The organism is Actinacidiphila sp. bgisy144 (assembly GCF_057708105.1).
In genome coordinates, this window is sequence record NZ_JBYIRM010000001.1 from 1 (window position 1) to 57,671 (window position 57,671).

Annotated in this window: 59 protein-coding genes (1 of these 59 running past the window's edge); 34 read left to right on the forward strand and 25 right to left on the reverse strand. The window is 69.6% G+C overall.

What is annotated here, in order from left to right:
• Positions 1-22 precede the first annotated feature (22 nt).
• The 21 genes from AC3EVP_RS00005 to AC3EVP_RS00105 all read left to right on the forward strand — a co-directional run bounded on the left by AC3EVP_RS00005 (position 23) and on the right by AC3EVP_RS00105 (position 24,610).
• A complete protein-coding gene (locus tag AC3EVP_RS00005; protein WP_435124393.1) occupies positions 23-3,124 on the forward strand; it encodes a lantibiotic dehydratase in 3,102 nt (1,033 codons plus the stop codon).
• On the forward strand, positions 3,121-4,386 hold the full coding sequence (locus tag AC3EVP_RS00010) for a lanthionine synthetase C family protein (protein ID WP_435124396.1): 1,266 nt from the start codon (positions 3,121-3,123) through the stop codon (positions 4,384-4,386). Before AC3EVP_RS00005 ends, AC3EVP_RS00010 begins: the two co-directional genes overlap by 4 nt.
• A gap of 22 nt (positions 4,387-4,408) precedes the next feature.
• A complete protein-coding gene (gene fxlM, locus AC3EVP_RS00015) occupies positions 4,409-6,475 on the forward strand; it encodes a methyltransferase, FxLD system (protein WP_435124399.1) in 2,067 nt (688 codons plus the stop codon).
• A gap of 88 nt (positions 6,476-6,563) precedes the next feature.
• Positions 6,564-7,679 (forward strand): hypothetical protein, encoded by a 1,116-nt coding sequence (locus AC3EVP_RS00020; protein WP_435124402.1) that lies wholly within the window; start codon positions 6,564-6,566, stop codon positions 7,677-7,679.
• Positions 7,680-7,857: 178 nt separating this feature from the next.
• Positions 7,858-9,090 carry a helix-turn-helix domain-containing protein gene (locus tag AC3EVP_RS00025; RefSeq protein WP_435124405.1) on the forward strand — a complete coding sequence of 411 codons (1,233 nt, stop codon included), beginning with the start codon at positions 7,858-7,860 and terminating at the stop codon, positions 9,088-9,090.
• Between the two features lie 452 nt (positions 9,091-9,542).
• Complete coding sequence (locus AC3EVP_RS00030) at positions 9,543-10,982, forward strand: ATP-binding protein (protein WP_435124408.1); 1,440 nt, start codon at positions 9,543-9,545, stop codon at positions 10,980-10,982.
• Between the two features lie 74 nt (positions 10,983-11,056).
• Positions 11,057-11,461 carry a roadblock/LC7 domain-containing protein gene (locus AC3EVP_RS00035; RefSeq protein ID WP_435124411.1) on the forward strand — a complete coding sequence of 135 codons (405 nt, stop codon included), beginning with the start codon at positions 11,057-11,059 and terminating at the stop codon, positions 11,459-11,461.
• A complete protein-coding gene (locus AC3EVP_RS00040; RefSeq protein ID WP_435124414.1) occupies positions 11,458-11,844 on the forward strand; it encodes a DUF742 domain-containing protein in 387 nt (128 codons plus the stop codon). Before AC3EVP_RS00035 ends, AC3EVP_RS00040 begins: the two co-directional genes overlap by 4 nt.
• Positions 11,835-12,461 carry a GTP-binding protein gene (locus AC3EVP_RS00045; RefSeq protein WP_435124417.1) on the forward strand — a complete coding sequence of 209 codons (627 nt, stop codon included), beginning with the start codon at positions 11,835-11,837 and terminating at the stop codon, positions 12,459-12,461. The genes AC3EVP_RS00040 and AC3EVP_RS00045 overlap by 10 nt, the downstream gene beginning before the upstream one ends.
• The gene (locus AC3EVP_RS00050; RefSeq protein ID WP_435124420.1) at positions 12,458-13,009 is read left to right on the forward strand and encodes a GAF domain-containing protein; all 552 of its coding nucleotides are present in this window, start codon (positions 12,458-12,460) and stop codon (positions 13,007-13,009) included. The genes AC3EVP_RS00045 and AC3EVP_RS00050 overlap by 4 nt, the downstream gene beginning before the upstream one ends.
• Positions 13,006-14,280, forward strand: coding sequence for an acyl-CoA dehydrogenase family protein (locus AC3EVP_RS00055; RefSeq protein WP_435124423.1), 1,275 nt, complete (start codon positions 13,006-13,008; stop codon positions 14,278-14,280). Before AC3EVP_RS00050 ends, AC3EVP_RS00055 begins: the two co-directional genes overlap by 4 nt.
• Positions 14,281-14,316: 36 nt before the next feature.
• Positions 14,317-14,736, forward strand: coding sequence for a hypothetical protein (locus AC3EVP_RS00060; protein ID WP_435124427.1), 420 nt, complete (start codon positions 14,317-14,319; stop codon positions 14,734-14,736).
• A 126-nt stretch (positions 14,737-14,862) separates the two neighbouring features.
• Entirely contained in the window at positions 14,863-15,402 is a 540-nt protein-coding gene (locus AC3EVP_RS00065) for a helix-turn-helix domain-containing protein (protein WP_435124430.1), read from the forward strand.
• A gap of 53 nt (positions 15,403-15,455) precedes the next feature.
• Positions 15,456-16,004 (forward strand): GntR family transcriptional regulator, encoded by a 549-nt coding sequence (locus tag AC3EVP_RS00070; RefSeq protein ID WP_435124433.1) that lies wholly within the window; start codon positions 15,456-15,458, stop codon positions 16,002-16,004.
• On the forward strand, positions 15,994-16,779 hold the full coding sequence (locus tag AC3EVP_RS00075) for a hypothetical protein (protein ID WP_435124436.1): 786 nt from the start codon (positions 15,994-15,996) through the stop codon (positions 16,777-16,779). The genes AC3EVP_RS00070 and AC3EVP_RS00075 overlap by 11 nt, the downstream gene beginning before the upstream one ends.
• Before the next feature lie 106 nt (positions 16,780-16,885).
• Entirely contained in the window at positions 16,886-17,812 is a 927-nt protein-coding gene (locus AC3EVP_RS00080) for a hypothetical protein (protein WP_435124439.1), read from the forward strand.
• A complete protein-coding gene (locus AC3EVP_RS00085; RefSeq protein ID WP_435124442.1) occupies positions 17,809-18,726 on the forward strand; it encodes an endonuclease/exonuclease/phosphatase family protein in 918 nt (305 codons plus the stop codon). The genes AC3EVP_RS00080 and AC3EVP_RS00085 overlap by 4 nt, the downstream gene beginning before the upstream one ends.
• Positions 18,727-18,908: 182 nt before the next feature.
• A complete protein-coding gene (locus tag AC3EVP_RS00090; RefSeq protein WP_435124445.1) occupies positions 18,909-19,748 on the forward strand; it encodes a helix-turn-helix domain-containing protein in 840 nt (279 codons plus the stop codon).
• 147 nt (positions 19,749-19,895) lie between these two features.
• On the forward strand, positions 19,896-22,259 hold the full coding sequence (locus AC3EVP_RS00095; RefSeq protein ID WP_435124448.1) for a helicase associated domain-containing protein: 2,364 nt from the start codon (positions 19,896-19,898) through the stop codon (positions 22,257-22,259).
• A 248-nt stretch (positions 22,260-22,507) separates the two neighbouring features.
• Positions 22,508-22,870: a hypothetical protein gene (locus AC3EVP_RS00100; protein ID WP_488179779.1), complete on the forward strand. Its 363-nt coding sequence runs from the start codon at positions 22,508-22,510 to the stop codon at positions 22,868-22,870.
• 3 nt (positions 22,871-22,873) lie between these two features.
• Positions 22,874-24,610, forward strand: coding sequence for a tetratricopeptide repeat protein (locus AC3EVP_RS00105; RefSeq protein WP_435124454.1), 1,737 nt, complete (start codon positions 22,874-22,876; stop codon positions 24,608-24,610).
• Positions 24,611-24,794: 184 nt separating this feature from the next.
• Here the strand turns inward: AC3EVP_RS00105 and AC3EVP_RS00110 are convergent, their stop codons facing one another.
• On the reverse strand, positions 24,795-25,190 hold the full coding sequence (locus AC3EVP_RS00110; RefSeq protein WP_435124457.1) for a helix-turn-helix domain-containing protein: 396 nt from the start codon (positions 25,188-25,190) through the stop codon (positions 24,795-24,797).
• A gap of 41 nt (positions 25,191-25,231) precedes the next feature.
• On the opposite strand from AC3EVP_RS00110, the gene AC3EVP_RS00115 reads away from it, so the two are divergent.
• From AC3EVP_RS00115 to AC3EVP_RS00125, 3 genes are all read left to right on the forward strand, one after another.
• Positions 25,232-26,491 (forward strand): IS110 family transposase, encoded by a 1,260-nt coding sequence (locus AC3EVP_RS00115; RefSeq protein WP_435124460.1) that lies wholly within the window; start codon positions 25,232-25,234, stop codon positions 26,489-26,491.
• Between the two features lie 802 nt (positions 26,492-27,293).
• Complete coding sequence (locus tag AC3EVP_RS00120) at positions 27,294-27,524, forward strand: DUF397 domain-containing protein (protein WP_435124463.1); 231 nt, start codon at positions 27,294-27,296, stop codon at positions 27,522-27,524.
• An 85-nt stretch (positions 27,525-27,609) separates the two neighbouring features.
• On the forward strand, positions 27,610-28,524 hold the full coding sequence (locus AC3EVP_RS00125; protein WP_435124466.1) for a helix-turn-helix domain-containing protein: 915 nt from the start codon (positions 27,610-27,612) through the stop codon (positions 28,522-28,524).
• 22 nt (positions 28,525-28,546) lie between these two features.
• Here AC3EVP_RS00125 and AC3EVP_RS00130 read toward each other — a convergent pair whose 3' ends face one another.
• From AC3EVP_RS00130 to AC3EVP_RS00155, 6 genes are all read right to left on the reverse strand, one after another.
• Positions 28,547-29,347 carry an SAM-dependent methyltransferase gene (locus AC3EVP_RS00130; protein WP_435125526.1) on the reverse strand — a complete coding sequence of 267 codons (801 nt, stop codon included), beginning with the start codon at positions 29,345-29,347 and terminating at the stop codon, positions 28,547-28,549.
• A 227-nt stretch (positions 29,348-29,574) separates the two neighbouring features.
• Positions 29,575-29,952, reverse strand: a complete 378-nt coding sequence (locus tag AC3EVP_RS00135; protein WP_435124469.1) for a hypothetical protein — start codon at positions 29,950-29,952, stop codon at positions 29,575-29,577.
• Positions 29,953-29,990: 38 nt separating this feature from the next.
• Complete coding sequence (locus AC3EVP_RS00140; protein ID WP_435124472.1) at positions 29,991-30,905, reverse strand: hypothetical protein; 915 nt, start codon at positions 30,903-30,905, stop codon at positions 29,991-29,993.
• A 264-nt stretch (positions 30,906-31,169) separates the two neighbouring features.
• Positions 31,170-31,427 (reverse strand): hypothetical protein, encoded by a 258-nt coding sequence (locus tag AC3EVP_RS00145; protein ID WP_435124475.1) that lies wholly within the window; start codon positions 31,425-31,427, stop codon positions 31,170-31,172.
• A gap of 932 nt (positions 31,428-32,359) precedes the next feature.
• Positions 32,360-33,478, reverse strand: a complete 1,119-nt coding sequence (locus AC3EVP_RS00150; protein ID WP_435124478.1) for a PhlD — start codon at positions 33,476-33,478, stop codon at positions 32,360-32,362.
• A gap of 249 nt (positions 33,479-33,727) precedes the next feature.
• Positions 33,728-34,453, reverse strand: a complete 726-nt coding sequence (locus AC3EVP_RS00155; RefSeq protein ID WP_435124481.1) for an MmyB family transcriptional regulator — start codon at positions 34,451-34,453, stop codon at positions 33,728-33,730.
• 1,241 nt (positions 34,454-35,694) lie between these two features.
• Here AC3EVP_RS00155 and AC3EVP_RS00160 point away from each other — a divergent pair.
• Positions 35,695-36,219: a hypothetical protein gene (locus tag AC3EVP_RS00160; RefSeq protein ID WP_435124484.1), complete on the forward strand. Its 525-nt coding sequence runs from the start codon at positions 35,695-35,697 to the stop codon at positions 36,217-36,219.
• A gap of 10 nt (positions 36,220-36,229) precedes the next feature.
• Here AC3EVP_RS00160 and AC3EVP_RS00165 read toward each other — a convergent pair whose 3' ends face one another.
• The gene (locus AC3EVP_RS00165) at positions 36,230-36,997 is read right to left on the reverse strand and encodes an IS5 family transposase (protein ID WP_335984591.1); all 768 of its coding nucleotides are present in this window, start codon (positions 36,995-36,997) and stop codon (positions 36,230-36,232) included.
• A gap of 33 nt (positions 36,998-37,030) precedes the next feature.
• On the opposite strand from AC3EVP_RS00165, the gene AC3EVP_RS00170 reads away from it, so the two are divergent.
• Positions 37,031-37,207, forward strand: a complete 177-nt coding sequence (locus tag AC3EVP_RS00170) for an LYR motif-containing protein (protein ID WP_435124487.1) — start codon at positions 37,031-37,033, stop codon at positions 37,205-37,207.
• A gap of 9 nt (positions 37,208-37,216) precedes the next feature.
• Here AC3EVP_RS00170 and AC3EVP_RS00175 read toward each other — a convergent pair whose 3' ends face one another.
• On the reverse strand, positions 37,217-37,711 hold the full coding sequence (locus AC3EVP_RS00175; RefSeq protein ID WP_435124490.1) for a hypothetical protein: 495 nt from the start codon (positions 37,709-37,711) through the stop codon (positions 37,217-37,219).
• Positions 37,712-37,950: 239 nt separating this feature from the next.
• A complete protein-coding gene (locus tag AC3EVP_RS00180) occupies positions 37,951-38,739 on the reverse strand; it encodes a helix-turn-helix transcriptional regulator (RefSeq protein ID WP_435124493.1) in 789 nt (262 codons plus the stop codon).
• An 859-nt stretch (positions 38,740-39,598) separates the two neighbouring features.
• Between AC3EVP_RS00180 and AC3EVP_RS00185 the strand changes: the two genes are divergently transcribed.
• The 8 genes from AC3EVP_RS00185 (at position 39,599) to AC3EVP_RS00220 (ending at position 46,410) form a co-directional block, all read left to right on the forward strand.
• On the forward strand, positions 39,599-40,486 hold the full coding sequence (locus AC3EVP_RS00185) for a helix-turn-helix domain-containing protein (protein WP_435124495.1): 888 nt from the start codon (positions 39,599-39,601) through the stop codon (positions 40,484-40,486).
• Positions 40,487-40,488: 2 nt separating this feature from the next.
• Positions 40,489-41,187: a zinc finger domain-containing protein gene (locus AC3EVP_RS00190; RefSeq protein ID WP_435124498.1), complete on the forward strand. Its 699-nt coding sequence runs from the start codon at positions 40,489-40,491 to the stop codon at positions 41,185-41,187.
• A 95-nt stretch (positions 41,188-41,282) separates the two neighbouring features.
• Positions 41,283-41,942, forward strand: coding sequence for a WhiB family transcriptional regulator (locus AC3EVP_RS00195; RefSeq protein ID WP_435124501.1), 660 nt, complete (start codon positions 41,283-41,285; stop codon positions 41,940-41,942).
• Positions 41,939-43,168, forward strand: coding sequence for a DUF2637 domain-containing protein (locus AC3EVP_RS00200; RefSeq protein ID WP_435124504.1), 1,230 nt, complete (start codon positions 41,939-41,941; stop codon positions 43,166-43,168). The genes AC3EVP_RS00195 and AC3EVP_RS00200 overlap by 4 nt, the downstream gene beginning before the upstream one ends.
• Positions 43,165-43,488 carry a hypothetical protein gene (locus AC3EVP_RS00205; RefSeq protein ID WP_488179780.1) on the forward strand — a complete coding sequence of 108 codons (324 nt, stop codon included), beginning with the start codon at positions 43,165-43,167 and terminating at the stop codon, positions 43,486-43,488. The genes AC3EVP_RS00200 and AC3EVP_RS00205 overlap by 4 nt, the downstream gene beginning before the upstream one ends.
• A 308-nt stretch (positions 43,489-43,796) precedes the next feature.
• Complete coding sequence (locus AC3EVP_RS00210) at positions 43,797-44,147, forward strand: plasmid mobilization protein (protein ID WP_435125529.1); 351 nt, start codon at positions 43,797-43,799, stop codon at positions 44,145-44,147.
• Entirely contained in the window at positions 44,144-45,862 is a 1,719-nt protein-coding gene (locus tag AC3EVP_RS00215; RefSeq protein ID WP_435124508.1) for a relaxase/mobilization nuclease domain-containing protein, read from the forward strand. The genes AC3EVP_RS00210 and AC3EVP_RS00215 overlap by 4 nt, the downstream gene beginning before the upstream one ends.
• A gap of 113 nt (positions 45,863-45,975) precedes the next feature.
• On the forward strand, positions 45,976-46,410 hold the full coding sequence (locus tag AC3EVP_RS00220; protein ID WP_435124510.1) for a hypothetical protein: 435 nt from the start codon (positions 45,976-45,978) through the stop codon (positions 46,408-46,410).
• Between the two features lie 31 nt (positions 46,411-46,441).
• Here AC3EVP_RS00220 and AC3EVP_RS00225 read toward each other — a convergent pair whose 3' ends face one another.
• From AC3EVP_RS00225 to AC3EVP_RS00295, 15 genes are all read right to left on the reverse strand, one after another.
• Complete coding sequence (locus AC3EVP_RS00225) at positions 46,442-46,870, reverse strand: hypothetical protein (protein ID WP_435124513.1); 429 nt, start codon at positions 46,868-46,870, stop codon at positions 46,442-46,444.
• Positions 46,871-47,419: 549 nt separating this feature from the next.
• Positions 47,420-47,983, reverse strand: a complete 564-nt coding sequence (locus tag AC3EVP_RS00230) for an SPDY domain-containing protein (RefSeq protein WP_435124516.1) — start codon at positions 47,981-47,983, stop codon at positions 47,420-47,422.
• Between the two features lie 171 nt (positions 47,984-48,154).
• Positions 48,155-48,421 (reverse strand): hypothetical protein, encoded by a 267-nt coding sequence (locus AC3EVP_RS00235; RefSeq protein WP_435124518.1) that lies wholly within the window; start codon positions 48,419-48,421, stop codon positions 48,155-48,157.
• A 300-nt stretch (positions 48,422-48,721) separates the two neighbouring features.
• The gene (locus AC3EVP_RS00240; RefSeq protein WP_435124521.1) at positions 48,722-49,699 is read right to left on the reverse strand and encodes an MSCRAMM family protein; all 978 of its coding nucleotides are present in this window, start codon (positions 49,697-49,699) and stop codon (positions 48,722-48,724) included.
• Between the two features lie 37 nt (positions 49,700-49,736).
• Positions 49,737-50,507 (reverse strand): hypothetical protein, encoded by a 771-nt coding sequence (locus tag AC3EVP_RS00245; RefSeq protein WP_435124523.1) that lies wholly within the window; start codon positions 50,505-50,507, stop codon positions 49,737-49,739.
• Positions 50,508-50,795: 288 nt separating this feature from the next.
• Complete coding sequence (locus AC3EVP_RS00250) at positions 50,796-52,034, reverse strand: ATP-grasp domain-containing protein (RefSeq protein WP_435124525.1); 1,239 nt, start codon at positions 52,032-52,034, stop codon at positions 50,796-50,798.
• Between the two features lie 41 nt (positions 52,035-52,075).
• Positions 52,076-52,396: a hypothetical protein gene (locus AC3EVP_RS00255; RefSeq protein WP_435124528.1), complete on the reverse strand. Its 321-nt coding sequence runs from the start codon at positions 52,394-52,396 to the stop codon at positions 52,076-52,078.
• A 50-nt stretch (positions 52,397-52,446) separates the two neighbouring features.
• Positions 52,447-53,649, reverse strand: a complete 1,203-nt coding sequence (locus AC3EVP_RS00260; RefSeq protein WP_435124531.1) for an MFS transporter — start codon at positions 53,647-53,649, stop codon at positions 52,447-52,449.
• A 50-nt stretch (positions 53,650-53,699) separates the two neighbouring features.
• On the reverse strand, positions 53,700-54,194 hold the full coding sequence (locus tag AC3EVP_RS00265) for a hypothetical protein (protein WP_435124534.1): 495 nt from the start codon (positions 54,192-54,194) through the stop codon (positions 53,700-53,702).
• Complete coding sequence (locus AC3EVP_RS00270; protein ID WP_435124536.1) at positions 54,191-55,042, reverse strand: winged helix-turn-helix transcriptional regulator; 852 nt, start codon at positions 55,040-55,042, stop codon at positions 54,191-54,193. The genes AC3EVP_RS00265 and AC3EVP_RS00270 overlap by 4 nt, the downstream gene beginning before the upstream one ends.
• A gap of 32 nt (positions 55,043-55,074) precedes the next feature.
• On the reverse strand, positions 55,075-55,491 hold the full coding sequence (locus AC3EVP_RS00275; RefSeq protein WP_435124539.1) for a hypothetical protein: 417 nt from the start codon (positions 55,489-55,491) through the stop codon (positions 55,075-55,077).
• Complete coding sequence (locus tag AC3EVP_RS00280; RefSeq protein ID WP_435124542.1) at positions 55,492-55,926, reverse strand: hypothetical protein; 435 nt, start codon at positions 55,924-55,926, stop codon at positions 55,492-55,494.
• Positions 55,923-56,375, reverse strand: a complete 453-nt coding sequence (locus tag AC3EVP_RS00285) for a hypothetical protein (protein ID WP_435124544.1) — start codon at positions 56,373-56,375, stop codon at positions 55,923-55,925. The genes AC3EVP_RS00280 and AC3EVP_RS00285 overlap by 4 nt, the downstream gene beginning before the upstream one ends.
• A 453-nt stretch (positions 56,376-56,828) precedes the next feature.
• On the reverse strand, positions 56,829-57,521 hold the full coding sequence (locus tag AC3EVP_RS00290; RefSeq protein WP_435124547.1) for a hypothetical protein: 693 nt from the start codon (positions 57,519-57,521) through the stop codon (positions 56,829-56,831).
• A 36-nt stretch (positions 57,522-57,557) separates the two neighbouring features.
• A protein-coding gene (locus tag AC3EVP_RS00295; protein ID WP_488179781.1) for a hypothetical protein crosses the window boundary here: on the reverse strand, positions 57,558-57,671 show its end. It continues 339 nt past the right edge of the window; 114 of the gene's 453 nt are visible here — the last part of the coding sequence; the start codon falls outside the window, past its right edge; the stop codon is at positions 57,558-57,560.

Below are 57,671 nucleotides of genomic sequence, written 5' to 3' on the forward strand. Positions count from 1 at the left end.
CCCCCAACCCCGGTGCAAGGAGGTGCACGTGGCTACGCCCCCGGCGTTCCAGGCCGGCGTGACCGCTCTGGTGCGTGCCGTCGCTCGGCCGGCTGTGGCCCAGCTTCCCTGGCCGGACTTCGATGACCGGTCCTTCAAGGACGAGGAACTGGTGGAGATCACCGCCGGGCGCCTCGCCTGGATCGGCAGCGTCTGGCGCGACCCGGACATCGTGCAGGCGTTGCGCTATGCCAGCCCGGTCCTCGCTCAGGAGGCCGAGGCCCTGGTCAGGGCCGTCACCCCTTCCCCGCGCGACGTTCGCCGCGTCGGGCTGTCGGTGGTGCGCTATCTCTTGCGCGCGCTGCACCGGCCCACGCCGTTCGGGCTGTTCGCCGGGGTGTCCTCAGCCACCTTCGGCACCGACCCGTGCGCCGATTGGGGTGAGAACCACGTGGTCGTAGCCAGTGCCGGTGCGGAATGGCTGGCGAAGCTGATCGAGCAGTTGGAGAGGATCGGGGAGCTACTGCCGCTCCTGTCGGTTGTCGTCACCAACACGGCCTTCGAGCGAGACGGGAGTTTCATCGTCCCTTACCAGGAAGGCGGGCCGGCCGGTCGGCGCCGAGCTGTCGAGGCGGCTGTCGACCTGTCAGCGCCGGTGCGGTTTGTTCTGCGCGCGGCCGGCGCGCCGGTCCTGGTTGGGGAGTTGACCGAGAGGCTGTCTACCGAGTTTCCGGCTGTGGCGCCCGAGCGCGTCCACCGGCTGCTGGCGGGCCTGGTACGGCGGGGGGTTCTGATTACCAACCTTCGTGCGCCGGCCACTGAGACCGACGCTCTCGGTCACCTCGTCGCGCAACTCGACGGGGTCGGCGCCGGGTCTATCCTCCTCCTCGCGGACACGGTCCGGGAGCTTCGCGCGGTCCACACTGGGCTGGAACAGTGCGGCACCGCCGAGGGGCGGGATGCCGTGGCGGCGCGGATGCGCGACCTGGTGCCGGGTCTTCGCCGCCACCCACTCGCCCTCGACCTGCGCCTGGACGCCGATGTGGTACTCCCCGAGGTGGTCGCCCGTGAGGTGGAGCGGGCCGCTGGCGTGCTCACGCGGATCTGTGCCCGCCCGTACGGCACCGAGGCGTGGAACGAGTACCACCAGCGATTCTACGAGCGGTTCGGCATCGGCACGATGGTGCCGCTGCTGGAGGTCGTCGCGGACAGCGGGATCGGCTACCCCGACGGCTATCCGGGCGTTCCAGCGGGCGCGCGCCGGCGGCGTCTGTCGCCCAGGGACGACGTGCTGGTACGGCTCGCTCAGGCCGCGGCACTCGACGACCGCGACGAGGTGGTGCTGAGCGACGAGATCGTGGGCGCACTGGAGCGGGGACCGCGGGAGCCGCGGGTGCCTGCCCACCTGGAGGTCGGCGTGCGGCTGCACGCGGCCAGCCTCGGGGAGGCCAGCCGCGGGCAGTTCAGCGTGGAGATCACGAGCGTGTCCCGCGGGGCCGGGGTGTCCACCGGCCGCTTCCTCAGCGTCCTTCTGCCAGCTCAACGCGAGCTCTTTGAGAGCGAGTTATCTGATCTGCCCACCGCCGACGTGGGCACCGTGGCGGCGCAGCTCTCCTTTCCCCCGCTGCTGCCCGACACCGCCCACGTCACCCGGACTCCGCGCGTGCTACCGCTGGTGGTCAGCCTGCAAGAGCACCGAGCCCCGGACACCACAGTGCTCACGCCAGCGGACCTGGCGGTGGCCTGCGACGGGCGCCGGATGTACCTGGCAGCTCCCGGCCGCGGGGTACGTATCGAGGCCGTCGGCATGCACGCGCTGAACCTCACCGAGCACACCCCACCCCTGGCCCGACTGATCACCGAGGTATCCCGGGCCCAGAACGCCCAGATCACCACGTTCGACTGGGGCGCCGCTGCGGCGATGCCGTTCCTGCCGCGCCTGCGGTACGGCCGCATCGTGCTGGCCCCGGCCCGCTGGCGGCTGGAGGCGGACGACCTCCCCGACCGCCACCGTTCCGGCGGGGAGTGGGACGCGGCGCTGGCTGGCTGGCGGGAGCGCAGGCGGCTCCCGCAGCATGTGCACCTCGTCCAGGACGACCGGCGGCTGCCACTCGACCTCGACCAGGCCGGCCACCGGAGCCTGCTGCGTCAGCACCTCGACCGCGCCCGTACCGCGGTCCTGACCGAGGCCGCACCTCCGGAGGCGAACGGCTGGAGCGGAGGCCGGGCGCACGAGATCGTGGTCCCCCTCAAAGCGGTCCGGCCCCCGGCGTGGCCCGCGCTGCCCACCCCGACCACCGCTCGCACGCTGTCTCCGGCCCAGATCCAGGCACCGGCGGCTTCCTCGGTGCTGCTGGCCGCTCTGTACGGCGACCCTCGGCGCCAGGACACGATCCTCGCCCGGCACGTGCCCGACCTGATGCGGCGCCTCGACTTCCCCTCCTGGTGGTTCATCCGCTTCCGCGACCCACAGCAGCACCTGCGGCTGCGCATCGCTCTGCCGGACCCGGACGACTTCGCCGACACCGCCCGCATGGTCAGCGCATGGGCGGACGAACTGCGCGCCGCCGGGCTGCTGGCGGACCTGCGCTACCCCACCTCCTACCGCGAGATGGGCCGGTGGGGCTCCGGGCCAGCGTGGGACGCGGCCGAGGCCGTGTTCCGCGCGGACTCCCGGGCCGTGGTGGCACAGCTCGTACAGCCCGTCCGGCCGGCTCCGCGCCCGCTGATCGCCGCGCACTTCTTCGCCGTCGCCTCCGCGTTCCTCGGCAGCTCCGTCGGCGGGGCGCGCTGGCTGATCGACCACATCCCGCCAACCGCGCCCGCGCCGGTCCCCCGCCCGCAGTTCGCCGAGAGCGTCACGCTGTCCGACCCGAGCGGCGACTGGGCGGCCCTGCGGTCGGTACCGGGCGGCACGGCAATAGTGGACGCCTGGGCCGGACGCGCAACCGCGCTCGCCGCGTACCGGCCGCACCTGCCAGGGCCGCACACCGACGGCATCGCCGTGGACGACGTGCTGACCTCCCTGCTTCACACGCACTTCGTCCGGCACCTCGCGGTGAACTTCCCCGAGGAAGAGATCTGCCTGTACCTCGCCCGTGCCGCCGCCCTGGCCTTCACCGCCCGCACCCGGAGGCGACCATGACCGACCGCTCCGCGCACACCGTGTCCGCCACCGTCGCCGACCGCCTCGCCCACCCCGACGGGGCGCCGGCGGCGGCCACCGCCGCCAACCGGCAGCACCTCGCCTTCGGTCCGACCGGCATCGCCCTGCTGCACATCGAGCGCGCCGCGGCCGGGCTCGCCCCCTGGCAGCGCGCCCAAGACTGGTTGGTCGCCGCGACGCGCAAGCCCTTCACCAGCGGCCCCGACAGCCACCCCTTCTACGGCGCCCCCGCGCTCGCCCACGCGTTGGCCTGTGCCGCCGACCACCTCCCGGGCTCCTACCGGCGCGGCCTCGATCTGCTGGACCGGCAGGTAACCGCGGACGCCCGGCGCCGGCTGGACGCCGCGCACCGCCGGATCGACGCCGGGCAGCTCCCGGCGCTCGCCGAGTTCGACGCCCTCCGGGGACTTGCTGGCTACGGCGCCTACCTGCTGCGCCGCGACCCGGACGGCCCGGTGACGCTGGCCGTCCTCGACTACTGCGTGCGCCTGACCGAGCCGATCACCCACGACGACGAGCTCCTGCCGGGCTGGTGGGCGCCAACCGGGCCGTCTGGCCGGCCAGACGACCGCTTTCCCGGCGGGCACGCCAACCACGGCATGGCGCATGGCATCGGCGCGGTCCTCGCACTGCTCGCGCTCTCCGCCCGCCGCGGCACCACCGTTACCGGTCACCACCAGGCGATGCGCACCATCCTGGCCTGGCTGGAGCAGTGGAAAACGACCACCGGGCGAGGCGGCGCCTGGCCGTACTGGATCACCCGCGACGAACTGCGTGCCAGCCGGCTCGCGCCCGCCGCGCCACGGCGGCCGAGCTGGTGCTACGGCACGGCGGGCCTGGCCCGCGCACAGCAGCTCGCCGCGCTCGCCCTCGGCGACACCAACCTCCGGGTCGATGCCGAGGCCGCCTTGCTGAACGCGCTCACCGACCCTGCGCAGCTCCGTGCCACCAGCGACAGCGGCCTCTGCCACGGCTTCTCCGGCCTCATGCACCTCACCGCCCGTACCGCCGCCGACGCCGCCCCAGCCGCTGCCAGCCAGCTCCGCGCCACCATCCCCGCCCTTCTCACCGTGCTGCTCCCGCCCGGAGTTTCCCCGGAGGACACGGTCACCCGCCTCCTAGAGGACGACGCGGGCGCCGGCCTACTCGACGGCGCTGCCGGAACCGCGCTGGGGCTGCTCTCCGCGGACAGCGCGAAACCACCCCGCACCGCCTGGGACGCCTGCCTACTCATCGCCTGAACCACCGACCGAAGGACTCGCCATGGGCTGGCACCAGCACAACATCACCTTCCTCAACCGGGACACCGCACAGCGCGCCATCACCGACCGTCTCGCCCCAGCGCTGCTCGCCGCCGAAGCCGACGGGCAGCTCCACAACTGGTGGTTCATGAACAAGCAGCCCTGGCCCCTGCGGTACCTCGCCGACCGCCCCTCCCCGACCATGACCGCTCTGCTGGACGACCTGGTCGCCGACGGCACCGCACAGTCCTGCGCGCTGGGGATCTACGAACCGGAAACCGAGGCGTTCGGCGGGGCCGAAGCCATGACGGCCGCGCACGGCCTCTTCCACGAGGACAGCCGACACCTCGTCAACTACCGTCTCGAACCCGGGCACTTGTGGCGCCGCGAGACTGCCGTCCTGCTGATGAGCAGCCTGATGCGCGCCAGCGGCCTTGACTGGTTCGAGCAGGGCGACGTGTGGGCCAAGGTCGCCGCGCTGCGCCCCGGCACCCTCGCGCCCGAGCGCTCCGCCGCACTCGTCCCGGCGATGCGCACGCTGATGACCACCGACGCCCACAGCCTGTGCCACCCAGGCCGTCCGCTCGAAGGTCACGCCGAATGGATCGCTGCCTTCGAGCGCGCCGGAACGACCCTCGCCTACCTCGCCGCCCACGGCGACCTGACCCGCGGACTGCGCGCCGTCATCGCGCACCACCTGATCTTTCACGCCAACCGTGCCGGTCTGCCATCCGAAGACCAGCACGCCCTGTCCCACATCGCACGAAAGGCAGTCATGGGATCGAGTGAAAACACCGCGCCAGCAGCAGAATCACGCTCCGCGGCCGATAGCGTCACCTCGGTGAACACCGAGACGATCACCTCCCCCGAGGCCGACGCCGAACAACTCCGCAACGCGCTGGTGGACCAGATCCGGGCCGACGGACGCGCCCGGGTCCCCGAGGTCGAAGCGGTCCTGCGCGCCGTCCCGCGCCACCTGTTCGTCCCTGACGCCTCGCTGACCGACGCCTACGCCAACAGCCCGGTCAACATCAAGTACGACACCGACGGCACGTCGATCTCCTGCGCCTCTCAACCCGGCGTCGTCGCCTTGATGCTGGACCAGCTCGAAGCCCAGCCCGGCGAGCGCATCCTCGAACTCGGCGCCGGCACCGGCTACAACGCCGCCCTGATCGGTCACCTCGTCGGGCCGACAGGCCACGTCACCACCATCGACGTCGACGCCGACCTGGTCGAAGGCACCCGCGCCCACCTCGCTGCCGCGGGCGTCACCAACGTCGAGGCACTGACCCGCGACGGCGCCCTCGGCCACGCCGAAGGCGCCCCGTACGACCGGATCATCGCCACCGTCGGCGCGCACGGCATCCCCCACGCCTGGCTCGACCAACTCGCCGACGGCGGGCGCCTCGTCACCCCGCAGCGCCTCACGGGCAGCGTCTCGCGCTCCATCGTCTACGAGAAGCGCGACGGCCGGTGGGTGTCCCTCGGCTCCGAGATGAATACGTTCATGCCGTTGCGCAGAGGCGTGGCCGATGACGACCGCCGCGTCGTCCCGCTCAGCGCGGACGGCACCGTACGCCTCCAGGCCCCGGCCGGCCGGGCAATCGACGCCGACGCCCTGGCTGGCGTCCTGGACCAGCCGCGCGTCGAGGAGTGGACCGGGATGACGGTCCGCGCAATGGAGAGCCCCGAGTGGATGGAGCTGTTCGTCTCCTGCTCCCTGCCCAGCGGCCTGATCCGGATGCTCTTCCCCCAGACCGCCAAGGGCACGGTGCTCACCGACGACCCCTACCCCTCGGCCACGGCCGCCGTCGAGAAGGGCGCGGTCACCTACCTCGCCCGCCGCCTCTCCGACCGGACGACCCCCGAGGGCGGGCGGCTCTGGGAGTTCGGTGTCATCGGCCACGGCCCCGGTAGCGACGAGCTGGCCGCCAAGGTCGCCGACGCCGTCCGAACCTGGGACCGCGAGTACCGGGACCGGGAGGCGACGTTCGAGATCCTGCCGCTCGACGGCCCGGCGGTTGAGCAGCGGCCCGGCGCCTTCGTCCTCGACACACCGCTGAACCGCATCCTCGTCACCTGGCAGTAGCCAGCCGGCCGTGGGGTGCCCGCCGGGTCGGTGGGCACCCCACGAGCCCCCGCGCACTCCACGCCTTCCTCATCTCCGGGGGAACACCATGGACCCAAACGGACCAATAGCCCAGCGCTTCCCGCTCATCTCCCGATTCCGGCCTGCGTGCCTGCCCCTCCCCCGGCGCGTCTACGGCCTGGTCGAACTCGCCGACGCCGCAGCCACCAAAGCTGACCAGGGCATGGCCTCCGCGGTCTACAACCAGGCCGCGCTCCTAGCCTCCGACCTCGCCATGCCCGACCTCGCTCGGAAGATGTGCCACCAGCACGCTGCCGCCTACCTCCACGCCGCCCCCTTGCCCGGGATGACCGCGATCCGCGCCCTCGAACCCGTGGTGAACCTCGCCAGACTCCAGATCCGCGCGGGCCACACGGACGACGGCCGCTACCGCCTGCTCAGGCTCTACGAGGCCGTCACCACCGGCACCACCGCTCAGTTCGAGGGCGTCCACGTGCCGGCCGACCTCACCCTCAGCGACACCGACCGCCACGAGGTGAGGGCCTGGCTGTGGCGCGTCATCCTGGCCGACGGGACCCGCACCCTGACCACGGCCGGGCGCTGGGCGGAGGCCCTGGCCCACATCGAAGAGCACCGGGGCGTCGGGCAGCGGATGCTCGACGGCCGCCAAGTCGCCATCCTCGCGACGCTCGGCCGCAACCCCGCGGACGCCGCCGCGCTCGTGGCGGAGACAACCCCCGGCGAATCCTGGGAGAACGCCGTCACCGGCTGCCTCCGTGTGATGTGCGACCGCGCCCTGCTCCGCCCGGTCAGCCCCCTCCTTGACTTGCTGGTGGACGGCTACGTCGAGCGCCAACCCGACCCTGGCACCACCGTCTTCGACACTCGGCTCGGCCTCACGATCCTGGACCTTCTCGACCCGCGCCAAGACGACACTGCTCACCAGATCGCCGAAGAGCTGCACCGCCGGGCCATCACGGCGACCGACGGCTACGCGGCCCGCGAGTGCTTGGCCACACCCCGCTTCGCATCTAGCCTCACGCTGAGTCAGGACCGAGCGACCCGCGAACTCGTCCACGAATGTGCATTGCAGCGCGGTAGCCTCCCCGAACTTCGGACCTCACAGATCACGAAGGCCCTACGCATCAGCGACGAAGTCATCCGAAAGAGCCTCACTGGCCCGCACGGCCAACCTGACGCCTAAAGCTGCATCTGGAAGAGACGATCACTCGGCGCGGAGTCCCCATGCCCCAGGAAGGGGCACAGCGCGCCCCTGGTGCGGACGTTGTGACGTGCGAGGTGAGTCGGGCTGCCGGCATGTGGCCCACCGGCCGAGGACCGCGAGTACCGTTCTGAATGTCTAGGTCAGAACGGAGCCCAGCATGCCCTACCCCGCAGACGCCGCGGGAGGCGTCCCCGGCGACCGACTCAAAGCCGCCCGCCTCCGCCGCGGCCTCACCCAAGAAGAACTCGCCGAGCAAGCCGGCCTGAGCCTGGGCGTGGTCAAGAAGCTCGAACGTGGCGGAATCGGTCGCTTGGAGACTTACCACGCGCTCGCCCGAGCCCTACACGTACGCACCTCCGCGCTCTTCGACTCGCCCGGGCCGCACGAGTCGCGCCGCAGCGACGGCGACAACATCGGGCTCATGGCCTTGCGTCGCGCCATCGCGCCGCCGATCACCCTGACCGGACGTCTCCGACCACCCGCCGACGTCGACACCGAGCCCGATGTCGACCAGCTCGCCGCGACCGCCCGCACCGTCGCCACTGCCTACCACCGAGACGATTACCGCACCGTCGCGGAACTCCTTCCACCTCTCGTGCTGTCCGCGCACGAGGTCGTCGACCACGTAGCCGACGGCCCCCAGCACACCGAAGCGCTGCGAACCCGCTCCGACATCCTTCAGATGGCCGGCCGGTACCTCACGCAGGTACGCGCCTACGACCTCGCCCACATCGCGCTTAGAGACGCTGTCGACGACGCCGTGCGAGTGGATGAGCTGGGGGCAGTAGCAGGCGCGGTCTACCAGCAGGGATGGCTGCTGATGCGCCAGGGCCGCCTTGATGAGGCCGAGGCCGTGAGTGTGGCGACAGCTGAGGCGGTCGAGCCGCGCATCTCCAGGGCGTCGCGCCAATCCCTGGGCGCATGGGGCAAGCTCTTGGTTCACGGTTCCGCAGCGGCTGCGCGAAACAACAGAGGCAGCGAGGCCAGGGAGATGCTACGTCTCGGCCGTACCGCGGGGGTGGCACTGGCCGGAGGTACGGCTGTGGCGGAATCGTCCTGGGGGAAGTTCGACTGGCGCACCATCGCCTACCAGTCCGTGGAAAATCACCTCGTTGCGCAGAAGCCCGACCTCGTACTGCGCCTGTCCGAGCGCATCGCGGACAGCGGCAGCACCACGTTCATGCGCCGCCACCTGCTGGACGTGGCACAGGCCCACGCCATGCTCGGCCATCGCGACGATGCCATGGAAATCTTGGAGCGCCTGAAGTCCGAGACCCCAGAGTGGCTGCGGCATCAGCAAATGGCAGCCGACACATTCCATCTGGTGCAACGGCAAGGACGGGCCACCGCGCGAGCCCGCCTGTTGGCGTCTTTCTTCGACGCCCGATAGGGACCACGCAACGTGGCCGTTGCGATGTGACGTCACGTCAAAAGACCATGCGCCATGCCTGTTAGCGGACTGTCGCCGCTCGTAACTTCTGATGGTGCACCGGGGGATGCCCGGCCGCCACCAAGACGTAGCGATGAAGGAAGCCGTGATAACGGCATCTCCTTCGTCGCTCTGTAGACCCTTGTGGCTGTCCGCCGCCCTCCTCCCGGCCAGTCGGAACTCCCGGCGCTCGCCCCGTTCCCCCGTCGGGGCGGGCGCCGGGTTCTGTCCATGGAGGATTCCTGATGTCCCATGCTGTCCGTCCACGAGTCGTGGATTCCGCGATCGCGACGGTGATCATGCGGCGCGTCGTCGTGCCGGTGGTGGTGTGGGCCGCGGTACCGATCGGGGGCTGGGCGGCGTGCGCATTGGCCGGCCGCCCGGTACCCGGCCCCTACAGCACCGCGTTGGGGGTGGCGTGCCTGCTCGGGGCTGCGGGGAGCGCGTGGGCTGGTGCACGGAAACTTGTGGCCGAGAACAACGCGGCGCGCCAGGTCCAGGCTGCCGGTACTGACCCGCGAGCGGAGGAGTGCGCCTTCTGGCGCAGGACGAGTGAGTCCCTGGACTCCGCCGTCCAGGTACTGCGCGCGGCATACAGCGATCTGGCTGCGGCTCACCGTGACGAGGGCGCGGCGGCAGCCGATCGGCAGTTTCGCGCGGTGACGTCGGCGTGGCTGGACCACTACGCGGCGACCGCCGAGGACATCGCGGCGGCTGCCGACGCAGCGCTGCAGGAGATACGAGCGGGCGCACTTCCGCCCCGGCAGGCCATCCCGGAGTTGCTGGGCCGACCGGGCAACAGCCCGTTCGACACGGTGGATCGCAAGCTCCGCTTGCTGAGTCACACGGTGCGGGACACGGTCATTCAGGCTGCCGCGCTGCCCACGCAGAGGACGGGTGCGGAACTGCGGGCGCTCGGTGGGCTGGGCCGGCGGCAGCGCACCCATCTGGACCGCGTGCTGCAGGAGATGGACCGGTTGGAGAACCGAACGGCGGACCCGGATCTGCTGCACGGACTGCTGCGCGTGGACCACCTGCTGGTGCAGATGCGGCGCGATGGTGATGCGATGCAGGTCCTGGCGGGCGATCACCTGCGCAGGACCGGTGACGCGGCGGATGTCGTGACCATCCTGCGGCAGGCGATCCAGGAGATCGCCGACTACGAACGCGTCCGCATCAGGACTGCAGCGCCGGTGGCGGTAGCCGCCGCGGTCCGGTCCTCCCTCATCCACGTGGTGGCCGCCCTGGTGGAGAACGGCACGCGGTTCTCCCGGGAGACGGTGGAGGTGGACAGCGAGCTGGGCTCGGAGGGTCTGGTCATCACCGTGACCGACACCGGTCTGCACATGTCGCCCGACGATCTGCGTGCCAACAACGGGCTGCTGTCCGACCCGACCGACACCATGGTCCGGGACCGTCTGCTGGAAGGGCGGATCGGGTTACTGGCCGTCTCCCGCTTGGCGCGCCAGCACAATCTGGCCTGCGCGCTGCACCCGGGCGGCACCCGTGGGACACGGGCCACGGTGGTGGTGCCCGCCAGGTGGTTGGTGCAGGCCGGGCCGACGATCCTGCCGCCACAGGCTGTGGCCCCGCCCGTGCTGCCGCGCCCCGACAGCCCGCGGCCGGAGCACGGCCGTGCCACGTCGGTACCCGGGGCCGGGCACGACGGCCCGCACCGGCCGCCGTTGCCGCAGCGCAGCCGCACCACACCGCAGGTGGCAACCACGTCGAGCCCGGGCCCGGGCCGTACGCCCGGCGCGCCCGCGCCTGCGTCGGGGGTGGTCGGCGCCTTCCTCCAGGGCCGCCGGCTCGCCGCAGCGGACCGGTCCGACGATGTCCGCAGCGACCCGTGACCACCCGCGCCCCTTCGCCCACACCTGTCGGCACGCCGACCGGTGCCGCCCCTACAGACCTTCGTGGAGTGACCATGACCGACACCGCGGCGACCGCCACACACAGGCACGAGCTGACAGCGGTGCTCACCCGCTTCCGGGCGGGGCTGCCCGGAGCGCTGCGTGCCGTGCTGGCCACGACCGACGGACTGGTGGTCGCGGCGGCCGAGGACGCCGCGCGGGAGGACGCGGAGCGCCTGGCCGCCATCGGCGCCGGCCTGCACTCCCTGGCCCGGGGCCTGGACGACGGCCACCTGCGCCAGGCGTTCATCGAGACCCCGACCTCCAGGGTGTTCGTGGTGGGCGCCGCCGAGGGCACCGTGCTGTCGGTCGTCGCCAGGCTTGAGGCGGACCCGGTCCTGGTGGGGCACGAGATGGGGCTCATGGTGGCCCGCGTCGAGAGTCACCTGGCCACGCCGGCACGGGAGCGCGAGCGGTGACGCCCTCGCCCGGACGTACCGGCACCGCGGAACCGGTCGCGGAGCCGACGCCCCGTGAGCCGCGCACCTACGTGGTCACCGGGGGCCGTACGCGCAGCCGTCGCGTACTGGGCCTGGAAACGCAGGTGATGCCCGCAGGCATCAGCGCGCCGGCGGCCGTGGCCGAGGGCGCGCAGGTGCTTCTGGCCTGCCGCGGGCGACGCAGTGTGTCGGTGGCTGAGGTCGCGGCGGCGCTCAGGAGGCCGGTGTGGGCGGCCAAGATCCTCATCGACGACCTGCTCGACCTCGGTGTGCTGCTCCTTCCGCGCACGGCCGCCGCTGCGCCCGGGAGTGATGTGGCGGTCTTACGTCGTGTTCTGGAAGGACTCAGCAGATGGTCGTGACGACTGGCCAGCCGGTCTCCGGCACCGCCGATGAGACGGCCGCGATGACCGCGGTGAAGATCCTGGTCGCCGGTGCGTTCGGGGTCGGGAAGACCACCCTGGTCACTGCGGTCAGCGAGATCCCGCCGCTGCACACCGAGGAGCGGTTGAGCCTGCCCGGCGCTGGCCGTGACGACCTGGCGGGGGTGGAGGGCAAGCACACCACCACCGTCGCGATCGACTTCGGGCGCCTCTCGCTCGACACGGAGTTGACGTTGTACCTGTTCGGCACACCCGGACAGGAGCGGTTCTGGTTCCTGTGGGACGGGCTGACCGACGGCGCGATAGGCGTCCTGGTCATGGTCGACACCCGCCGGCTGACGGACTCCTTCCACACCATCGGGCATTGCGAGCACCGCGGCATCCCCTTCGTGGTCGTCGTCAACCTTTTCCAAAACGACCCCTACCGCTACACCCCCAGCGAGATCCGCGACGCCCTCGACCTGCCCGCACACGTGCCGGTCATCGCGGCCGACGCCCGCTCCCGGGCGCAGGCCACCGCCGCCCTGATCGCACTGGTCCGCCACGCCCTGACCCGCCACAGCTCCACAGTCCCTTTCCACGGAGCGTCCGTATGACGACCTACGACCCCGCGTCCGGGCTGCGCGTCCCGACCCGGGACGACGACCTGGAGCGCCGCACCAGCCTCCTGCACGAACTCGGGCTGCTGGATGTCGAGTCCGACTCCGAACTCGACGAGATCGCCGGCTTCTTGGGCGAGGCTGCCGGCCAGCCGTGGGCCATGGTGAACTTCATCACCGACCAGCAGCGTTTCCCCGGTCTGTATGTGGCGCCCGACGCGCTCCCCGTCGCGCGGAGCATGCCGCTCACGCACGGGTACTGTCCGGACGTACTCCACCGGCCCGTCGCGATGGTCCTGCCCCACCTGCACAGCCACCCGAGGCTGAAAAGCAATCCTGTGGTCGACGGCCTGGGCGTGCTCACCTACAGCGGAGCCCCCCTCATCCACCACCAACTGGGCCTGTGCTTCGGCACGGTGTGCTTCATCGGGGACGCACCCATGGACCAATCCACCGGACAGCGCAGCCTCGCCCAGGTCAATGCAGCACGCGACGAAGCTCTCGCTGTGATCGACCGGCGGGCGCGCGAGCGGGGGCTGCTGTGACGCTGCCCACCGTCCTCACCTTGCCGCAGCTGGACGCCGTGCGCAGCGCGGCCCGCGACTTCGCGATCGCCGAGATCGCGCCGCTCGTCGCCCGCATGGAACGTGAGCGCCTGGTCGACCGGCACCTGCCCCGGCTGCTCGCCGAAGAAGGCTGGGTCGGTGCGACCGTGCCGTCCCGCTACGGCGGGATGGACGTCGGCCACACCGCGGGCGCAATCATCGTCGAGGAAGTCTCGCGTGTTAGCGCGGCCGCAGGAGCGATCCTGCAGGCGATCACCCTGGGCACCGCTCCGATCCTCCACCTGGGCACCGCGCAGCAACAGGAGCGGTGGCTGCCCGCCATCGCCTCCGGGCAGATGATCCCGACGATCGCCGTTACCGAGCCCGACTCCGGCGGGCACGTCCTGGGCATGCACGCCACCGCCCGGCGCCGCGGCCGTGGCTGGGAAGTGACCGCGGTGAAATGCCACATCGGCAACTCCCACGTCGCCACCCACCACGTCGTCGTCGCCCGCACCGGGCCCGGCTCCCGCGGCCTGACCGCGTTCGTGGTGCGCGCGGACTCGCCTGGTGTCTCTCTCGCCCCGCACGGAAGGCTGCTGGGGCTGCACGGATTCAGTGCCGGCCGCGTGCACTTCGCCGGTGTGCGCGTCGGCGACGACCACGTCCTGGGCGAGGTCGGCGACGGGCTGACCGCCGCGTACGCCACCTCCATCCTCTACGGCCGGCCCCAGCTGGCGGCTGTCGCCCTCGGCCTGCACACTGCCCTGCTGAATAGCACCGTGGCTTTCGCAGAGCAGCGGCCCCGCTACGGGCGGACGATCGCGGACCTGCCCACCGTGATCGACAAGATCGGCCGTATCGAGGCGAACCGCCGGTCCGCAGCACTGGCCCTCTACACCGCCACCCGGGACCTCGACCTCGGGCAGCCCTGCGACGCCGACCTGATCCACGCCAAACTCGTCGGCGGCGACCTGCTCCTGGACAGCGTGCGGATAGCGATGGAAGTCCACGGCGCAGGGGGCCTGGACGATACCGCGCCCGTCGCGCGCTGCTCGCGCGACGCCTTCCACATCTACGCGCCCGCCGGAACCGCGGATATCCAGCGCCTGCGGCTGGCCCAGCACGCCCGGGGCCTCGACACCCATCACCAGCAGTTCTCCGAGATCTACCCCGGCCGGTGGGCACACCTGCACACCCCCACGCCGCTGCCTGCCGCGCACCCCGACAGCACGAGGCCCCCGGCCGCGAACGCCGCCAACCACACCTGACCCGCCCTCACCCACCCGCCCGCCCAGGAGCACCCGATGACCGCCACCGCCACCCTCACCCGGCCGACCACCGAACGCCACGTGCTCCTCGAACTGCGCCTGGACGCCGGCGACATGCGCGCCCTGGGTCGGCTGCACGCCATCACCGCCGCCGCCGATGCCGGTGTCCGGCTCCTGCGCCTGGTCAGCCCGCCCACTCACCCCCAGCTCACCGCGCTGTGGACCCACGCCGTCACCATCGGCATGGCCGTGGAGATCACCAACGACCTCACCACCTACCGGCCCACGCGCCCCGCCGACGGAGCTGCCGTAGTGGTGATCGGCGGCGACGGCCGGGCCCGGCTGACGGTCGACCTCGCCGTCGACGACCTCCTCGACGGCACCTTCGACACCCTCCTCCACGGCATCCACCACACCCTGCACGCTGTCAACGCCGCCGCCACCGTCGCGCCGTAGCCGACCGGCCTCGAACCCCCGCTGCCCGACCCGTGCCCCCGTCGGGACGGGCAGCGGGCCCCACTCCCAGATTCGCCTGCCGACCGCACTCGTCGGCTCCCCGAGACCCCTTTGCAGGAGCCCACCGTGACCAGCACGCCGCTTTCGGCTGCCGAAAAACGGCAGAAAGAGGCCGCCGACCTGCGCGCGATGTACGACGCGGGCGCCAGCACCACCTCTTTGGAGCGCGAATTCCGGCTGTCCCATGGGACCGTCATCAACCGTCTGCGCCAGGCCGGTGTCGTCATCCGCACCCGGGAGCAGACCACTCAGCTCAAACGCCAGGCCCGCCGCGACACGGCACTGGACCTCCGCGCCCGCTACGAGCACGGTGCGACCCCCCGGGACCTGGCAGCCCGGAGCGGCCACACCAAGGATCAAGTTCGCCAACTGCTTGCCGAGGCCGGCACGGACATGCGCCCGCGAGGCCACCACTGCCAGGACCCGGCGGACATCCACGCCCGCGAGCTGGTTGCCGCCGCACTGCGCACACGCTACGAGCACCACCAGCCCACCTCGGAGTTGGCCGACCTCTGCCACCTGCCGGTCAACACCGTCTACAGGTGGCTGCGCCAGGCCGGCACGACCATGCGTTCCGCCCACCGGCCACCCACCCGCAAGTCGTGATTGTGCGACGCGCCCCGCGGTCAATCCGCCTTCCCGAACCGACTGGACTTCACGTGCCCGACGACCTGCCCACCGAACCGCTGGAGCTGCTCGCCCTGATCGAGCAGGACGTGCACGTGATGCGACGTGCGTCCCGCGGCGGCACCCAAACCCTTCCGGCCGCAGTCGCCCGCAATGCCGCCGCCGTCGGCGAGGTAGCCGAGCACTGGGTGCCGGTGGCCGCCGCTCTTCGCGACTCCACCGCCTCTCCCACGCACCGGGCCCATTGGGACCAGCTCATCGACACCACCGACCTGACCCAACCGGTGCACACCTTCGAGGCGGTCATGCTCCGCGCCCGGGACCTGCTCCAGCTCCTCCACGCCCTCAAGGACGCCCTGACGTACCAGCGGTCGGTCCACGACGTGGCCACGGCGATCGCAGCGGACATCAGCAGCGGCACCTGGACCCCGGACGCCTGGCTGGTCCTGGCCGACCTGGCGGACGAGTTCGACGTGCCGAAAGAGTGGGTGCGATTCGCACTGGCCGACCTCGTCACTGACGGCCTCGTCACCGTGAAGGCCAACGGCGCGCACAAGGTGGGAGGAGACGATGACCGTTGACGCCGACAGCCTCGACGCCTCAGACACGCAGCTCTACCTCGCCGGCGAACGACTCCGCCGGGCCGCCGTGATCGTGGGCATCCCCCTCACCCCGGGAATCCCCCGCCGCGGCAGCATCCAACTCTCCCCGCTCCACTACAACGCTGTGCTCCTCCTGGGCAACGTGGTCCTCGATCACGCGGTCCTCCTGACGGCCACCGGAACGGCGGACGCTTGGGACGAACCTGTCCCTGCCGACCTGCGCGCCGACCAGGCAGCTGACTGGCTCCGCACTGCGTGCGCGCTGGCCTGCATCCCCGGCCTCGATACCGGCCTGTCCACCGAAGGTCTGCGCGTCCTACTGCCACCGCTCGATTTGGCCACCATCACCGCGCTCACCCTGCCTATCACCGCCCAGGCCGACGCCCTAACCCGCACGGCGGCCGACCTGTGCGACGCCCTCGACATGCACAAGCTGCGGTCGATGGCGCCCCACGCAAGAGGCGGCCTGATCCACACCGGCTGGATGCCCCTCCCCCAGGCCATCACGCTGCTCGCCCTCCTCGGCAGCCCCAACTACGGGTATCTGCGCGGCACGGACGACGACGAGGCTACGGCCGTGGCGGTCGCGGCCCTGGTCGACCGCCTCGAAACCCTGCTCGATGGCCAGCTGTTCCCGCGAGCGCAGGGCAACAGCTGCCACAAGTGTGGAACAGGGCCCGCCATCACCATCGGCCCCCTCACCCCCAGCGGTGCGCGAACTCTGACGACCCACCTGCGCACGGTGACCGCGTGAACCGCGCCACTCGCGACGACGCAGACGACGAGCACGCCATGGCCCGCCAGTGGCGCCGCACCCTGACCACCTACCGCCACAACCATCAGCACCGGGAAGAGGAGACGTGACCACCGCACCCGCCAGCCCGCCCCACGACGACGACATCACGATCGCCACCTGCAACGTGGAGAAGAACGGATTCGGCAACCCCGACCTCCGCCGCGCTGCCTACGCCCTCCTGCGCGAGCACAACGTGGACCTGATCTTCCGGCAGGAGATGTTCAAGGCCACCGAGGCCCAGCACGCCGTCATGTACGAGGCGGAGCGGGCACTCGGAATGCGCGGCTGGCTCGGCTCCGGCCCCACGAACAACCCCACCGCCGTGTTCGCCAACACTGACCTCTTCCGGCCGCTCGGCAACTGGCCCGCCCCGTGGGACGGCTTCAAGATGCCGCCGACCGCCGTCACCCTCCAGCTTCGCGACGCAGGCCCCGACTCCACACCGATCATCGCGGTCGCCGCCCACCTGAACTACGCCTCCTACGCCCTGCGCGAGATCGAAGCGGGGTGGATCACCTACTTCAACGACAAGACGGTGACACTGCCCAACGGACAGACCCGGCACGCGCGGATGCTCGCCGGCCTCGACGGCAACTCCTACCCCACCACCACGCCCGGCGTGGCGGACATACGCCTGCCCGAACTGGACAAGATCCCGGACCTCCCCCACCGCGCACACCGCAGCCGCCCCGGCCCCGACAGCACCCGCGTCATGGACCAGGAACCCCACAAGCTGCTCCACACCGGAGGCTGCCGAGACATCGCCCTCCACCTCGCCCGCACGGTCCACCGCCCCTTGGCACCGACCATGCTCGCCTGCGACACCCACGGCCCCGACGCCCGGGTGGACTGGCTCCTGTCCAGCCCCGAACTCCTCCCCGCATTCCACTCCGTGACGACGGTCGACACGCAGCACCTCTCCGACCACAACCTTGTCATCGCCCGTGCCAATCGCGGAGCCCTGGCCCGGCTGCTGTCAGCCACGGAATGACCGAACCGACCAGCAGCCACCTGGAGACGAGCATGAAGAAACTTGTCGCAGTCACCGCGAACATCGAGGACAACGGCCGCACGTCCGCCCAGCGGCAGAAAGCACGCGAGATCCTCCGTTCGATAGGGCCCGACATCGTGTTCCGGCAGGAGCTGCCGGGCGCACACTACGAGGGCTACCGCGAACTCCAGCAGGAGGCGAACTTCCTCGGCGGGCTGGTGGCGTTCATGTGCCTGCCGCAGCCCGGTAAAGCCTCGCGCCCGGTCGGTGTGATGGTCTCTCCCACCGTCTTCGAGATCCTGAGCCACGAAGAGCGCGGACAGGGCTGGAAACCGGCATGCATCGTCCGCGTCCGGTTCCGCGGCACCGACCGCGTTCTGCAACTGGCCTCACACCACCTGTGCCACAACGACGGGGCGACGCGCGCGACCGAGGCACTCGGCTTGACCGACCTGGCCGACCACGGCGGCACCGCCCTGATAGGGATGGACGCCAACAGCTACCCGGTCCCCAGCCCGCTCGAAGTCACCCTGCCGAACCTGGACAGCATCGATGACCCGGTGCATTTCGAGCACCGGACGATCTGGCGCGACGGCCAGCGTGTGCCCGACACCGCCCCGGACGAGATCCTCACCGGAGCCCATCGCAAGGGCAGCCGGCCGGGCCCGTTCATCGACCTCGGCCGCTACGCCGCGTACAACCTCGGCCAGCCCGAGGCCCTCACCCCCACCGCGAGCCTGCACCGCACCGACCAGGGCCCACGAACGCGGATCGACCGGATCTACGCCACCCCGAACCTCGCGCCCGCGCTGACGTCCGTCACCGTCGACGCCGGCGACGATGTCGTGGCTGTCACCGACCACGCCCTGGTGGTGGCCACTTTCGACCGGAAACGCATGATTGAAGCCCTCTGACCGCAGCCGCCGGTCCAGTCCACCGGACGGTCAAGAACGCGGCCAAGCCCCGTTCACCGCCCTTCCCGCCTGGACCACCTCCCGCCCCCTCCTGGCGCCGCCGTCCCTCGTACCGCGGCTCCAGGAGTCCGCTCCGAACACCTACGCGTCAGCCACAGGGCCCGCAGAAAAGGAGGAATCGCATGTCGGCCAGGGTCAGGGAGGATGTGATCACCGCTGATCCGCATTCGGCGCGGGCGCTGTACGCAAGCCAACTCGCCGTGCTGCGTGAAAAGGCGGGCATGAGCTACATGCAGCTCGGCACGCTGTGCCTCTACGAGCAGTCGTACCTGCACCGGTTGGAGTGCGCACAGCGCCTGGGCACGCTCGGGGTGGCACAGATGCTGGACCAGGTGTACGGGACCGGGGACCTCCTGGAACGCCTGTGGCACCTGGCAAAACGGGAGACGAGGGATCAACTGGTCACCAACCCCGGGCCGTTCGAGGCAAACGCGGCCCGAATCCTCCAGTACGCCGCCCACGCGATTCCCGACCTGCTCCAGATCCGCGCGTACGCGCAGGAGCAGCTGCAGTGCGCGCAGTTGACGGCGGAGCAGGTGGCGGCCGAAGTGGCGGAGCGGATGGACCGCCAAACGCCTCTGTCGCAGCCCGTGCATTACCGGGTGCTGGTCGACGAGGCGGCGCTGCGCCGGAAGGCGCGGGACCCGAAGACGTGGACGGCCCAGCTGGAGCACCTGATCGAGGCGGCGCAACGTCCCGCGGTCGCAGTGCAGGTGGTGCCGTTCACGGCCGGACCGCACCACCTGCGCAGCTCGCTGGAGCTGATCTCGCTCCGCGACGGGTCCACCGTGGCGTACACACAAGGCAGTTGGAACGGCCACCTCACCGACGACCCGGAAGACGTCGAAGCCCTACGCGTCGCCTTCGACGCGCTGCGCGATACCGCGCTCCTCCCGGCGGAATCCCTGGTCCTCCTGCGCACCCTCCTGGACGAACACCTGCGGGACGCAACGCAGCGCTGACCGACGACCGCCCGCCCACCGGGCCGGACCGTCGGTTCGGTCCGGTGGGCGGGACGGTCAAGAACCGTGCCTGGCGACCGCCTTCCGCCCACTCCCGACTCCGCCGTCCCCCATACCGCACCTCGCAATCCGCACGAAGAGGAACCCGTGCCCAGCCCCAGCCCTACCCCCGGCATCGATCACACCGTCACCAGCAGCGGGCCGCACCTGTGGGCGCATCAGGACGAGGTGGTCGCCGCGGCCACCCGCGCACTCGCCACCGGGCCCCGAACGACCGGTGTGATGGCGTGCGGCCTCGGCAAAACGCGTGTCGGCGCCGAGGTCGCCTCCCGTATCGCTGCCAACGACCGCGTGTTGATCGTCGCGCCCACCATCGACTTGCTCGGTCAGATCTTGGCCGAGTGGAGCGCGTATCGGGGCGCCGCCCACCTTGGGCGCGTCGTCGCTGTGTGTTCCGATCCCCATGCCCTCCTGGACCACGATGGTCGGCCGCTCATACCCCAGCCGACGCTGGTGACCACCGATCCACAGCAGCTCACCGACTTCACCACCGGCCCCGGCCGGGTGACCGTGGCCACGACCTATCAGAGCCTGCGGACGTCGGCCGCAGCCCACGCTGACCACGGCCTCCCGCCCTGGCGCATCGCGATCATCGACGAAGCGCACCACAGTGCTGGAGCCGTCGGCAAGAGCTGGGGCATCGTCCACGACGACGTAGCCCTGCCGGCCGAACTCCGCTTCTACATGACCGCCACCCCGGTGATCATCGGCGATGCCGCCGTCAGCATGGACGACCGGAAGATCTTCGGACCCATTTGCAAGATCATCCCGTTCTCCCGCGGCATCGAGCTGGGCATGCTGGCGGACTACCGCCTCATCGTGGCCGTGGCCCACAGCCATGAGGTACGGGCGCTCGCCGAGGAAGAGGCACTCTTCTTCCGCGTCGGGCAGTCCGCGGTGCCCGCCGCCATGCTGGCCCGGCAGATCGCGATCCTGCGCGCGGCGCGCGACCACGACATCCGGAACATGATCACTTATCATCACCGTGTCGCCGATGCCGAGCTGTTCGCCCGGACACTCCCGGCAGTCGCAAGCCTCCTCGACCCGGACAAGCGCCCCGCCGGATCGGTGTGGGCCAGCCACGTCCACGGCGGCCAGACGGGCCGTGAACGGCGCGCGATCCTGGACCGGCTCCGCACCCGCCAGAGCGGCCTACGGGTGGTCTCCAACTCAAGGGTCCTCACCGAGGGAGTCGACGTACCGGACGTCGACGGGGTGGCTTTCCTCGATCCGCGCGAGTCGGTCACGGACATCATCCAGGGCATCGGACGCACCGCACGCACCGGAGGCCGCACCGACAAGATCGCGTCGATCATCGTCCCGCTCATCCTCGACGACGGCGACGACCCCGAAGAGGTCCTGCTGGGCACGAAGTTCGCGCCCGTCCTGCGAGTCGCCCAAGCTCTGCGCGCCACGGATGACACCCTCAGCGCACGGCTCGACAGCGCACGACGGACCTTGGGCACCGATGACACCACCCGTCTGGACCTCGACAGGCACAGCGACCTCGAACCGAGCGCCCCCCTCCCCGACTGGCTGAGCATCAGCGGGATGCCCGTGCCACCCACTTTCGCCCGGGCCATTTCCGTGCGGATCGTCCGGTCCGCAAGCAGCAGTTGGGCAGAGGGAATCGCCGCCTACGCCGCGTACCGCAAAACGCACACCGACCCCGAGCCTCCCCGCGGCTGGACGACACCGGAAGGATTTCACCTCTCCAGCTGGCTCAACAACCAGAAGACCCGCCATCGCGAGGGCCGGATGACCCACCAGGACAGCGCCGAACTCGAACAGCTCGGCATCACCTGGAACAAGCACGACCTCGTTTGGGATCGATTCATCGCAGACCTCATCGCGTATCGCGATAAGTACGGCGACCTCGACGTCCCCCAGAACTTCGAATCGCCGACCGGCCGCGCCCTCGGAGTCCAAGTGAGCACCCGACGGAGGACTTGGGACGAGCTGAGCACCGAGCGCCAAGCCCAACTCCTCGAACTCGACTTCATTCGCAACCTGGCCGAATATCGCTGGAATAAACACTTCGCAGCCTGGATGGAGTTCAGGGATGAATGGGGCCACCCGGTCGTCCCACGCGACCACACCACCATCGAAGGGTTTAAACTCGGCAGCTGGCGCATCGAACAGCTGAAAAAATTCAAGACCGGCGAGCTCGCGCCAGATCGCGCGGCGCGCATAAAAGAAAATGAACTTCACCTGACCGCAAACGAGTTGCGCGAGCGGAAATTATTGCAAGCACTCAAGGACTACTGCCAAGTGGAGGGAAGACCGGAGGTACATTCCACACACGTCACAGCAGACGGGCTGAAGCTCGGAGACTGGCTGCGTCACCAGAGAAAGAAGATGCGCACCAACACCATCAGTCCGGAGCTAGCCCAGGAACTCACGCAGCTTGGCGTACGAGCCGTGCTCCACGAACCACCAGAACCCGACTGACGCCGAAAGCAGCCGGCGCAGGTACGGCGGCACCGGCTCGGGCAGAGCCTGCCAGCTCCACGAGAAGGTGCCCATCACCGGGGATGTGCGCGGTACAGGCACAGTACGCCGGGTCGGTGGTTCCTGCGTGGCGGGCCCGGTGCGGGTACTAGCGTGGGAGACGTCGGGTCGTTTCGGGGGGCATGATGTTCGGGATCGATGTGGCCGTTGGCTACTTGGCCGGCTGGGTGGTGCGTAAGGCGGGTCGGGTGGCGGAGCGGGTGGATGCCGAGGCTGATCAGGTGCTGGATGCGGGGATGGATCGGCTGCACGAGGTGATCGCGGTGCGGTTGGGCGCGGCCCCGGCGTTCGAGCCGGCAGAGGTCGAGGCGGCGGCGGAGCGGGGTGCGGTGTCGGACCGTACCCGGGCGCGGTTGGCGTTGGCGTTGGCGGAGGCGGTCGAGCAGGACCCGGTCTTCCGTGCGGAGCTTGAGCGTGCGGTGGCGGGGGTGGAGGCGGCGGTACGGGCGGCCGGGCCGGGTGCCCGCTCGCTGTACGGGAACACGTTCAGCGGGCCGACGGCGTTGCAGGTCGGCGACCACAACACGCAGCACAACACCTTCGGGTCCTGACCTGTGACCGGCGACTCGTTCACCGGTCCGACCGCGGTGCAGTACGGCGACGGGAACACCCAGCACAACTACTTCCAGGCGCCCCGGGAGGAGGTGGCGTGGCCGCTGATGGTCGGGGTGGTCCCGGCGCGGGCAGGGGCGTTCCAGAACCGAGCAGAAGGCTCACGGTTGCGGGAGGCCGCTGCCGAGGGTGCGACGGTGGTGCCATGCCAGGTCCTCACCGGGATGGGCGGGGTCGGCAAGACGCAACTGGCCGCGGACTACGCGGTCCAAGCGTGGGACGACGGACACGGGGTCGACCTGCTGCTCTGGGTCACCGCCAGCAGCCGCGACGCCGTCGTAGCCGCCTTCGCAGATGCCGGCACGACGATCCGCGGCACCGATCCTGCCGACCCGCAGCGCGCCGCTGCCGGATTCCTGACGTGGCTACGGGTCAGCGGCAGCAGCTGGCTGATCGTCCTCGACGACGTCGCCGACCCGGCGGACCTGACCGGCCTGTGGCCGCCGCAGGTTGCGCACGGGCGGACAGTCGTCACCACACGCCGCCGCGACCACGCCCTGAGCAAGGGTGGTGGCCGGCAGCGGGTCGACGTCGGGCTGTTCACCCCCGCCCAAGCCGTGGCCTACCTGGCCGAGGTCCTGCAAGCCGACGGCCGCACCGAGCCCGACGGCGAACTTGCGGGTTTAACCGGCGACTTGGGACACCTGCCGCTGGCCCTGTCCCAGGCTGCCGCGTACATCACCGACGCAGACATCACGGTGAGCCACTACCGAGAACTCCTGACACGCCACGCACGGACCCTGGAAGCCCTCAGCCCGGACACCCGCCCCGATGAGCAGCCTCGCAGCATGGCCGCGGTCTGGGAACTGTCCGTCGACTACGCCGACCGGTTGCGCCCGCTCGGACTGGCCCGCCCCATGCTGGAACTCGTCGCGTTCCTCGCACCCAACGGCACCCCACTCAACGCCCTGACCAGCGGTCCTGCCCTCGACCACCTCACCCGCCACCGCACACCCCCACGCGAAGACGACGACCCGGCTGCACCGCGGAGCGAACCGGTCACCCAGGAAGAAGCCGAAGGTGCACTCCGCGCACTTCACCGCCTCAGCCTCCTCACCGCCCCCGGCACCGCCCACGCACACGCTGACCACCCCACCGACCGCGTCGGCGCCCCCGCCTGGGACGGCCGACTGGTCCGCGTCCACCAACTCGTCCAACGCGCCACCCGCGACACCCTCCCCCCGGCCCGCCACGACCACACCGCCCGCACCGCCGCCGGCGCCCTCACCGCCACCTGGCCTGACATCGAACGCGATACCACCCACGCCCAAGCGCTCCGCGCCTGCACCACCGCCCTCACCACCTACGCCGAACCCGCACTCCACCACTCCGACGCCTACCGCTTGCTTGTCCGGGCCGGGCGCAGTCTCGGCGAGTCCGGCCAAGTCGCTGCCGCCGTCAGCCACTTCCAGCATCTCGTCGACACATCTGGGAAATTCCTCGGCCCTGACCACCCCGACTCTCTCACCACCCGCCACAACCTCGCACACTTCCACGGGGAGGCCGGTGACCCGGCCCGCGCCGCAGCCGCCCTCGCCGAACTACTCAAGGACCAGTTACGAGTCCTCAGCACCAACCACCCCTACACCCTGGCCACCCGTCACAGCCTCGCACACTGGCGAAGAGAGGCCAGAAACACTATGGGCGCCCCTGCCGATGCCGGCGACAAGACCAGTTGAGGATCGGCCGAGTCCGGGTCTGCGAGGGGTGCCGCACAGCGGCATGCCCACGCCGTAGACGACCAGCAGTCCCTGTCCACACACTTGGTAGACGCTGCGTTGGGTGTGGCGTTCAGCGCCTCGACTTGCCCGATAGTCCGCACGCCGTTCGCGCCGGCACTGCCACCCACGCTTATCGGTTCGCTCAGTCGGCGTCGGGGCGGCGAAGTGCTCGGTAGAGGCCCTGTGGGTAGATCGGCTCTTCCACCGCCGCCTCAAGGCGGGCGAGGGTGGCCAGGTCGGGGTAGACCTCCCCGCGCGCGATCCTCCCGACCGAATTGGGTGCGAGGCCGGCCGCTTGCGAGAGGGCGCGGTGGGACTGGCGGCGCCGAGCGCACAGGTCGTCCAAGGCGCGGGCTAGCGCGAGGGCGTAGTGCACAGGCAGCGGCGCGTCCGCCGAAGGTATGGCGGCGTGCGGCCACTCGCCCTCGGTGTAGGTCCGGGGAATCCGGTCGCCGCGCACCCGGTCCTCCTGCCACAACATGCCCTGGTCCTCGTCGCCCCACATCATCCCGTGCGCCTCCCGCTCGCGTCCAAGCACCACTCTTGTGGTACATATATGTACTAATGATTGGAGGGGCGATGCCAAGCTGGTGGGTGGGAATCGACTGGTCAGAACGCCTGCAGGACTGCGCCATCGTCAACGATACGGGCGAGGTCATCCGGCACCTGCGGATCGAGGAGACCCGCGAGGGCGTGGACGAAATCGTCAACGCCTTGCGGCGCCTCAGCTCCTCACACCACTACTCCCGCAAGCAGGTGCCGGTCGTCATCGAGGACGCGGGCCGGCTGATCGCCGTGGAACTGCGCCGCCGGGGCCAGCCGATCGTTGCAGTCCCCCCGATGGTCTCTGCCCGCTTCCGAGGGCGCACCGGCGTGGCCGTCAGCAAAGCTGACCGGACCGACGCCGCACTGCTGGCCCACATCGCCCGGACCCACCCTGAGATCCGGTCCGCGCCGAAGACCACCGACGCCGCGCAGGCCGTGCGCGTCCTGGCGCACGCAAGGCTCGACGCCTCCGAGGAACGTCGGCGTCTCCTGGCCAAGTTGCGGAGCCACCTGATGATCTACTTCCCGGCGTACGTACGGGCCTGGGAGCCCTACCACCTCGGGCTGCGCCGCGCGGAGGCCCGCGCACTGCTCGCGCTCGCCCCCACCCCCGGACAGGCTGCCGCCCTGTCGGTCCGCAAGGTGGCGGACGTCCTGGAGCGGTCCGGGCGGTTCCGGCTACTGGAGGACACCGCCGCGGCGGTCCGTGACCACCTGGTCGTGCTCGACCTGCGGCAGCCGCCCGCCACCGAGGCCGCCCTCGGCGAGCGCGCGCTGACCATCCTGGAGCGTCTGGAGACGGTCTGCCGCGCCGAGGAGCATCTGGACCAGCGGCTCAACACCGCGTTCGACCTTCACCCGCACGCGACGGTCTACCGCTCCTTCCCCTGCCTCGGCTCCACACTGGGCGCGCGGATCTTCGCCGAGATCGGCGACGATCCGGCGAGGTTCCCCACCGCCCGGCACCTGCGCGCCTACGCTGGCGTCTCACCGATCACCTGGGAGTCCAGCACCAGCCGGACCGTCACCTACCGGCGCTCGGCCAACAAGCTGCTGCGCACCGCCGTGCACCGCTGGGCGTTCAGCACCCTCACCCGTTCACCGGGAAGCCGGGCCCGCTACGACGAGCGGCGTGCTCAAGGCGACCGGTACGCGGCGGCACTGCGTATCGTCGGCGGGCGCCTGCTGGCGGGCCTCCACCGCTGCCTGGCGACCGGCCAGCCCTACGACGAAGCCGCCATGTGGCCCGGCCGCGACGACACCGACCCCGAGAAGGCGCCAGCGCGGCTGTGACACGCGCCGGTGCGGCGAGCCAGGCGGGCAGCCGGATCAGATGCCCGAGTTGCTCTCTGGGCCACGAGCCCTAACGCGGGAGTGGCACCCGGCTGCCTCCCTGACCCACCGCACAGGCGCGAAACCCCCGCTGCGCCGCCCCCGGATAACCACCGGCAGAGGAACACCCAGCGACCGTGGGTAGGTTGGACGCACTCCACTCTCGCCTCGACCGCGCATCGATCGACCAGTGCTTCTGAGGAAAACCTGAGGACCGGGGGCTCCGGCCTGGGAATCGAGCCGTTCACGTCCTCGTCGTACCGGCCCCGGCCCGGGTGGTTTCGGAACGCCGGGGCCGCACTCGAACGGTGCTCGGCGGCGGCGCGACCGCGCCAGCCCGGGGAGCGGCTGGAATGGCACAGACGGGAGCACGCAGTGTCGGCCGCGAGGCAGTCGCCCCACGCCATTCCGATACATCGACACAGCCGGTTCCCACAACGATCAAGTCCTGGGTGGCGCGGGTTGCGTCCGGCCAGAGGGGTCGCGCCACCCGGGCAGCTTCGGACAGGTCCATCTCCTTCCATCTCGCGTACCCACGTTCGAATGAATCCAGGTATACACCGAGCGCAAATGCCGTCTTTCGGGTGATGGTTGACGCCCCGGACGAGGTCTAGCATCAAGTTGGTTCCATTCGTTCGTGCAATTTTCACAGTTCGAGCAAGTGATACGGCAGCAGTCGTACCCGAGTTGCAGCCGTACAACACTCCCGGCATGCGCGCTCGTTTGCACCGGTCACAGCGGTTCGACTCAGGAGGTCAAGACGATGTACGACAACGGGGTTCGCGCGGACTCGATTGTGGACGCAAGGTGGGTGAAGAGCACGGCGAGCGCCCCAAAGGGCGATTGCGTCGAAGTGGCGAAGCTTGCAAACGGGGATGTAGCCGTGCGCAATTCTCGCCACACCAAGGGCCCCGCCCTGGTGTACACGCGTTCGGAATTTCGTGCCTTCGTTGCCGGGGCTCGGGCCGGCGACTTCGACACCATGACTGACTGAAAAGTCCCCACTAGAACTTGCGTTGGCCGAGGCGTCCGGACAGGCTGTGGGTTGTCATATGCCACCCATGGTGAGGAGTCGGTCAGTGGCCGGTCCGGCGTTGAGGCTCGTGCCCGCTAATGCGGAGGCACTGGCAGGTCCGGCTGCCGCAGGTCGCGTCATCGGCGCGCACCTGCGGCAGTTGCGGGAGGAGCAGCGCCTCAAGCTTGCCGATGTCGCTCCCGAGGTGAGGGTCTCCGTTGCGAAGCTCAGCCGGCTGGAGCGGGGTATGCATCCTCCCAAGGAGGAGGACGTGATGCGGTTGTTGGAGTTCTACGGTGAGCAGGACCCGGAGAGCCTCGACGCCGTACGGCAGTTGCTCACGCAGGCGGAGAAGGCCGAGTGGTGGCACCAGTTCAGCGACGTCCTGCCGGGTTGGATGCCGCGGTTGATCGCGACCGAGGCCATGTCGACGGAGATCCGCACGTATCACTGCCAGTACGTGCCGGGACTGGTGCAGACGCCTGAGTACGCCCGGGCCGTGGTGAGCATGGCCTTCACCAACCCCGCCGACTCGGCGCGGCAGATCGACCGGCTGGTGGACGTACGCCGTCAGCGTCAGCAGATCCTGCACCAGGCGGAGCCGCCGGTATATTCAGCGCTGCTGGACGAGGCAATCCTGCACCGAACCGTCGGCAGCATCCCCGTGTTCCGCGCTCAACTGCGCACCCTGCACATGCTGGAAGAGAACAGCGATCGGATCAACATTCGCATAGTTCCGTTCAGCGCTGCCGCCAAGGGGGTGGCGCCGGCTCCGGCGATGACATATTTGAAGTTCGCATCGGGTGACGCCCATGAACTGATCTACCTTGAGCAGCATCCCACGGGCGGGCAGTACTTGAACGCCCGCGAGGAGATCGATGAATACCAGCGCGCGCTGATGGCATTGATGGAAGCTGCAGCCGATCGCGAGGAGAGCATGCGCATGCTACTGGAAGCCGTCGACAGGCTGGAGCGCTGACGCCTCCAGGAAGATCCCGGAGTCAGACAATACGTGCCACGCCCCCGAAGCACATGAGGCCCTGCCCAACGTCACCGAGGAGAGGGCCTTCGCCGTCAGAGCGCCACCGGGATACCTCGCAGATCTGGTCCATGATCTGCATGCGCGCCGAGGTGAAATAGCGGCGTACCTCTTGCCGTGAGCACACGCGCCCCCATCCTCCTGGGATCGTCCGGACCATGAAATCCGTGACTCTGTCACGCAACGCCCCCTCATCACTGACGAGTTGGCACGTGACGACGAAGCTGCCGGGAGCCAAGCTCTCGGCAAACCCGTGAACTATGCTGCGCGGATCGTCTTCCTCGGGAATGCAGTGCAGCACCGAGACGAAAAGAACAGCGATCGGCTGACCGAGGTCGATGAGCCGGGCGAACGCGGGCCGTTCTAATAGATTGCGCCACCGCCGGATGTCAGATCCGAGCATAGTGGTCCGCCGATTTGTTTCGAGCATTAACCGACCCTGCGCTAAGACGTGCGGGTCGTTGTCGACATAGACGACACGCGACGACGGAGCAACGCGTTGGGCGATCTGGTGAACGTTTCGGCGGGCGGGCAGGCCCGCGCCGCAGTCGACGAATTGCCGAATCCCGGAAGCGGCAAGGAAGTGCACGACCCTCTCCAGGAACTCCCGGTTGACGCGGGCCGCTTCCCGGGCGTTGGGTGCCATCGTCAGCAGCTGGCGGCAAGCGTCCCGGTCGGGCCGGAAGTTGTCCGTGCCGCCGAGAAGGAAGTCGTACATGCGTGCGACGCTGGGGCGGGTGACGTCGATCGATTCGGAAGAAATGAGATACTCCCCGTCACTGCTCCGCCACCGCCCCCGCCGGGAGCGTTCGCTCCCTGACGGGAGATCATGTTAGGAGCAACGGGCCTGCGCAGACCAGTCCGTTGGCCGAAAACGCCCGTCTTACGGGAGTGAATCACCCTCATCCGGGTGTAAAACAGGGTCGCCCACGCGCACAACCGAACACCCGACCGAGCGCCCCATGCCCGGCGCATTCCGCAGCGTGACGATTAGCGGAACGTCCTGAGAGCCGCGTGAAGCCGGCATGTGAGGGTCGACTCGTCCAAGCCCATCAAATCCGCGGCAACGCCGAGCGGCAGTCCCATGCGATACCGCAACACCAGGACGTCGGCGTCCTGGCGGGACAGCACATCGTAGGGAGCGCGCAGGGTTCGTCCGGCTGCCTCGGCAACCCTCGCCGTCAGCAGTTGCCACGACTCGGCGGCCGGAGACGAACTGCTCAAGACTTCGTGCCAGTTCATCGCCAGGTCGCCGAGCGTGACTTGAACCAGCCTGCACGCCCGCGCGGGACTTCCCACGCGCAGCGTCACGTACCGCTGATACAGCCCCTGCTTGTGCGCGCAGAACGCAGCGAACGTCAGCGGCATCCGCACAGTCGCCAGCGCAGTCCCGGGTCGGCGAGGGGTCACCGCCGCTCCCTTCGCGCGGGGCGGGAGCCTACCGCCGGGTGCACGGACGGGTCGGCCGCGGACGTTGCCGGCCGCCGCTGCGGCGCCGTCCCCCACGCGGCACGCCACAGCCCGTGCACGGTACGCACGTCGCCCTCCAAGGCGGACACCACCGCAGCCAACGAGGTCCACAGCACGGGAGTTTCACCGTCCAGCACCTCCTCGACACCCTCAGTGCTCACCGTGCGGGCCGTGCCCGCGACCACGGCCGGCGGCGGGCACCCAGCCGCCAGGTAGATCCCCCGCGTTGCGCGGCGCAGCGCCAGCCGGGCGGTGGTAGACGTCATCGTCGCCAGTTCCGGTTCGACACCCGCGGCGCACTCCCACAAGTGACGCATGTCCGCGGGCACCGCCCCAAGGGCAGCGGCCAGCAGACCGGTCTCCAGCCAGGACGGCACACGCTCCCCACACATCACCGCCTTGAGGTCGTTCATGTCCAGGGCGGTGTTCCGCTGAAGCGTCGACAGCGACATACCGCTGGTCCGCCGCAGAAATGACAACGCCTCGACCAGACGCGCCCGCGCGGGCTGCGAAGCGCCCTCACCGGTGGCGTGACGCCGCATATCCAGGGCAGCCGCCGCGTCGCAGGCGTGTGTCCCCTGCACCGGCGCGCACAGCCGGGCCAGTCGGGCCAGGGTCCATCGGCCGCGGGCCTGCGCGACGCTGATGCCCGTTGCTTCCGCCACCTCCGGCCAGTTGGTCCCGTTGGCGCGCTCGCGGTGCACCAGCACGGGCAGGTAGCACTCGACGAGCGCCGCGAGGTTGCCAGCACGCGCTGCCAGGCCCGCGAGACCCTCGCCCGCGCGCTCGGCATCCAGGAGTTCACGCGCGCCGGCAGCGATACTGACCGCGATCTGTTCACCGGTGGGCACCCCGTCTACCGGGGTTCCGCTGCGAGCCGCATCGCGTACTCGCTGTGCCCGCCGCCGACACGCCGGCGTGCAGTAGTCCTTGCGTCGGCCGGGCCCGGTGCGCTGGTCGAACTTGCGTCTGCACTCCGGATTGGCACACGGTTCTTGCATCACGCCCTCCACCGGGCCTGCTTCTCGGGATAAGCCGCCGCCGACCAGCGGCAGCACCTGCGAACGGGCCTGGTGGGCCGTCGGCGCAAGGCGTCGGCAGCCCACCAGACCGGACTAACGGGCGCGGCCGCGCCACCAGACGACAGTCGGCGGCTGCGTATCCCCTAGCGCCACGCACAGGCCCGGCAGCATGCCCACCACCATGTCCCCACCGACCGCCAACTGACAGGCGGCCAGGGCGATCAGCACAGCGCTCCAGGACACGGAGAAGACTGAAAACTGCCCACCAAGGGTTTGTGCAAGACCGGGAGACGGCATCATTACCCTCGGCAGTGTCGGCGGTTCGTCCGCTCGACGCATGTATTCATCCACGTGTGCTCCTCAAGGTCCGCGGCGGATGGATGCGCGCCGCGAGGGCTCCGAGACCGGCCAGCTACCGCTCGGGGCCCTCGTCGTACGGCGCTGCCGCGAACCTAGCCCGCCACAGGCCAGACCGGCGACACCCATCCCTTCCGTGCAAATGACAATGCGATTCCCCCGACCCGACTCCATGAGCAATTGCAGCGACGCCGCGGCGCAACCGATCGCAAAGAAGATCGCAAAACGACAACAAGACCATCAAGGCGAATGGACAAACGGCAGGATCGAACACAATCGGTCATGATCCAACGGGACACCGTACCTGTGGCGAGCACCACATCGACGACGCCGCAAATCCGACGGGCACATTAATTCACTCGTACGAGTGGTCTCATGTGCAGTCTTGCCGCTAGCCGTGCAAACGGCCGCCAGGCGGTGTCGTCACCGCCACGTGGTCCGCGTACTAGGGGCGGGGCCTCGCGACCGGACGATCGCGGAGCAGGCCGGGGAGGCAACTCCCTACGGCATGCAGCACCTGCTGCGTCGGGCGTCCTGGCACGTTGACGTCGCCACGCTGTGCACGGAACGCCATCGAACATTGCTAAGGGCAAGGCGGCCGTGCTGGTCGTGGACGAGACCGGGGACGAATGGAAGTGCCCGTGAAGGTCGGTGCCCCGTGCCAGCGCACCGGCATCTCGGGCAGGATCGAAGGCGCACAAGTCGATGTCCGCCTCGTCCCGAGGGGGCTGGGCGGCCACCCCACAGTGGACGGGGAACTCGGCGTTCCGTGGGCCGGACCACGGCGGCGGGCGGAACAGCTCTTCCAGCCCGGAAAGCGTCCTACGGCACTGGATGAGCACCACCGATCTCAAGCGTCATGTCATGGCCTTCAACAGAAGTTGACGCTTGAATCACCGCGGCCTGACATCCGCGACGTGGGCTGACTAACGACCGGCCGCGTCCGGGATGGTGAGGAGTAGCGCGTCCGCCACAAACCCGGGGCCGTAGCCGACCAGCACTCCCTGCCCGCGTACTGGTCCGGCGTTGAGCTGACGGCGCAGCACGTCGAGGATCGCGACGCCGCCGAGATTCCCGTTCGTGAGGGAGTCGGCCGCGTGGCGGCCAGAGTCCGGAGGAAGGCCGAGTGCGCTGATGGTGTCGGCGATGATGCCCGGCCCGCCCGGGTGCACCACCGCCCAATCCACGGGGCGGCCGGACAGCCAAGTCACCAGGTGAGGCAGGGTCTCGCGAGCGCCCTTGGTTGCATCTCGGTTGGACTCGAAGGTGATCCGCCCCGCACCCGGCAACCCGCCGGGCTGCAGTTCGCCCCAGTACGGGCTCTCCCCGTGCTGCAACCACTCCCACGTGTCGACGTCAGCCACCAAACCGCCGGCCTCGACCAGCTGCTGCGCGGTGTCTCCCTGCCCGCGCCCGGCACCCACCATCACCGTGGCGCCGGCGGAGTCGCCGAACAGCGCGCCGTAGAGCACGCGGGTCCTGGTCGGCTCCCGCCACGGCATATGAAGAGTTGACAGCGCCTCGGCGGCCGCCACCAGGACTACGCCGTCGGGCCGCCCGGCCAGATACCGTGTGGCCTGGATCAGGCAGTGCGCGCCGCCGGCGCAGGCGAGCGTGGCGGCCGGCACCCTGGCCACGTCCCGGCGCAGGCCCAGAGAGTTGACGAGGGCGACGTCCAGCTGCGGGATCGTCCAGCTCGTGGTGTGGGAGGTCACGACGCAGTCGACGTCCTCCGGTCGCAGCCCGGCCTTTTCCAGCGCCTCGCGGGCGGCAGCGGTCGCCATGTCGACCACCGCGGCAAAGGCCGCGTCGTACACCTCGCGCGCGTCCCGGGAGCCGTCTGCGACGACATCCAGCGGCGCTATCCAGGGCCTGCTGGCCACCGTCGTAGAGCGCACCATCCGCAGCGCGGCAGCGAGCTGGCGGCGCTGCTCCGGCAGACGAATCTCCGGCGGCCACCGCCTCAGCCAGTCCGCCTCGATCGCGTCAGTCGAGACGTCGTGTGGCGCGCGCACCACCACCGGTCGGCTCAGAGCTATCAGCATGCCGCGCCTGTCTCCTCGGTGTTCGGCGATGGGCCTCGACCCGGCTTATGCCGAGTTAAGTGCATTGTGCCCTTTGTAAGGGACATCTTGCAGTGATATGCACCACGTGCGTAAGTGATCCGCTTTTTCCAGCGTCAGCTTCGCCACACCGCGCGAGCGGGGCGACAACGGGAACCGATGCCTCGTCGGCGCCCGGGGCACACCGGTTGCGGCTCCGCGGCGCACGATCGAGGTGAAGGCACTGCGCCGCTATCCCGGCGGCGCGGGTAGAGCCGGGAATTCCGGGACGACGCCAGGAGCGGGGACCCCCACCACGAGCCGCAGGTCCGGCCTGCCGGCCGGCACCAGTGCCGTGACGGTGATCTCTACAGGCACGCCCCACGGCGGCATGATCATGTCTCGGCGCGTTCCGTAGGCGCGGGGCTGACTTTCCGCCGTGGCACGCCAGATACGCTCCACGACCGGGTCGCCCACGAGGCGGTCGACGAGGTGCAGCAACTCGTCGTTGTCCGGAGACTCGATAAGCTCACGCCGCAGCTGCGCCAACAAGAGCGGCGCCCAGCGAGTCTCCCATTCCACGCACTGCGCACGACCTTCCCCCTGCAACAGCGACACCAGTACATTCACACCCGGACGCCGCATCCACGGCCAATTGGCCAGCGCCCGCTCATTGGCGCCCATCACCTGGTATCCAGACGAGCACCAGTAGGCGCCGTGTGATTCCGCATGCATCACCGACAGCAACTCCGGCGGCACCTCGCCACCAACCTGTGGGACGCGAGGCGGAGTTTTCCCACACCACAGGTACAGCATCTCCACTTCATCCGAGGAGAGGCGGAGCAGCTTTGCAATGTCCTCGATCAGCTCGACGCTCGCACCGTGAGCGGTGCCCTTTTCAATTCTCCGATAATGTCGTTCATCGACATGCAGCAGGCGGGCCATCAGGGAAACCGTCATCGTCTTCGGGAGTTTCATCCCGGTAGCTGCAGACATCTCCCCATCCGGAGTGATACGAGACCGCCACCTTGGCAGCATGTCCACACCGAGCCGCTGCGGCTGTCCCGGTGTGTACATCGCCGTACTCCCCTGAGAGACGAACGCTGACGTTTTGACCATATATCAGGGTTTTGACCTCTTCGACTCGGCGCTCACAACGGACGTGCCGGGTCCGCGTTCGACCCGGGTCTGCGTGCGACCCGGGTCGAGCGACCACCCGGGCGTGTAGCCGACCCTTCCGGACGCACGAGATCAGCGGTCACCTTGAAACCATGAACACAGCGGCTACTCGCGAGAGCGCACAGGGAACAGGCAGCCGAGCCAAGGCGGCCTTGACCGACCGAGGCCATGCCATGACGCCCACCTGGCCGACCCTGGTCCCCAGACACGACGTGGCGGTACTAGCCGACCCGCACGTGACACTCCCGATCGCACGGATACTCCGCGCAGCAGGAATGACGGTAGCCACCGCCACCGTGCCGGCGGCCTCCGGCGACCCGTACCGAGAGGCGATCGCCGCGGTCGACAGTGCCCCACTGATCGTGTCCATCTGGTCCAACCCGACTGTCGACCGGGCCACCAGCACCCTCGTGGCATCCCGCCTTGCCGAATCCGCGCCCTCAGCATGCTGGTTCCGGATATCTCAATTCCACCTGGCTCCACCCGTTCTCCAGACCGTGCACATTCCATTGACGGAATCCAACACTTTCGGGATTGAAGCACATAACGCGCTGGAGAAATTGGCCCGTGGAAACCATGCTCGGCAGATGCCCGCAGCAACACAGGTAGCCCAGCATATCCTCAATTTTTCTATTCCCTCCGCACGGCGTCGGGGAAAGGGACATGAATACCCGAGCCGAGAACCAGGAGCCTGCTTCTCCTCTTGCGGGACGTCGGATTCCGCTTGAGCACCCGACGGTACCTTCGCGCGGTCACCTGGTCCGTCTTATGCCGCCCGGCAGCACAATTTCCGGCGCAATGCCGAATCGGCACCGCTTGGGCGGCGGTGGCCTTCAGGGCAGCAGCAGCTCGAGACTGAGGGCCGAAGCTGCCGCTGAACGGACCCGGGCCTGCCGCCAGTTCATCGTCGCGCACGCGTTTCCGCGGCGATCGAACACTGAGCCGTGTCCAACGGCGGAGATCCGGGCATGGGCAACTCGCCGTCGAGGAGAGGATGGGCAGGGAAGGCCGCAGCGACGAAATGTGCCCAGGTCACCGAGATGGCCGCCCGGCTGCTGCCGACCAAGGAGAAAGCCGGGCGAGGAGCGGTCGACGGCGGGGTACTGCGGCCCCTGGGCCAGGCCCACTGGGCGGAGGGCTGGCTCCACCAGCTCACCGGCCGCGCGGCCCGCAGGGTGGAGAAGGACGACCTGGGCACCATGGCCTGGTCACTGGGCGAGATCCTCGCCGCCTGTTCGCACCGGGCCGCCGAAGCCGTCGCCGCAGTCCACGCGAAGGGACAGGGGCCGCCCTCCACCGCTGGGGCCACCCGCGTCCTGACCAAGGTCGTGCTCTCGTTCAAGGACGAGCTGGTGCGCGACAGCCCGCTCGCCCCCTGCGCCCGTGCCAACAAGGAACTACGGCTGCCCGCTGTGCCGGACGGCAAGGGCCGCCACGGCCGGGTCGACGTAGTGGTCTGGATTCCCGGCGGGCCGAACTTCGTGATCGAGATCGACTCCGCACCGAATGCGGCCTCCGCCGAGAAGCTCGCCCTCGTCCGCGACGTCGGCGTCTTCCCGCAGTGAGCGCTTTTCATCATCGCTCTGAGCTGGCCAGATGTAGAGCGAGGACGGCTTGGACGAGGGCGGTGATCCGGGTGGTGGAGCATCGGAGCTTGCGCAGGAGTCGCCAGTTCTTGAGGGTGGCCATGGCCTGTTCGACGAGCGCGCGAATCTTGGCGTGGGACCGGTTCACTGCCTTCTGACCTGGGGAAAGGGTCACCCATCGTCCCCAGTACGGGATACGGACTGTTCCGCCGGCGCCGCGGTAGCCCTTGTCGGCCCAACAGGGAATGCCGGCCTGGGCGAGGGCGTCAATGATGCCGTGTTCGCGGGCGGCTCGGATGTCGTGGACGGCTCCGGGCAGGGCTGGTGAGGCCCATAGTAGGCGGCCGAACGGATCGGTGAGGACCTGCACGTTCATGCCGTGCCGCTTGTGCTTGCCTGAGTAGAAGGGTCGGTCCGCGGCGATGCGGTCGATCGGCAGGAGCGTGCCGTCGAGCAGGACGAACGCTTTCCCCGATGCCTCGCGGACGGCTTGTTCGAGCGTGGGTGCCAGGGCAGCCAGGAGATCGACGGCTTCGGTGATGTACCGGTACGCGGTCGTCGTGCCGATGCCGAACCCGGACGCGAGCTGGGCGTAGGGATGCCCGTTGCGGAGGTGGGCGAGGGCGAGCAGTGCCTGCCCGCCGGCGCTCAACCGGCGCCATCGGCTGCCGATCGCACGGCGACGTTCGCCCAGACGGGCGCTGAGGAAGCGAAGATGCGAGCTGGACAGGTCCAAGCCGGACGGGTAGACAAGCACGTGAAGCCTCTGGCGGTACGGGAGATCTTGGTCGTGAACCCGTCTACCAGGGGCTTCACTCGTCTGTCACGCCAACTGCCGCACCCGCAGGGCAGGTTGGAAACGGCTCAGTGGGTCCGCTTCGGCAGGGGCGGCGTCAAGGAGATCGACGGCGTGATGGTCCTCGACATCCGCGACACGGTATGTGGTGTGTGCGAGGCGGGCATCTGACGGCCGCTGCTACGGGGTGCCGTCGACGCCCGACGAAGCGGCGTTCGGCGTGCCGACCTTCCGGCGGTAGCGGCCCTGCGCGGCCTGCTCGGACTCCACGCCGAGCGCGCCGGCGATCTGCCGGAACGTCAGCAGCGGCTTGCCTGTGCGGGTGCTGGCTGTGCGGGCGGCCAGCAGCAGGGCGCCCTCCAGGCCCTCCAGGTCGTCACGGGCGACCTGGAGCAGGGCGAGCGCGGCGGCCACGTGGTCCGCTCGGTCTTCGGGCACCTCGGTGATGCCCGCGGTCTCCCTCCAACGCGGATGGCAGGCGAACACGCGCTGAGCCTGGTGCGCGTGAACCGCGTACAGGAGTGCGGTGACCGACGCGAGCGGATTACGTTCGCGGACCTGCTGAAGGTCGTCGGCGTAGCTCTCGGTGAGCCGTGCGAGCAACTGGGCCTGGTCTTCGTCCATCACGTACGGGATCGGCCGAATCGGGTACAGAGGCTTGTCGGTGTTCGTCATGGCCCCAGACTCCTTGCGCAGCATCGCGCTGACAATCCTGCGCTGTCGGCGTGCTGATGCATTCGGGAGCGCGCGGGGGCACGGCCGCTCTCTCACAGATGTTCATCTGCGAGAGTTCGGGGAGAGCCCCCGGGGCGACCACGTTCCCGCAGGTATGCAGCCCGTCCGCGAGGGGGATGTTTACCAAATCCTGCTGCCGGTTCGGCGTCGCAAGGCCGTAGCTCCCGCTGTTCACGCGGTCATTGCCGCGTGAGCACGGTCATTCGACAATCGGGCATGCTGGCGGGGTACAGCACGTGCATGACAAAGTCGATGATTTCTCCGCCTCCGATCGGCAGCGTCATGCGGATCAGGTCCCCGTCGCGGTGCTCGGAGAGATTGCCGGCGGACTCGTCCCACGCGCAGCACAAAATCGGGTTGGATTTAACATCCTCTACGATGTCCCGGAGGTCGGTGTCGTAGGGGCGGGCGAGTACGGCTCCGCGGAGTATCTGCAAATACTCCGCCTCGTCCGACTTCCAGTCTATGTGCTGCTCATGTGATTGAGCATCCAGCAGTATCCAACGCATGACATTGGCTCCAGGCCGAGCAATCCACGGAAACCAGTCCGCAGCCGGCTGGTTGTAGCCAAGGACGTTCCAGGCGGCGTCCGCCACATATGCGGGCGAGGGGCTCTGCCCATCGAGCAGTTCCTGCATTTCCGGGCTGACGCGCCGTTCTGCGGGCTCCACCGCACGGAACGCCCCGCCGATGTTTGCGAGCAGCAGTGCGCGTCGCTGGGCGCCGTCGAGTTCGAGGAGTTCGGCGACTGCGTCGCATTCGTCACGGGTGAGAGTCCTGCGGACTGCGCCGGTTTCGAGATCACGGACCCACCGCAGGCTTTTCCCCATCACGCGGGCGACATCGCGCTGCAGGACAGGGTGGCCCAATCGTCGGCTTGCCCCTTCGCGCCACGTGCGCAGCAGGATTCCAACACGCGCCCCGTCCGTACTCGATTCAGGCGCACCGCCGCCGGCCACCATGGGCATGCCAATCACCTTCGCCATGTCACGCGGGACCCGCCGATTCGAACCCCGGATAGATGATACGAGAACCATAGTTGATCTTTCCCAACCTCGTCTCATCCACAGCCACCACGAAGGGTACCGGTCACACCCTTCGGGCGGCAGAAGATTGCCTATGAGAAATTTCGTCCCATTTTTTGCCGATCTTCGTCACTCCTATCCGCCTGCTGGATTCGCTAACTAACCGTCATCTGGTCCTCTGTTCTTGCAAGTTACCGCCTTCGCACGAGGTCGGCTAACGCTGTGGCGCTAGTCTGCGTAACCGCTCGGACACGTTGACTAAGATCCAGACCAGAGAAACAATCACGTCACTGATGACGAAGTCGGTCGTGCCACCGGCGCCGCAACAAGGGGGGCCATCACGGATTCATCGCCTGGATCACGACGCGGATGGGTAGTTGGCCCTAGCCTCGCGGCAGCCGAGGACTTGTAGAGAGTCCTTTAGCTAAGCCTGGATGTTGACGCCCGGCTCGCATATGTTCGTCGTCCTCACCGGGCATCCTGCCCGGCACGACACGACGCGGGGGGCTCAGCGACAGACGACAGCCCGGGCAGCGCGATCCGGGCAGAAACGCCCGACGCCCAAGGAGGTTTCAACTCCCGGGCGCCGGGCGCTCAACGGCACCTCTGCCCCTGCAAGGGCAGGAAAATGCCCACCTTCACCGCACCGGACCTTTCCACGGGCACACCGGCGCGGGCTTCACTACGTAGGAGAGTCTTACATGCCGACTGCCCTGCGCGACAGGCCGGTGCCTCCGGCCAGCGCGGCAGACTTCCGCACTTCCCCGCATCCTGCCCCGCTCCTCGCCTTGGCGGTGGGCCGATGAGCAAGGAAGCCCGCGAGTGGACGTGGGAGTACAGCGTGAGCCGGGGTACAGCACGTCTCGTCCTGCTTTCGCTGGCCGACCGCGCGCCCGACGAGCAGTGCGTCGTCTGGGCCTCCCTCGCCTCGCTCATGAAGCGGACGAATGCCAGCCGGAACGCGGTGCGCAGCGCGCTCACCGCGCTCGCCGACAGCGGCGAGGTGAAGGTGCTCACCGCCTTCGAGGGGCCGCAGCGCAGCACGGTCTACCGCCTACCGCGCGCCGCGGCATGGCTGGCGAAGGCCACCGCCGCACGGCGCGATGCCCCCGACGCGTACGTCGAACCGCCGGCGCTGTCCGACCTTGTGCCTGAACTGGACGAAGGACGACTTCGCAAGCACGGGATCTGGCCCAAGCAGGAGTCGGAATTCGCCCCCCGTCGTCAGCATCCGACCGGGTCAGATCCTGCGCCCACGGGTCAGAAGGTGCCCCCCAGGGGGGTCGGAAACCGGCCCCCGGGAGGGTCTGGGACTGACCCCCAGAACCGTAGTGAACCGAAGGTGAACCGGAATTCCAGCAGCACGTCCGTGATGCCCGCGAACGACTGGCGGCTCGACCCGGACACCCACACGTGGGCCCGCCAGAACGGGCACCTCGACCGCCTCGGCGAGGACGGGCTCGCCGCCGCCGACGCGAAGTGGCGTGCACACCGCTCGCCGTGGACACCGCGATCAGCCACGGCGTGGGCTGCCGACTGGCGGGCCTGGATCGCCCGGGAGCACTCCCCCACCGGACCCATCTCCTCCTCCGGGCCGGGCACCGGTTCCGGCACGCGGAAGGCAACCCGGGCCGATGCGCACCTCGCGGCCCTGCTCGCTGCGCTGGACGAGACGACCGGAAGGGAGTAGCGATGGACCGCCGTGAAACAGCTGCCCTGCTGGCGTACGTCGGTCGGCTCGACCACCGACTGATCCGCACCGACAAGGGCGAGGCCAGTGATCAACTCGCCCAATGGCATGAACTGCTTGGCGATGTGCCGCTGGTCACTCCCCATGGATGGGATGCCCGCGGCGCCGCGCTGGTCCACATCCGCAGCTCGCCCTATCCAATCGTGCCCTCGGACGTCGCCCGTCCCTGGGAGAAGCACTGGCGGGATCGCCTCAGTCGGCACTCCGACCCGACCCCGACGGTCGACCCTGACAACCCGGCTGCTTGGCGCGCCGAGCTGCTCAGGGCACGGCGCGCCGTTGCCCACGGAGCCGAAGAACCGGCACAGGCCCGGGCAATCACCAGCGGGCGCCGCCGAATCAGCCCCGAACTGGAAGCCCGGCTACAGGAGTTCGGCTCCTGCATACCTGCGGACGCCCGCGCCGTCTTGGCCCCGTACCGGCGTACCCGGGCTGCTCGCGAAGCCGCCCTCGCCCAGGGCCTACCCGATGTGCTCGCGGTGCGCTGCGACCACTGCCTGGCCCCGGTCGGCGAAGCCTGCCGCCGTCGGCGCGTCGGGCCCCACGGACAAGCACGCGGCAACGCACCACGTGCCACTCCGCACCCCAGCCGCCTGGACAAAGCCGCGCAGGCCCAGCGAGCAGCCGCCCGACCGCGCTGATCGCGCCCCACGCACTCCACACCCCTGCCTCGACGCGTCCCGCACCTCCCACAGTGCCCAGCGTGCCGATGTCGAGGCGACCTCCGGAGACTTCCTTGCGCCACATCACCACCAACAGCACTTCGACCCCGGCCCTGCGCGGCATCGCCGATCACAGCTGGCACGCCCGTGCCGCCTGCCGGGGACTGGACCCCACGACAGCCGAGCGGCTGTTCTTCCCCGCCCCGCGCGCCCGCGGCGACATAGCCCAGGCAAAGCGGATCTGTGCGACCTGTCCGGTCAAGCAGGCATGCTTCGACTACGCACTCGACACCGAGAGCCGACGGGGCATGTGGGGAGGGCTCACCGAGACCGAGCGCCGACCCTGGCACGCGAAGGTCGCCAAACGCCTGGACTACAACCGGGTCAAGGCGGCCTTCCAGGGCCGCGACATCCACCTCAGCCCCGCCGAACGCGACGCGGTCACCCGGCACGCCTACACCCGCGGATGGACCGCCGAGCGTCTCGCGTACGCCCTACGGCTCGACCTCCTGTGGGCGCGTGACCTGATGCGCAACGCCGCTCACGACGTCGCCGACCGCGACCGCTACTGGGGGTTGACCGAGGGGGCCGACCTCAACGACGAGGAAGAGGAACTCGCCCCAGGCGCTGACCCCGAGGAAGAGGCGCTCGACGACGATGCAGCCACGCCGGGCGGGGTCACCCGCCACGTCCACACCGCCGCCCTGATCGCCGCTCTGCGAAAGGCCGCATGACGTTCCCCGCCGACCGCCCCGTTGAGCCCCGTGACCGCCCGGCCCAAGCAGCGCGCTCAGAGTCCCCTTCGGCCGGGTACGCACCGGCCGGAACGACCACGGGCTCGACCCAGCACGTCCTCATCGTCGTCGGCGCCACCCTCGTCGCCGTCGTCGCCATGGCTGCCAGCGCCACGACGCTGGCCGATCTCGGCCATGCCGTCGGCTGGGGGCGGGTCCTGGCCTGGTCCTTGCCCGTCGCGGTCGACGTGCTCGCCCTCGTCGCCGGACTCGCCTGGCTCGCCGGCGGCGCTGGCCGGGTCCTAGGCCGGTCCCTCACCCTCATCTCGGTAGCGGTTTCCGTCGTCCTGAACTCCCTGGGCCACCTGGTGTCGACCGGACATGTGCAGGCAGGGTCGGGACTCGTGATCGGAGTGTCGGCCGTGCCACCACTGGCCGCCGCACTCGCGGTCCACCTCGGCGCCACCGTCCTCTCCGACCGGACCGAGCAGCCGACGATGGCGGTCCGATCCACCGGGACCCCTGCCCGACCCGCGGACCAAATCGCCACCACGCCCGCGGCCCCGGACCGCTGGCACGTCCGGATGGCCGGTCCGGACCATCCGCGGACCACGGACAGGACGAAGCCGCCGGCCCCCGCGGACCACGACACGCGCACTGCCGGACCGCGGCCCGATACTGCACCGGACCACGCACCCGTGCAGACCACCCCTGCACCCCGGACCGCGGACCAGACCACGCGGACCAGGAAAACCCCAGGCCGAACCGCTGGCGACACGACAGCCCCGACAGACCGCGCCCAAGCCGACGACGCCGCGGACCACGGATCTCCAGCACCGGACCACACCCGAAGCCGACACCCGCACCGCGGCCCGGACCACTCCCCGCGGACCACGGACCGCCCGTCCGACGCGGACCACGACGCGCAAACCCCGGACCAGCGGACCACCCCGGCCGCGGACCACGCGAACGACGCCGCGCGCCACACGCGGACCAAGGACCTCGGCGATGCCGCGGACCAAGGTGACGACGTGCCGTGGGACGTCGTCACGGTCGCCCGCCAAGCCGCCCTCGCCGAAGGCCGGATGACCAGGCGCGCCATTCGACCCCACCTGCGCAGCCGGGGGATCAGCGTCAGCAACGAGAACTTCGCCGCCCTCCAGGCCCACCTGTACACCGATCCTGCCCTGGCCCACCTCCCCCGTCCACCGAGGAAAAACCCGTGACGAACGCTGCCCGCCGTATGGACGGGCCTCCGGAGGCGCAGGCCAGCGGCCTGACCACGCTCAGCTCCCCCAGCGAGGAGAACACCTTGGAACATGCAGCACCTTCTCGTCCGCATCCGCCAACTGCGGACGAGGCAGCCGCATGGGCCCACACCCTGGTGCGCTACGGCCTGCTGTACGCGGCCTCCCCCGCCCCGACCGGCCAGTGGCTCGTTCAACACCACGCAGACTCGCCCGTCCAGCTGCTCGACGGGCCCACCGCCATGGTCGAACTCGCCGCGGACATCCAGCGACAAACCCCGAGGACCCATACCCGATGACGGAACGACGCACCGACAGCGCCCCCGCGCCCAAGCGCCAGGAACCCAACTCCGTTCCAGCGCGAGCAAGTTGGTGCGGAAGTAGCACTCCCGTCGGGAGTGCTACTTCCGCGTCCTCCGCAGCGGCGGAGGCGGTCCGGAGCCAGGGGACACCGGACCGAGGGGGTGCGACCGAGGGCGGCCCACATCCCGAGAAGGCCGACCCCCACCTCTGCCACAACCCGCACTGCGCGCACACCAGCACGCCGCCGAGCCGACCACCCGCCCGCAACCGCCCGCGCAAGACCAACCGAGCCAAGCGCACCCACCTGATCGCCACCCGCCTCACCGACGACGAGAAACAGTCCCTGCTAGACGCCGCAGCAGCGTGCGCCATGACCCCGTCCGGGTTCCTCGCCCATGCCGCCCTCGCCGCCGCATCCGACCTGACCCGCACGGCAGCCGTCGTGGCCACCGAACGCGAAGTGATCGCCGAGCTGTTCCGGCTGCGCCGCCACCTCGCCCAGGTCGGCAACAACCTCAACCAGGTAGCAAAGACACTCAACTCGGGCGCTGACGCGCCGCAGGTCGGCGCGGTCCTCTCGGCCGTGCACCGCGCCGCCCGGCGCATCGATGCCTTCACGCAGCGCCAGCTGGACAGCCAACCCCGCACCTCGTGATCCCCAAAGTCCATAACATGGGCGCCGACACCATCCGCCTGCTCTACTACCTCTACGGGCCCGGCAAACGCGAGGAGCACACCGACCCGCACCTTGTCGCCGCGTGGGACAGTCTGGCCCCCGACCCCGGCCGCGATCCTGACGCGACGCTCCGCGACCTCCAGCGCCTGCTCGACCAGCCCGTCATGGCCCTACCCACGCGCCGGCGACCCGCGCAGCACGTGTGGCACCTGTCCGCGCGCGCCGCACCCGAGGACCCGATCCTCACCGACGAGCAGTGGGCAGCCATCGCCCACCGCCTGGTCGCCGCCACCGGAATCGCACCGACGGGAGACGACGCAGCCTGCCGCTGGGCGGCCGTACGCCACGCCAACGACCACATCCACATCATCGCCACCGCCATCCGCGAGGACGGCCGCCGGGCCCGCATCCGCCACGACGGCGCCCGCTCCCAGGCCGAGGCACGCAAGATCGAGATCGACTACGGACTGCGCAGGCTGAACGCCGGCGACGGCACGGCGGCGAAACGCCCCACCAGCGCCGAGATCCACAAGGCCCAGCGCCGGGGCAAGGACCGCACCGCGCGCGAGGAACTGCGCGAAGCCGTGCGCCGCGCGGCCACCGGTGCCGCAGGCGAGCAGGAGTTCTTCGACCGCCTGGCCGGCGCGGGCCTCCTGGTCCGACGGCGCATCGCGCCCTCCGGGAACGCGCTGGGCTACAAAGTCGCGCTGGCCGACGACCGCAACAAGAACCAGCAGCCCGTCTTCTACCCCGGCTCCGCACTCGCCCCCGACCTCTCCCTGCCCCGCCTCCGCGAACGATGGACCCCCTTCCCCGACCGTGATACCGACACCGAACTCCGCTCGCCACGTGCCCGCCGCGTCAGCCCTGCCACGGCACGACGTGATGCTGCCACGGCCATATGGGATGCTCTGGTGATCGTCGACCAGGGCCACGACGGCAAGATCGCCGCACAGCTGTCAGCGGCCGGAGAGGTCCTCGACGCGCTCGCCAAGACCTCCGCCGCGCACACTCGCCGCGAACTCGGTGCCGCCGCTGCCGCGTTCGAACGGGCCAGCCGCTCCCACATCCGCGCCGAGCGCGGCCACGACCGCGCGCTTCGGCAGGCCGCACGCGACCTCGTCCGCGGCGGTCCGGCACTCGTCCGCGGAGAGGACGGGGCCACCACCGCGATGCTGATCGACATGGTCTTCTTCCTCGTCACCGCGGCCGTTCACTGGCACAACAAGCACCAGCACGCCCAACAGGCCGCCGCCGCACACCAAGCCGCCCAACACCTGCGCGCCGCCTACCGCGCTGCCGCCCCCACGCACCTGACCACGATGCACCGGCGAGGCCAGCTCCTGCCCCGCGCCCGGCAGCAGAAGCACGCGGCGCAGCTGCGGCAGGCGCTCCCCGCCTATTCCGAACGCATCCTGGCCGAGCCCGGCTGGTTCGCCCTGGCGGCGACCATCACCGAGGTCGAGAAGGCCGGCCACGACCCCGCGGAACTCCTCGTCCACGCTGTGGGCCAAAGGGAGTTGGCCACCGCGGAATCCGTCAGCGACGTGCTGACATGGCGGCTGCGCCGCATCGCCGATCTGCCCGCCGATGTCTCCGCCCCACCGCGTCGACGTCCGCCGCGGACACCGCCGGGACGGGCAGCGGGCCCCACACCGCAGCCGACATCCGCACCGCCGCGTACGTCCGGATGACCGGGCTGGCTGCACACAGGACCCGTGCCGCTTCGGCCGCTTCAGAGTTGCAGCAGGTCGCCGGCGTGCGGCACTCTCCACATGGCCGGTGGACCTACAGACGGGAGACGAACATGTTCCGACGCAACCACATCGAGCATGAGTACCAGGAGATCCAGCGCTCCGGCCAGGCGATGCTGGCGACGCACACCGAGATGCCCCTGCCCGACGACACGGCAGGAGCACCCGCCGTGCCGGACAGCTCCCCGGCCCCGGACTTCTTGCCGCCGGACTTCCGAGCTCCCACCCGCCAGGACTGCGCGGGCTTCATGATGCGCTGGGACCAGCCGATCGTCGTCGACGGCGAAGTCCGCGCATGCCCCGAGTGCGGCGCCTACCGGTCATGGGCCGTCTTCAGCATGCGCGACGACACGATCTGGCTGCGCTGCACCGCCGGCCACGAGACCAAGGAACCCGGCTTGGACACGGCCTGGTTCAACCGCCACTCCGGTCCCATCGACACCTTCCATCCCACCCTGGACGAGGCTCTGCACCACCTCGGCCTCTGAAACCAGGCAGTTGGCCGTAGCGGCAGATTGGTCACACGCAGTTGGCGCCCGAACAGAAACAGGCCGGATTCGAATTCTGCGCAGCCTCAATCAGATCTTCGCATGTCTTGCGCCAGCTTCTGTACGCGCGCATCTCCAGATCATAGAAAGCCACGTCCATGGGCCACGGAGTCGGCCCCTCTCCATCCCATACCCTATGCGGATCGGGCTCCTTGATATAGCCGACGACATCCCGAAGCGCTTCAATCGGATCGTCGGTCGACCGGAGAGATGAGATGCCTTCGGGGAGAAAGCTCGAGACAGCCTCCCCACACTCATGGTTCGGAATCACGTGGTCACGAGTAAATTCCCACAGATCCCAGTATTTCTGCCCCTCTACCACGCCAGACAAAAGATATGGGCTATATACACCCAAAACGCTACGCCGCTCCATCGACTTCTTAAGGTCGTTCTCGGCCATAGCGTAAAGCTGCTCGGCTCGGCGAGCCATCCACGCGACTCTGCAACGTATCCTAGCCGACAGGTCCATTTCTTCTCCTTCGCAAGGCGTGCCACGAGACTAGCCGCTCGGCGGCACGACGTCTCCGAAAAGCGCTGAGTGATCTTGCGAATCGTCCCACGCTCTAATCGTGAGACCCCTCCTCAGCGACGGCGCGACCTAGCGCGCCTGGCTGGAGAAGCCACACGGCAAAGAAGACCTCGAGCCACCTCTGCGCATCCCGACGAGCGCGTGAAATCGGCGCCGCCGTGCCCGTAGTGGCGGACCACCACCGCGCCGCGCCGGCATTGCTCCGCCTCCGCGGCCCCGAGCCGGACGAACGCCGATGCGGTGGACCAACGGCGGGCGCCAGTTCAATGGGCGCCCGCCGTCAGCCCTGGCAGCGCCGAGCGTGCAGGCTTCTACCTGGGCAGGTGTCTCATCTGGACACACCTGCCCCGACGGGCAGCGGCAACGTCGGCGGTCCGGTGGACTGACGTGGTCAAGTCCTCGACGAGACGGTGCACTGAGTCAGATGGCGCGGACCACGGTGAGGTGGCCGGCAGCCGGCTCCGGGAGCGTGCGACGGCGAACCGGTACGGATGATGCGAGTGAAGACGCGAAGGCGGCGACGAGGTCGGGTGGGGTGCTCGGGCTGAAGCTGGCGCACCACAGGTAGGTAGCCCCTGGGACGGGTTCTGCCCATGCCTGCCAACCCAGAAGGTCATCGCGCGGGTCCGCGTCGTGGACCAGCGAGGGCACCGTCTCCAGGGAAAACGTGGTGGAGAACGAGGGGTCGGTCGCAGCTCCGTTGGGGCGGTCAATGTCGCGCGGCCAGCCGCGAGCGGAGAGAGCGGAAAGAACACGTTCGGCTTCCCCGATGCTCTGGCCCGGCTCGGCTCGGGCATCGAACTCGACGACAAGATCAGTCAGTGCCTCGTGCGGTACGCCTTCGGTGAAGTACGCGGTCCACTCGGTCATCACAGCGTCGGTGCGGGCACGCGCGGACAGCTGCCAGGCGACGGGCAGCCCACCCAGTTCGAACGGGTACGCCGCGCGTATCCACTCGGCGCCGCGCAGTCCGTCCGGGCTCACGTACAGCAGGGTGGTGCGGGCCGTCGGCCACATGCTCCACGCGAGACTGGTGAGCGTCTCGCCGACGCGCTCGGCTAGGGCCGCGTCGTCGCCGGCGTAGCGGCGCGGGAAGACCCAGTAATCGGGGGCGGGGTCGGGGTACAGGGGCGCCTCCGTTGGATTCTGCGGGTGTTACTGGCTGCTGTTGGGCGCGGCTGTGCCGCGCCTGCGGTGCGGCGGAGCCGCGGTCGGCTCCTGCCACTCCAGGGCTACGGCCACGGCGGGCGGGAGATAGCCGGGCTGCTCGGCTTCCGCGGACTCTGCCAGGTAGACAATGGGGGTCCCGTCGGCATCCACCGTTTCGATCACCCCACCAAAGGCGTGGCTCATCGGGAAGAACGGGTTGATGGCCAGGCGAACGACGGCACCGGGGTCGAGTTCGGCCAGCAGGTCGACCATCTCGCTGACGGTGATTTCGCATTGTGTCTGCTGCAAGGAATTCCATTCGGTGGCAGGTGGCTGGTCCCGGGATTCCGGAGGTCGTCCACGGTGACATAGGTGTGCCGCGTCCACCAGTCCTCTCCTTCTGCCTCCGGCGAACTTCCCTACCGGCCCAGTGGTTTCGAGGCCGGGGATGGTTTCGTACGCCACGGCGGTGAGGATTTCGACACAACTGTTTCTGCTTTCCCCGTCCTCCGCAGACATGCAAAACCCCCGGAATCGCGGGGATTCCGGGGGTTCGGTGTGGGGCAGTGAAGCTCAGCTGCCTTCGGCGCTCTCCTCGTCGGTTTCGCCGATGCCTTCGAAGCTGCGTCGCCGGGTGCCTGCCACCGCGCCTGAGCCGACCGCGACGAGCAGCGCAGCTCCACCGAGAAGCCAGGGGCTCGCCCCGGCACCGGTGTGAGCGAGCGACTCTCGAGGTAGGGAGGAGACGGCGTAGGCCGGCTCAGGGCTGGCGCTGGCCGTTGACGGCGGCTGAGAAGCTCCGCGTCCGGGAAGGCTCGGAGACGCGATGGTGGGCCTGCCGGAGGGACCGCTGCTCGGCGACGCGGACGGGGAGTTGGTGAGGGTGACGGTAACGCGTTCGCCGGACGTGGCCTCGAAGCGGTGGTCGCTGGTATCGAGGTCGTGTCCGGCTGGAGCAGTCGTCTCTTTGGCCCAGAACTCTGTCGTGCGGCTCGAGACGGGCAGTTCGCCGGAGGCCGTGCCCTGGGGCCCGGTGGTCAGGGTGAGCAGCGTGGAGGTGCCGGTGCCGATGTTCACGGTCGCGCCGCGCAGGAGCTTCCCGGTCTTGTCGTCCTTGACCTGCAGGAGGATCGCAGCGGCCTTGAACGGGTCGGTGATTGTCAGCCGGGTGGTTGCGCCCGGGGTAACGATGACGTCCTGGTCGGCGACAGCCTCGTGGGACTGGTCGCCGGTAGACGTCTGCTTCAGCCGGTAGACGCCCGGCGCGAGGCTGGGGAAGGTCAGCGTCCCCTGGGTGCCGCTCTGTCCGTGTCCGGCTTCCTGGCCCGTCGAGTCGAGTAGCAGGAATGCCGCGCCAGATTGGACGTCTCCGGCAGTGTCCTTCGCGGTGATCTCGACGCTGCCCGTGTCCAGGGCTGGTGTCTCGGCGGGTGCGGCGGAGGCCGAGGGGAGCGGGTCGGTGGGTTCGGCACGTGCGGCCGGCGCCCAGGTCAGGGTGCCGACCGCCGCGACGGCGACAACAGCAGCGGATCGGACGAGACGTGCGTGCACGAGGACAGGGGCTCCTTGGGGCAGGGGACGGGGAAAGTCATCGAGCGCGGCCGGAGGCCGGGGCGGGTCCACCGGTTGGGGCCGGTTTTATCGATGCGGGGGGGCCGGGCGGCTGGGCGGGGTCGTTGTGAATGGCAGTCGAGCCGGAGTTGGCGGCCGCGGTCGTAGCCGGCGTTGGAAGCTGTTCCGGGACGGTGGCACGGATGGCTGTGTCCACTGCTGCATCGATGTGGATCTGAGCGTGTTCGACGGTCTGGTGGATCAGATGCAGGCCGTGGATCAGATGACGGGCGGGGAGCTGGCCCCAGGTAGGGGCCGGCCCGTCGAGCGTGAACGTCGATGCGATCGGCTCGTCGAGGATGCCGCTAAGGATCGGTCCTTGGCGCAGTTCCTCCTCGATCAGGTCATGGGCAAGGCACAGCGCGGCGTGTCGAATGTCCGTGCCGGCTATCCCGAGTTCGATTGCCGGCGGCAGGAGGTGGTCGAGGTAGGTGGGCAGACGGGTTGGCTGGGTGGAGGAGGCTGCGAGGTAGGTGTAATCGGCCGCATCGGTGATCAACCGGTGCAATTGGTCCGCCACGGCGGTAAAGGCGGCGACCGGCAACGCAGACCAGCCGGTCGGCTTGCCAGCCGCACAGGAGCTGGAAATGGCTCGGTCTTCCAGGAACTCGCCGGTGCCGGAGGGGTGGTCGAGTCGGCACAGGCTCTGAGCGCAGATGTCGGCAGCAGCGCGACGCACGTCCTCGTCGGTGAAGGGGAGTTCTTCCGAGGAGTGGGCGTATTGACCGTGCAGGCCGCGCGGGGTCACTGTCGGCGCTCAGGCCGCGCGGTGGCGGTCGAGGCAGGGGGCTGGCGACGGCCACCCGGGGTGGAGGTACTCCACCGCGGTACGCTGCGTGCGCTCAGCGCGGTTGAGCGCGGGGCCGTGATGCGTCGCACGTCCAGCGGAGTCGGCACGCGCGCGGGTGGAGACGTGACGGGTTTGACCCGGGCGTGCTCCCGCAAGTCGGGAAGTATGCCCTCTTTCCATCGCGGCAGCGGCGTGGGGTCTGGCCCGCTCAGTGTCACTGCGCGCACGAGAGGTAGTCGTGGTCGGTCATCGCGCCTCACGGGTGACCTCGACCTGCAGGTGCCGGTACACCCGGGCGGAGCGGGCCGTGGCGACGTCCCCGGTCGGGCCGGTCGTGATGAAGAAACCGATGCGGGCGCTGAAGATGTCTCCCTGCGGCGGAAGTTGAATGCGGTCGCCCGGCTCACGCTGGAAGCGCAGGCGCTCCAGCCAGTCGGCGTGGGCGACGTCGGTGTCCAGTCCGCGGGCAGTGAGGGTGCCGGAGTGGGCGGGGTAGATCAGGCGGATCGCCGCAGCTCGGCTACGAGTTCGAGTGAGGTCGGGTGCCCGGCCGCAGGCGATGTCTGCGGCCGCGCGGGCCAGGTCGACACCGGTCGCGAGGCGGACGAGATGGCCGATGAGGTCCCCGCCGATGCGCGCGTTGACCTCGATCAGGCGGGGGCGGCCGTCGACGAGGCGCATCTCCACATGGCTGATGCCGTTCGTGACACCGAGCGCGTCGAGGGCCGCCGTCGCGGTGGGTGCCACCGTAGTAAGGAGCGGGTCGGCTCCGTCGACGCAGTGCGCCATCTCCTCGAAGTATGGCGGCAAGCCGACGGTCTTGCGGGTGACAGCCACCACCGTGGTCTTACCCCGGTAGGTGACGCACTCGACCGAGATCTCCTCTCCGTTCAGGTACTCCTCCACCAGCACGCGGCTGCTCTCCACGCCGTCGTCGGCCGTTCGCGCGGCGAAGGCGTAGGCATTGGGCAGACCGTCAGGTGCGTCGACCTTGATCACGCCCATGCTCGCGGCCCGCGCGGCGGGTTTGAGGACGACGGGGTATCCGATCTGCTGGGCGGCAGCCGCTGCTTCGGCTTCCGTGCGGACACTGACAGAGCTGGCCGACGGCACACCATGCCGGGCGAATAGCGTGCGGGAGACGTACTTGTCTCGGCAGCCCTGTACGGCCTCGGGGGCTGTGGTCGGTCGACCGAGCTGACGGGCCAAGCGCGCCGCCGGGACCACGTACCACTCCGTCCACGTCATCACTCCCGCCACGTCGTGCCGCTCGGCCAGGGCGCGGCCGGCAGCGCCGAGTGCCGCTTGGTCGTGGGGATCGGCGATCTCTACGTCGATGACGTGACTGCGCTCCCAGGTGGGCGCGGCGTCAGAGATCAGTACGACGTCGTAGTGGGAGGCGACGCTCTCAAGGCAGTAGCCGCGGTATTCCTCCGCGTCCTCATCGGCAGCGGTGACGACCAGGATGACGGGTCGATCGGACAACACATCTCCAAAAGGGACAGGATTCGCAACGGAATGAGGGGTCACGGGGTGCGGCGGCGCCGCAGCTCGAACGCAGATGCCCACTGCGGGTGGTCCTCGATCAGCTTTCGGGCGTACAGGGCGGTGAAGGAGTTGTCGAGTCCGCCCGCGCCGGTGGGCAGTTGCCAGCGCAGGTCCTCGAATAGTGCTTTGAGTCCGACTCGGGTGGCCCCGGCAGCCAGCCGCTGGGCCGTGAGTCGCTCCAGGGCCCTGTAGACGTACGGATGTTCCGCGTCGAAGGCGGCGAAGCGATCGGCGATCGTCGGACGTGCCCCAGCGCGGGACGAAGGACGAGAACGGATGGGGGGACAGGGCGAGGTCATCGGTGGCGACTCCAAGAAGAGGGCGCGCCGGGCGGGGATGCCAGGGTCGGTCAGGAGCTGGTTGAGGTACGGAGCGCGGGGTTGGTGCGCAGGCGCGTGACCGTCACGAGCAGGCCCAGTGCTTGCGCGACAGCGCATCCGGTGACCACGTGGGCCAGCTCGGGGGGCGGGACCGCGGCGACGAGGATGCCGGCCAGCGGGAAGGGCAGAAGGAGCAGGAGGATCGTCAGCGACAGGGTGGCGCCGAAGACGTCCTTGGGGATGAGGTGGGAGCGCAGGGTGCGCAGCACGACCGTCATGCCTGCCTCGCCGGCCGTCAGAAGCGCGATCAGCACGAGGTAGCCGGTGTAGGTGTGGGTGAGTGAGACGGCCAGGCAGGCGCTGGAAGCTACCGCCGCGCACGCCGCGATGACCGGCCACAGGCCGAAGCGGGAGATCGCGAGGCGGCACCCGGCAACCGTGCCGAGGGCGGCTGCTGCGGCGGCGGACCAGATCAGCCCCACGTCCGCGGTGGAATGGCCCAGTTGCGTCACGACGATGGCGGGGGCGGCTGCTTGTAGTGTTCCCGAGGCCAGATTGGACAGGGCCAGGCCCGCCACCAGCCAACCGAGCGCGGGAAGGGAGCGTAGCGTGCACAGGCCGACGCGAAGCCCGCGCAACACACCGTTACTGCGAGCTCGGGCTGTAGCCGGTCGTGGGTGGTGGGGGCAGGGGGCCAGCGCTCCGGCGGCCGCAGACAGTCCGGCGATCGCGATCAACATCCCTGTTGCTGCGAACTTCTGGAGGAACAGCCCGGCCAACGCGGGACCCATTAGTCCCGCGACCTGATCGCAACCCAGCAGCACCCCCTGCACGCGGTGGGCGCGCTCTCCGGCGTCCTGGCTGGCGATGCCACCGGTTGTTTCGGCAGCGATGTACGAGACCTCGCTGAGGACGCCGGTCGAAGCGGCAAGCACCATGACCACGGTGGTCGCGATCGGGCCTCCCTGGGTGGGCAGGACCACCGCGGCAGCCAAGGCGACGACGGCGCGCGCTGCTGTGGCCGCGCGGAAGACGGCGCTGGCGCCCAGTCTGTCGACCAGCTGACCTGCGACGGTGAAGGCCGCCAATCGCGGTATCCATTCCAGCGTGAAAGCCGCGCCGGTCAGGGCCGACGAATTCGTGGTGGCCAGTACGAGCAGCGGGATGCCGTAGGTCGCCATGGCGGCCGCGCCAGCGTCCGCAGCGCGTGGCAGGTACACGCCGCGGAGCATCGCGGAGGGTGCAACGTGTCTCACGGCTCTGGTCCACCTGAGGGGTGTTCTCACTCGGTGTGTTCCAGTCCCGCGGCGAGACGCTCGATCAGCGCCTCCAACGCCAACCGCGGCTCGCGGAGATCAGCGATCGCAGCCGGGCTGATCTCACTGTCCGGTGCGTGTTCTGTGCCGTCCTCCAGGTCAAGGGCGATCAGGTGGATGGTGCGCTGGACGCGGGTGACGAAGTTGCCGCTGGAGGTGGGGTATCGGTGGGCGCGCGCCCAGCGCGCCGCAGCGTCATACGTGTCGGCAAGCAGTTGCCCGCTGTCGGTGAGCATGTAGCACACCGGGGCCCGGGTGGTAACCGTGACAACGCCGAGAGCACGCGCGGATTCGACCGCCGACCGCAGCTGGTGGCGGCTGAGGTCGGCGAACGTGACCGCGAAACTGCCACGGCGTATCGGGCCGTTGTCGTCGATCTCGGCTACCAGCCTGATCAGGCCGGGCAGGGCGAGCGACGTCAGTGTGCGGCGGGCGAACGGGGCGGATGTGGGCGGGTTCATCGGCGCTTGGCCCCGGACGGCAGGGACGGGCGGGCCTGTACCGGGTGGGAATGGGAGAACAGGTCGGTGGACTTCCATGCGGGAGTGGTGGTTCCCGGGGCGGGTGAAGCTGGACGCCGGCTCGCAGTGGTTGCCCACGTGCGGTTTCGGGACACGGACGGTGCGGGCGCTGTTCCCCATAGCGGGTGCGTGTCGCCCAGCGGCCGCCCGGCTGCCCACGCGGAGACGGCCCGGTAGACCGGAGCGAGGTCGACGCCGCTCTCAGACAGCCGGAATTCCCCATCCTCTGCGGTGACCAGACCGTCGGCCACAAGGCGGTTGAGCGGCGGGTACACGGCGGTCAGTGCCTTTCCAGGGATCGCCTCGGCGGCCACGGTCGTCGCACTCGCTGCACCGCGCGCCCGGAGCGTCCACACGATCGCGGTGGTGTGCCGCGGGCTGATGAGGGCGAGAGTGTCCTCGATGTCCTCGGCCGCCGCGACCTGCTGGGGGCGCCTGGCCCCGGTTGCGTCGCGGACCCACTCCTTCTCCAGGTGTGCGTTGCCCCAGGCGGCGAGGACGCCGAGGATCGGCAGCAGCTCCGCGCCGCGTGCGGTCAGGCCGTAGCTGACGTGGCGCTGCGGGTACTCGGAGCGCTGCACCACGCCGGCATCGGTCAACTTCTTCAGCCTGGGATGGAGTTGTCCGTCGGCAAGCCAGGGCAGCCGAAGCTTGATCGTGGCGTAGCGCAGCGGCTCGGACGCGAGGGTCATCAGCACCCATGCACTCCAACGCGGCGCGAGCATCTCCAGGGTCTCCGCGGTGCGGGCAAGGTCGGTCGGGTCGGTCCGGACGCTGGAAGCGGGCAAGGATCAGCTCCTGGGTACGTGGTATGGCGGGCTCAGTGGGTGCGGGAAGGCGTTGCCAAGGGAGCCGCCGGCGCGGGTCGAGCCGGCGAGGTGTCCGTGCCCGGGGCGCGGCGCAGCCCTCCCAGGACCGCGCTGATGCTGGCGGCGAAGGCATCACGTGCAACGACGCCCTCGGCAATGCGGCGGGCGCAGTTGGTGATCTGGCCGACCTGCGGCCGGCCAACCTCCTCGCCGGCGGTGAGTTCGTGTAGGCGTGCCACGTGCAACGCGATGCTGTGCTCGGCGAGCACCAGCTCGGCGTGGCTGCGGGTCAGCGCGCCCAGCAACGTGGCGTACGGGGTGTCAGCGACGAGGGCTTTCAGGTCGGCGAGCGGCTGCCCGAACAGCTCCGCGATTCGGTCGGCGAGGGCCGCTGAAGAGGTGCTCGAGATATCGGCCGGGCGGGGCAATCAGCGGCTTCCTGGGTCTGCGACGCCGCCTCGGACCAGCCTGGGGGATGTGCGGACGGTCGTGAGCGTCGGCGGAGGAAGCTGGTCGATGCCCGGGGGCTGCTGGGACGGCATGGCTGTCAGCAGCTGGTCGAGTGCGTCGATGTACGCGGTGCGTGCGGCAAGAGCGGACTCCAACCACACCGCGTCGATGCACAGATCGGCAGCTGTCAGGTCTCCCAAGGGCCGGTCGGCGGCGGTTGCCCGATGGACGCGTTCGCGTACGCGTACCACCTGGTCCTCGACCACGGCCAGGAAACCCCGCAGTTCCAGTGCGCGCCGCAGCGCAGTGGAGACCGCAGGTGCCATGGCTTTCGTGGCCAGCTCGGGAATCGGCCCGCCGAAGGCGCTGGCCAGGGCCCCGTCCCGACTGCTGCGCTTATGCCGCTCGGTCATCGTCCTTTCCTCACCGGGACGGTGGGACGGTGAGGCACCGGTACGGCGGCCGTGGACAGTGCCGGTGGGCGACGCGGCGCCGGGGCAGTGTCCTGGGCCTTGCCGCGAGTTCGCTTCCCGGGAGCGTCCGGATCAAGCAGATAGGTCACGACCAGGGCCCGCCCGTCCCGGGCTCCGACTGCGGCATTCAGACGGTGCGCGAGTTCCATGACCGGGTCGTCGATCACCCCGGCTCTGCTGCTGAGGGCGCTGACGAGAGCGTCCTCCGCCTCCTCGACCACGATCTGCGCCTGGGCGAGCATGTCGTACCAGTGGATCAGGAGCCGCTCCTCGCTGTCTGCACGTGGATTGGCCGCAACGCGCCGGCGCAGCTCCGCGACCGGCATGTGAAAGCGGTCCTCGATTCCCTGTGCCGCGATCCCCATGACGCCAGGTATTTCATCGAGCAATTCCGTCTCCCTTCGAACGTGGCTTCCACAAAAGGGTCCGGAGATTCGCAGGTTTCGGTAACCGGAAATGGAGTGGTAGCCTCGCCCTGTGGTGGACTGTGTACTTTGCATTCCACGGGCAGCTTCCACAGCCGTCAGCGAGGCGGACCGGAACGTGGCAGTGGGTTCGCCGCCATCGCGAGTCCTGAACCGGCGGCCACAGGGGCAGAGCGGTGACCTCGCAGCACCAGTGCGGCTCCCACCACGCGGTGGCAGCCTCCCAGGTGGCGAAGCCGCCCTCCCGCAACGCGTAAGGCCACGTTTCCGTGTCGATGTCTTCCAGCAGGACGCGGAACGGCGTCGTCGCCTGCACATCGACAGCTCTCAACAGGTTGATGCCGCGGAACGCGCCGCTGGCGCTGTTGGTCACGGCCTTGTAGCCGTCGAGGCGGAAGTCGGGTGCGTACGCGGGCATCAGTGATTCCGGCGGAGTCCGGAGCCGACCGCCCGACGGTACGGGAAAGCGCCGTACGCCGGTGCGGGGGACCGGGAGTGCCGCTTCCCGACGGGGCGTGATGACGTCAGCACGGCCCGGCCGGCGTCGGTCAGCGAGAGGGGCTGGCTCACATACAGCGGACGCGAGGTGTCCCGCTGGACGAAGCCGGCCGCCTCCAAGGAGAGCAAGTGGGCGTAGGAGATCCACAGGGATGCCGATGAGACGGCACGGAGGCCCGTACGCAGGTCCTGCCGCAGGTCAGCGCCCTGGCCGATGGCCTGCAGTGCCACGAAGTCCGCCGAGGAAACCGGCTTGTCGAAATGCGCGGCCTCGATCGGCCTCAGCGCGTCCGCGACTGCTTGCTGCTTGTTGTCGCGGTCGATCATGGCGCTCTCCAGCGAGTCGGCGGTGCGGTCGATGGCTTCGAGCAGGTTCGCGTCGACGGGGAGCACGCCCGACACCATGTCGGCAAGGCGCACGCGGTAGAAAGTGACAGCGATCTCGGCCTCGGCCAACTCATGATGGGCTTGGGCCAGCGCGGCGTGTGGAGCGTCGAGCACACCGTCGTCGAGCTGCTGCCACAACGTGTCCACGGTCCTGCGCACGACAAGCTCGACCTGCTGGTCGAGGGCGGTCAGCGCGGGAGGGACATGAGAGGGGTCGTGGTCCAAACAAGTGGTCCTTCCTGTGAAGGTACGGCTCCGCCCTCAGCCACGCGCCGGCCTGGGATCAGGGCGAGTGCCGCCCGTCACCGCGCGAGGTTGGGCAGGTGGGGCGGGGGCGTGCTCGCGCGCGTCGAACTGCGGCGGGCGGGTACGCGC

What these genes read in the sequence shown, in the direction of transcription:
- AC3EVP_RS00155 (WP_435124481.1), bottom strand. Translation starts at nt 34,453, where the DNA reads ATGAAACTCCCGAAGACGATGACGGTTTCCCTGATGGCCCGCCTGCTG.
- AC3EVP_RS00260 (WP_435124531.1), bottom strand. Translation starts at nt 53,649, where the DNA reads ATGCTCCGCGGCGTGTACCTGCCACGCGCTGCGGACGCTGGCGCGGCC.
- AC3EVP_RS00225 (WP_435124513.1), bottom strand. Translation starts at nt 46,870, where the DNA reads ATGGCCGAGAACGACCTTAAGAAGTCGATGGAGCGGCGTAGCGTTTTG.
- AC3EVP_RS00265 (WP_435124534.1), bottom strand. Translation starts at nt 54,194, where the DNA reads ATGAACCCGCCCACATCCGCCCCGTTCGCCCGCCGCACACTGACGTCG.
- AC3EVP_RS00190 (WP_435124498.1), top strand. Translation starts at nt 40,489, where the DNA reads ATGGACCGCCGTGAAACAGCTGCCCTGCTGGCGTACGTCGGTCGGCTC.
- AC3EVP_RS00120 (WP_435124463.1), top strand. Translation starts at nt 27,294, where the DNA reads ATGTACGACAACGGGGTTCGCGCGGACTCGATTGTGGACGCAAGGTGG.
- AC3EVP_RS00075 (WP_435124436.1), top strand. Translation starts at nt 15,994, where the DNA reads ATGACCGTTGACGCCGACAGCCTCGACGCCTCAGACACGCAGCTCTAC.
- AC3EVP_RS00090 (WP_435124445.1), top strand. Translation starts at nt 18,909, where the DNA reads ATGTCGGCCAGGGTCAGGGAGGATGTGATCACCGCTGATCCGCATTCG.
- AC3EVP_RS00135 (WP_435124469.1), bottom strand. Translation starts at nt 29,952, where the DNA reads ATGCCGCTGACGTTCGCTGCGTTCTGCGCGCACAAGCAGGGGCTGTAT.
- AC3EVP_RS00160 (WP_435124484.1), top strand. Translation starts at nt 35,695, where the DNA reads ATGGCCGCCCGGCTGCTGCCGACCAAGGAGAAAGCCGGGCGAGGAGCG.
- AC3EVP_RS00255 (WP_435124528.1), bottom strand. Translation starts at nt 52,396, where the DNA reads ATGACCTCGCCCTGTCCCCCCATCCGTTCTCGTCCTTCGTCCCGCGCT.
- fxlM (WP_435124399.1), top strand. Translation starts at nt 4,409, where the DNA reads ATGGGCTGGCACCAGCACAACATCACCTTCCTCAACCGGGACACCGCA.
- AC3EVP_RS00175 (WP_435124490.1), bottom strand. Translation starts at nt 37,711, where the DNA reads ATGACGAACACCGACAAGCCTCTGTACCCGATTCGGCCGATCCCGTAC.
- AC3EVP_RS00085 (WP_435124442.1), top strand. Translation starts at nt 17,809, where the DNA reads ATGACCGAACCGACCAGCAGCCACCTGGAGACGAGCATGAAGAAACTT.
- AC3EVP_RS00180 (WP_435124493.1), bottom strand. Translation starts at nt 38,739, where the DNA reads ATGCCCATGGTGGCCGGCGGCGGTGCGCCTGAATCGAGTACGGACGGG.
- AC3EVP_RS00235 (WP_435124518.1), bottom strand. Translation starts at nt 48,421, where the DNA reads ATGGTCGACCTGCTGGCCGAACTCGACCCCGGTGCCGTCGTTCGCCTG.
- AC3EVP_RS00150 (WP_435124478.1), bottom strand. Translation starts at nt 33,478, where the DNA reads ATGCTGATAGCTCTGAGCCGACCGGTGGTGGTGCGCGCGCCACACGAC.
- AC3EVP_RS00020 (WP_435124402.1), top strand. Translation starts at nt 6,564, where the DNA reads ATGGACCCAAACGGACCAATAGCCCAGCGCTTCCCGCTCATCTCCCGA.
- AC3EVP_RS00200 (WP_435124504.1), top strand. Translation starts at nt 41,939, where the DNA reads ATGACGTTCCCCGCCGACCGCCCCGTTGAGCCCCGTGACCGCCCGGCC.
- AC3EVP_RS00035 (WP_435124411.1), top strand. Translation starts at nt 11,057, where the DNA reads ATGACCGACACCGCGGCGACCGCCACACACAGGCACGAGCTGACAGCG.
- AC3EVP_RS00220 (WP_435124510.1), top strand. Translation starts at nt 45,976, where the DNA reads ATGTTCCGACGCAACCACATCGAGCATGAGTACCAGGAGATCCAGCGC.
- AC3EVP_RS00050 (WP_435124420.1), top strand. Translation starts at nt 12,458, where the DNA reads ATGACGACCTACGACCCCGCGTCCGGGCTGCGCGTCCCGACCCGGGAC.
- AC3EVP_RS00280 (WP_435124542.1), bottom strand. Translation starts at nt 55,926, where the DNA reads ATGACCGAGCGGCATAAGCGCAGCAGTCGGGACGGGGCCCTGGCCAGC.
- AC3EVP_RS00010 (WP_435124396.1), top strand. Translation starts at nt 3,121, where the DNA reads ATGACCGACCGCTCCGCGCACACCGTGTCCGCCACCGTCGCCGACCGC.
- AC3EVP_RS00060 (WP_435124427.1), top strand. Translation starts at nt 14,317, where the DNA reads ATGACCGCCACCGCCACCCTCACCCGGCCGACCACCGAACGCCACGTG.
- AC3EVP_RS00115 (WP_435124460.1), top strand. Translation starts at nt 25,232, where the DNA reads ATGCCAAGCTGGTGGGTGGGAATCGACTGGTCAGAACGCCTGCAGGAC.
- AC3EVP_RS00185 (WP_435124495.1), top strand. Translation starts at nt 39,599, where the DNA reads ATGAGCAAGGAAGCCCGCGAGTGGACGTGGGAGTACAGCGTGAGCCGG.
- AC3EVP_RS00025 (WP_435124405.1), top strand. Translation starts at nt 7,858, where the DNA reads ATGCCCTACCCCGCAGACGCCGCGGGAGGCGTCCCCGGCGACCGACTC.
- AC3EVP_RS00045 (WP_435124417.1), top strand. Translation starts at nt 11,835, where the DNA reads ATGGTCGTGACGACTGGCCAGCCGGTCTCCGGCACCGCCGATGAGACG.